A 55,653-nucleotide genomic window follows, 5' to 3' on the forward strand; every position below is an offset into this window, starting at 1 on the left:
CCAAAGGCTTGATCCGTGCCGATTTCGACCCGCCCGCACTGGCGCAGGCCTATGAGAAAGGCGGTGCCGCCTGTCTTTCGGTGCTGACCGATGCGCCATCCTTCCAGGGCGCGCCGGAATTTCTCACCAATGCACGGAAGGCAGTGTCCCTGCCCGCGCTGCGCAAGGATTTCCTGTTCGACCCTTACCAGGTCTACGAGGCTCGCGCATGGGGCGCCGATGCCATCCTGATCATCATGGCCAGCGTCGATGATGCCTTGGCGAGCGAATTGGAAGCGACCGCGTTCGAACTCGGCATGGACGCGCTGATCGAGGTGCATGACGAGGCCGAGACGCAGCGCGCGGTAAAACTCTCGTCGCAGCTGATCGGCATCAACAACCGCAATCTCAGAACATTCGAGACCAGCCTCGAGACCTCGGAACGGCTGGCATCGATGGTGCCGGGCGGCCGATTGCTGGTCAGCGAGAGCGGAATTTTCACCCACGACGATTGCTTCAGGATGCAAAAGACCGGCATCAGCACCTTCCTCGTCGGCGAGAGCCTGATGCGGCAAGAGGATGTCGCTGCGGCAACGCGGCTGCTTTTGACAGGCAAGGCGAAAGCAGAGGCCATCTGAGGATGGCAGCCGCCCTCACCCATCTCGGCGCCAAGGGCGAGGCCAACATGGTCGATGTCGGCGAGAAGGCGGAGACGACGCGCACGGCGGTCGCCGAGGGCTTTGTCTCGATGCGGGCCGAAACCCTGAAGATGATCCTCGACGGCGACGCCAAGAAGGGCGATGTGCTGGGTACCGCGCGCATTGCCGGCATCATGGCGGCCAAGAAGACGCATGAGCTGATTCCGCTCTGCCATCCGCTGCTTTTGACCAAGGTGTCGGTCGACATCGAACCGGACACCACGCTGCCCGGCCTTAGGGTCACCGCGCTCGCCCGCGTCACCGGCAAGACCGGGGTCGAGATGGAGGCGCTGACCGCGGCATCTGTCGCGTGCCTGACCATTTACGACATGGCCAAGGCGGTCGACCGCGCCATGGTGATTTCCGGTATACAGCTGGTGGAAAAGACCGGCGGCAAGTCCGGCGACTACAAGGCGGGTTCGTAAATGGCGCTGGTTCCGGTCGCCGAGGCGCTTCAACGCCTACTCGACGGCGCTGTGGCGTTGCCCGGTGAAAGGGTCGCGCTGGCGGATGCGGCCGGCCGGGTGCTGGCGGAGCCGGTCGTGGCGCTGCGTACCCAGCCGCCTTTCAATGCATCTGCCATGGACGGCTATGCCGCACGGGCGCAGGATGTGGCGTCGGCCCCGGCGCGGCTTTCGGTGATCGGAATGGCGCCCGCAGGGCGAGGCTTTGACGGCACAGTGGGTAAATCCGAGGCCGTGCGCGTCTTCACCGGCGCGCCGCTGCCTGAAGGCGCAGACACGATCGTCATCCAGGAAAATGTTCGCGATCTCGGCGGTGGCCGGATCGAGGTCACCGAACCGACGGCGAAGAACCGCAACATCCGCCGCCTTGGACTGGATTTTGCCCAAGGCGACGTGCTGCTGGAGAAAGGCCGCGTGCTCGATCCGGCTGCATTGTCGCTGGCGGCGTCGGCCAATCATCCCCGGTTGAACGTGGTGCAACGGCCGCTGGTCGCCATCATCGCCACCGGCGACGAATTGCTGCCACCGGGCAGCGAACCTGGCCCCGCCCAGATCATCTCGTCCAACGCCTATGGCGTCGCTGCTGTGGCGCAGTCGGTCGGCGCTCGCGCGCTCGATCTCGGTATAGCGGCCGATCGCAAGGAAGCGATCGCGGCGCTGGTGAAAAAGGCGGTCGATGCGAAAGCCGACGTCATCGTCACGCTCGGCGGCGCCTCGGTCGGCGACCATGATCTCGTTCATGACGTGCTGACCGGCGAAGGCATGAACCTCGACTTCTGGAAGCTCGCCATGCGCCCGGGCAAGCCGCTGATGTTCGGGCGGCTGGGCGATATCAGGTGCATCGGCCTGCCCGGCAATCCGGTGGCGAGCCTGGTCTGCTCGCAATTGTTCCTGAAGCCGCTATTGGCGCAGCTCGGCGGCCGTCCCCACCGGCAGGACATCCGCCAGGCTCAGCTTGGCGCCGCGATGCCGGCCAATGATCTAAGGCAAGACTATGTGCGCGCCGTGGTCCGGGAAGAAGCCGGCGCATTGGTGGCGACACCATTCGGCATCCAGGATTCCTCGATGCTGAGAATGCTGGCCGACGCCAACGGCCTGATCGTGCGCGAGCCCTTCGCTCCGGCGGCAGAAGCAGGCGCTGCTTGCAGCGTTCTGATGTTGCGCTGAAGGTCGCGGATCCAAGCCGTTAATTCCAAGAGATAAGACTGGTTGTTACTCCGCCAGCAATGTCCGCGTCAGCGGATGTGTCGGATCGGCAAGCCCGTCGACGATGCTGAAATGATGCCGGTCCGGCTCGACCACTGTGCTGGTCGTGGCGCCGAGGCCGATCCAGATGTTGGCAAGCAGCGCATTCTGGCGCAGGAACTCCGCCCGCTCGCCGCCGCCGGCCCAGCAGGTGATGCGCGCGCCCTGCATGGGGCGCAGCAGAACCGGGCTTTCGGCCAGTGCTTCCGCTTCATCGATGGCCAGTGTCGCGTTCATCCCCGTCCGCATGATTGGCCGCAGGTCATGGACGCCGGAGATCGAGACGACATTGCGCACGCGGCCCGCCACATCGGCGGCCAGGGGTGTCGTTGTCGTCACCATCCTGGAGGCGAGATGGCCGCCGGCGGAATGCCCGGTCAGGATCACCGGCCCGCCGACCATCGTCGCCGCCTTGCCGATCGCCGCCGCGATTTCCCTAACGATGCCGGAAATGCGTATGTCGGGACAAAGCGTGTAAGTCGGCATTGCCACGGCAAAGCCATTGGCAACCGCGCCGTTGGCCAGATGCGACCATGGCTTGTTGTCGAACGCCTTCCAGTAACCGCCATGGATGAAGACGACGAGCCCTTTGGGCATGACATCGGGAAGGAACAGATCGAGCCTGTTGCGCGGGCTGTCGCCATAGGCGATGTCGAGCTTGGCCCGACCGGACGCCGACATTGTGTCGCGAAAAGCCTGTGCCGGTGTGTCCCACGCGGCCGGCCAGCGATTGCTGCCGGCAATGTTGTCGCCGTTGGCGTAGGCATTGTCCCAATCGGCAACACGATGTTGGAGCATCTGCATCCCTCCCGGATGGCTTCAGTTCAGTCGACAGGAATGGCCGCCGAACAGGGCGGCGTCAATGCTGCGACCTAAAAACATTTTAGGCTTGAAACAAATTTCGACTGGTGCGATCCGGCGCCTTGTTCAGCCATGGGCGCGAGGCAGACAGGGGCAGCCGAAAATGCTTGGGCCATCAGCGCATATCGACACATTCACGCGCGACAACCTGCCGCCGCCGGAGCAATGGCCGGAGTTTTTGCTCGACGGCTTCGACTATCCCGACCACATAAATGCCGGCGTCGAATTGACCGACAGGCTGGTCGAAAAAGGGTTCGGCGACCACACCGCGCTGATCGGCAATGGCCGCCGCCGCACCTACAAGGAACTGTCCGACTGGACCAACAGGCTCGCCCATGCCCTGGTCGAGAATTATGGCGTCAAGCCGGGCAACCGGGTGCTGATCCGCTCGGCCAACAACCCGGCCATGGTCGCCTGTTGGCTGGCCGCCACCAAGGTTGGCGCGGTGGTCGTCAACACCATGCCGATGCTGCGCGCCGGCGAACTCGCCAAGATCGTCGACAAGGCGGAAATCACGGTTGCGCTTTGCGATACAAGGCTGATGGACGAGATGACCGCCTGCGCCAAGGGCAGTGCGTATCTCAAGCAGGTCATTGGCTTCGACGGCACGGCCAACCATGACGCGGAACTCGACCGCGCCGCCCTCGACAAGCCGGTCACCTTCACTGCCGTCAACACCGGCCGCGACGATGTCGCCCTGCTCGGCTTCACCTCCGGCACCACCGGCGTGCCGAAGGCGACGATGCATTTCCACCGCGACCTGCTGATCGTCGCCGACGCCTATGCCCGCGAAATCCTGGAGGTGACGCCCGACGACATCTTCGTCGGCTCCCCGCCCCTTGCCTTTACCTTCGGTCTTGGCGGGCTCGCCATCTTCCCGCTGCGTTTCGGCGCCGCGGCGACGTTGCTGGAACAGGCGACGCCACCCAACATGATCCACATCATCGAGACCTACAAAGCGACCATTTCCTTCACCGCTCCAACCGCCTATCGGGCCATGCTCAAGGCCATGGATCAAGGCGCTGACCTGTCCTCGCTGCGCGTCGCGGTTTCGGCGGGCGAGACGCTGCCGGCGCCTGTCTTCGAGGAATGGACTGAGAAGACCGGCAAGCCGATCCTCGATGGGATCGGCGCCACCGAGATGCTGCATATCTTCATCTCCAACCGCTTCGACGACATGAAGCCGGCCTCCACAGGCAAACCCGTCGGCGGCTATCAGGCACGCATCGTCGATGACGAGATGCGGGAGTTGCCGCGCGGCTCTACTGGCCGGCTGGCGGTGCGCGGCCCGACCGGCTGCCGCTACATGGCCGATGCCAGGCAAAAGGACTATGTCCGCGACGGCTGGAATCTCACCGGCGATACGTTCACGCAGGACGAGGATGGCTTCTTCCACTTCGCCGCGCGTTCCGACGACATGATCGTCAGCGCCGGCTACAACATCGCCGGCCCCGAGGTCGAAGCGGCGCTGCTCTCGCATCCCGACGTCGCCGAATGCGCGGTGACCGGCGCCGAGGACGGTGAACGCGGCCAGATCGTCGAGGCGCATATCGTGCTTGTGCAAGGTGTTTCGCCGGACGCATTGACCGTCAAACGCCTGCAGGACCACGTCAAGGCAACGATCGCGCCCTACAAATATCCGCGTTCGGTGAAGTTCATCGACGCCTTGCCCAAAACCCAGACCGGCAAGATCCAGCGCTTCCGGTTGCGCGCGGAGAAGAGCAATTGATTAAGCCGCACGATCCGGCGTCCGATGGCGCGCAGATGTCGTTCAAGGAGCGGATGTCCTACAGCGACTATCTGCAGCTGGACAAGGTGCTCGATGCGCAGGCGCCGCTGTCTTCGGCCCATGACGAGATGCTGTTCATCATCCAGCATCAGACATCGGAATTGTGGATGAAGCTCGCTTTACACGAGATCGGCGCCGCGATCCGCTCTATCCGCGCCGACCGCCTCGAACCGAGCTTCAAGATGCTGTCTCGCGTCGCGCGCATCTTCGAGCAGCTCAACAATGCCTGGGACGTGCTGCGCACGATGACGCCAAGCGAATACACCGAGTTTCGCGACGCGCTCGGCCAATCCTCGGGCTTCCAGTCGTGGCAGTACCGCGCTATCGAGTTCATGGCCGGCAACCGCAACCTTGCCATGCTCGGGCCGCACAAGCACCGGCCCGACCTTACGGACAGGCTGGAAGCCATCCTGGCCACGCCGTCGCTCTATGATGAGGCGCTTCTGCTTTTGGCGCGCAATGGCTTCGACATCGGCGCCGACGCCAGTCGCACGGACTGGCGCGAGACGCGCGTCGAGAACGAAGAAGTGCTGGCTGCCTGGCAAACCGTCTACCGCGACCCGCAGCGCTACTGGATGCTCTACGAACTGGCCGAGAAGCTGGTCGACTTCGAGGATTATTTCCGCCGCTGGCGCTTCAACCACGTCACCACGGTCGAGCGCATCATCGGCTTGAAGCGCGGCACGGGCGGCACCTCAGGCGCCTCCTATCTGAAGAAGATGCTGGAGGTCGTGCTGTTTCCGGAGCTCTGGACGGTCCGCACCCGGCTCTAGAGCATTTCACCGTTTAACGGAAACGGCGAAATGCTCTAGCTCTTTGATTGACGCAATTTCGGACGGAAAACCGCTTCACACTTTTCCTGAAATTGCTCTAGTTTCTCACGTAACCGCGGTCTTCACCGCGAAGCGGGCGTCCTGCCAGGCGCCGGTGCGCAAAATATCCTCCAGCGCTTCGACCGCCTGCCAGACATCGCCATAACCGACATAGAGCGGCGTGAAGCCGAAACGGATGGTCGACGGCGCCCGAAAATCGCCGATCACGCCGCGCTCGATCAGCGCCCGCATCACCTGGTAGCCATGCGGGTGGAGGAACGACACCTGGCTGCCGCGCTGGCTGCCGTCGCGCGGGCTTTCGAGTTCAAGGCCGTAGGCGCCGCATCTGGCTTCGACGAGCTGGATAAACAGGTCGGTCAGTGCGATGCTTTTTCTGCGCACCGCCGCCATGTCGACGTCGTTCCAGATATCGAGCGCGCCCTTGAGCGCCCGCATCGACAGCACCGGCTGCGTTCCGCACAGGAAGCGGCGGATGCCGCTGCCGACGGCAAAGCCCTGCTCGAAGGCAAAGGGCCGCGCATGGCCCCACCAGCCGCTGAGCGGCTGCCTGATATCACCATGGTGGCGCTCGGCCGCGTAGATGAAGGCCGGCGAGCCCGGGCCGCCATTGAGGTATTTGTAGGTGCAGCCGACAGCGAAATCGGCATTGGCACGGTCGAGTTCGACCGGCAAGGCGCCGGCGGTGTGGCAGAGATCCCAGATGATCAGCGCGCCGGCGTCATGTGCCTTGCGCGTCAGCGCCGGCATGTCGCGCAACTGGCCGGATTTGTAGTTGACGTGGTTGACCAGGATGACGGCAACGCTGTCGTCGATCAGCTCCTCGATTGCGGCCGCGTCGACGCCCTCCAGCCGCAGCCGCGTTCTCGGCCGGGTGGAGGCGACGCCTTCGGCCATGTAGAGGTCGGTCGGGAAACTGTCGCCCTCGGCAACGATGACCGACCGATCCGGCCGCATGCCGAGCGCTGCGTGCAGCAGCTTGTAGATGTTGATCGAGGTTGTGTCGCAGACCACCGTCTGCCCGTCAGCCGCGCCGATCAGTCGTCCGAGCTGATCTCCCAGTTCCACTGGCATGTTGAACCAGCCAGCCGTGTTCCAGGCGCGAATGAGGTCGTGCGCCCATTCCTGCGTGGCGGCCTGCTGCAATTCGCTGAAGACGGCTGGTGACGCGGCACCCAGGGAATTGCCGTCGAGATAAATCACGCCTTGCGGCAAGACAAAGCGTTCGCGCATGGAGCGCAGCGGATCGGCGGCATCCATTGCTTCGATTGCAGCGAGATCGGGTGTCATCATGATTCGGCGCCCCTCCATGGACAAACGCGCGCGGCGGAGCCTGCCCGCCCAAACATGCCGGCGATCTTGAGGGGTCGCCCTTGAACTGTCAAACATTATATATAATTCACCCATTGAAAGGCTTTGATATATAATGCTCAGCCGAGCGTTTATGTCTGATGGATCACGATGCTGGATGACGAGCAGACCTCGAAGACGGAAGTGGCCTATCGCCTGCTCAGGCGCGATATTCTTGCGACCCGGCTGGCGCCTGCCGCGCCGTTGAAGCTGAGCACGCTGCGCAACACCTACGGCATCGGCTGGACGCCGTTGCGCGAGGCGCTGTCGCGGCTGGAGGCGGAACGGCTTGTGACCGCCATCAGCAACCGCGGGTTTGCGGTCGCTCCCGCCTCTCGGGCGGAGCTCGAGGATTTGGCGCGTGCGCGGCTGGTGGTCGAACTGCCCCTGCTGGTGGAATCGATCGAGAAGGGCGACCGTGAGTGGGAAGACGCGGTCGTTGCCGCCCACTATCGTCTCTCACGGTGCGGGTCTGTTCTCGACGATCCATCGGATGATGCGGTCGACGCGTGGTACGAAAAACACGATGCCTTCCATGCGGCGCTGCTCAGTGCCGCGACATCCAGCTGGCTGCTGCGCTTCAATGCGACGATTTCCGACCAATTGCATCGCCATCACCGCTTTCTGGGTCTGGTCCCGACGCTGCGCGCCGCCGCCGGCCGCACGGATGGACACCGGAAGGCCGTGGCGGCCCTGCGCGACGCCGTGGCGATCGAACACCATACCGCCCTGATGGAAGCGGCCCTCGATCGCGACGTCGAACGTGCGAAAACTCTGATGACCGCTCACATCGGCTACACGCTGCAGGTCTATGCCCAGAGCGAACCCGGCGCGGATGCTGCGCAGCCCCGTCCGAAAAGGAAGCGGCGGTCGTAGCCGACGCGCAGGGCACTTTGGCTTCGTTTCACCCGTTGCCGGCAAATGGGCGCAGGCGGCGCCCGCAGCGCCGAACGTTACGCTGAACAAAACGTCAACACATTCATTAAACTTTAAAAGGTTGCGGAACACAACTGGAACAGATAGTGTTTGTTCTGGGTTTGTTTTTTCTGATTCTGATTTCAGAACCCTTGGGGGCCGCGATGCTGACGCGCAAACAACATGAGCTTCTGATGTTCATCCATGAACGCCTGAAGGAGAGCGGAATCCCGCCGTCCTTCGACGAGATGAAGGAAGCGCTCGACCTCGCCTCCAAGTCCGGCATCCACCGCCTGATCACGGCGCTTGAGGAGCGCGGTTTCATTCGCCGGCTGCCGAACCGGGCGCGCGCGCTGGAAGTGCTGCGGCTGCCCGACTCGATCGCACCAGGCCTCAATGCGGCGAGGAAGTTTTCGCCGAGCGTGATTCAGGGCAGTCTTGGTCAAACCGGCCAAGGGCAAGGCGGCCAAGGACAAGGCGCGATGGGCCAAGGCGGTCTCGGCCGCCAGATCAAGCCGGGCTCGCCGTCGCGTTCGATGTCGGCCGGCAATGACGATGCCGTTTCCGCGATTTCAATCCCGGTTATGGGACGCATCGCCGCCGGCGTGCCGATCGACGCCATCCAGCATCAGACCCATTCGATCTCGGTGCCGCCCGATATGATCATGGGCGGCGAACACTACGCGCTCGAGGTCAAGGGCGATTCGATGATCGAGGCCGGCATTTTCGATGGCGACACGGTCATCATCCGCAATGCCGACACAGCCAGCCCCGGCGAGATCGTGGTGGCGTTGGTCGACGATGAGGAAGCGACCCTGAAACGCTTCCGCCGCAAGGGCGCCTCGATCGCCCTGGAAGCCGCCAACCCGGCCTACGAGACCCGCATTTTTGGACCGGACAGGGTGAAGGTGCAGGGCAAGCTTGTCGGATTGATCCGGCGCTACTGAGCCGGCTTGGGTTTGTACTTTTCACGCTGGTTGTAAGGCGGCAGGCCGCGCGCTTCGCGGGAGAAGCGGCGTTGCTCGTGCCAGGGGCGATACGGCTTGTCGACGGCGAAGCGGATGGTTGGCGCTGCAGCTGCCGATTGCGGATCGAAGAAGACGGCGGCGCTGCCGTCGCGGGCCAGCTGTTTCTTCGTCACGACCAGCACCAGCGGGTCGCGGCACGGATTGTAGGCGGTGGCGTCATCGATGACGATCAGGCTCGCGAAGGCACAGGCCGGCCGCGCCGTCTTGCGGTCTTTCGCAAGCGCCACAATGGCTCCGGAAGGGTGCCGGGCGATACAGAGATCGCCGGTGCAATAGAAGGGCGAGCCGGGCGGCAGATCGAGCGGATCGAGATCGAACCGCGTATCTGTTGCCTCGAAAATCTCAGGTGGGATAATGGTTTCGGCCCGCAGCGCCCGTTTCCAATTGTCCGTGGTGAATTCGTTGGAGCGTTCGCGGTTGAGGGCGAGTTCGCCGCCACCGATCGGCATGGCCACCAGATGCGCATCCTCGGATATGAGCACGTCGGGCGTAAGCACCTGCGGCACCGTCAACAGGCCGGCCAGCGCGAAAGGCACGGCCGCCAACCTGAGCCAGGTGGTGGCCATGGTGGCGATGACGAGGGCGACCGCCACCAACAGCACCGAGCGGATGGAGATCAGCCCGACGGCGTCGACCGGCGAGCGCTCGGAAATCCAGGCCGATATAGCGATCATCGCCATCAGACCCTTGCCCATCACATAGAGGAACGGCCCGTCGGCGCCGAACGGCATCGCCAGTGCGCTGAGCACGGCAAAAGGCATGACGATCAACGAAACAATCGGCATCACGGCCAGATTGGCGATCAGGCTGAGCGGCGACACACGCTGAAAATGCCAGATGGCGAACAGCAAGGTTGCACTGCCGGCGATGATCGAGGTCATGGCGAGGCTGCCCATGGCCAGCGCGAATTTTCGCGACAGGAAGCCGACGAAGGAGCGCTTTGCCGGCGGCGTTCTCACCTTGTCGGCGCGGTAATCGGCCCAGCCGGCATAGGCGCCGACAAGGGCGGCGGTGGCAGCAAACGACATCTGGAAGCTGGGACCGACCACCTCGTGCGGCGACACCAGGATGACGGCAATGGCGGAGATCGCCAGATTGCGCATGGTGAGTGCGGCGCGATCAAACAGCACGGCGACAAGCATGACCGCCAGCATGATGAAGCTGCGCTCGGCGGCAACCACGACGCCTGAAATGACGAGATAGGCGGCGATGGAGACGAGTGCTGCCACTGCTGCATATTTCTTGACTGGGCGGCGCGAAGAGAAATCGGGAAACAGCGCAAAGGCGCCACGCAGCAACACCATGATGGTGCCGGCAACCAGCGCCATGTGCAGGCCGGAGATGGAGATGATGTGGTAGATGCCGGTGCGCCGCATCGCTTCGTTGACCTCGTCCGGGATGCCGGCGCGCACCCCGACAATCAACGCCGCGGCAATCTCGCCTTCGGCGCCGCCGATTTTGCCCCTGATATGGTCGGCAATGTTTTCGCGCGCGTTCTCGATTGCCGAGGAGAGCCGCGCGGTCAGCGGCGGCGGTCCCTGCGTAGCAATGGTTTTCGGATTGCCGAGAAAGAAGCCGCTGCCGCCGATACCGGTGAAATAGCTGTCGAAGGAGAAATCGTAGCTCTCCGGCCGCACCGGACCGGTCGGCGGCAACAGCCTGGCATAGCCGGTGATCAGGGAGCCGGCGGTCATATCGGCGGGAACGGTCCGCGCCGAGAGCCTGACCCGCTCCGGGGCGTAGCGCAGCTCGGGGTAAGCGGTCGAAACCACATCGAGCGTCAGCCTGATGCGGCCGCTTTCCATCTGTTCGAGACTGACGACGCGGCCGGTCAGCCGTGTCTGAATCTCGGAGCCGAGCATCTGCGTTCCGGCGCGCCAAGTCTCGACTTTGGCGGCGACGACGCCGAGCGCGCACAGCATCGCGGCCATGCAGAACAGATGCGTCCTCGGCCGCGATCGCGTGGCGAGGGCGCAACATGTCGCCAGCACCACAATGGCGATTGGCTGCGCAAAGCCGGGCTCGCCGGCCAGCGAGAAATAAATGATGACGCCGGCCGCCAGGAAAACCGGCACCAGCAGGAAGGCGACGCCCCGGTCGAGCTCCGTGTTGGCGGCCACGGCAAGGCTGCGGCGGAGCGCGGGCCATGACGGACGGCGAAGCCGTCTGCGCAGACGGGCGATAGATCCGGGCGCTGTGACTTGCGCCGGCAACGCGTGACCGGGCAGCGCAGGCGCGACGCCGGGATGCGGCTCAGGCAGCGCGAGGGGCAGCGGCTCGGCATAGGGACTATCGGCAAACAGCGAGCGTTCGCTGACGCTTGCCTCGGCGCCTTCGCCTTCCTTCGTGCCCCGGCCACGTCCAGCCATCGGGTCTGCCCCTTGCGCCCCAGACCCCTATGCTACATGAACGCGCAAAGCGCGAAAGTCCGCGTGATCACGTCCACCGCGCCGGAATCGACCATCACCTGGCAAGGACGCTCAATCCTCAATCATATCCTGGCCCTCCGCTCTCACGCGAGCAAGCCCATCGTGCATTGCCTTCAATTGTTCCGGTGTATGACCCTGCCATTCACCGAGTTCACCCTGGATGAGCAACGGATCACGGGAGCGGTAGGATTTCGTCGGATTACCGGGAAATTTTTTGTCGGTCAGGTTAGGGTCATCCATAAAAAACCCCGTCGGCTTTACGATGTAAATCCTTTGACGACCGTCACCCGTTGCAAGCTCTGCTCCCCAGATGGCGGCTTCCAGTGTCTGGGTGAAATAGATCCATGACAGTGGTTTACCTCTGAAATTGGAAGGGTGGCCGACGCTCAGCAGATCCCCGGGTTTCAAATCCGCCCGGGTACCATGGTAGAACGGATCACCCTCCGTATGGTCGGCGTTTTCGGTCATCGGTAGTCCTTCTTTCAATCATGCCTCCTTCGTGGCGAGACCGGCCTGCACACAGTTGCGGTGTTCACGATAATGATTGCAGAAAGGTCAATATGCGTGACCAAGCCAACGCTGTCACGGCGGCGTTGTAGTCGGGCAGTGCCGCATCCGTGAAGAAATGTCCGCTCGTCAGAGGGGGCTACCACCGTCGCAGCGATGTTCCAGGCACTGTGACGGACGCTGCAGCCGAATGAAACCCAGACATTGACGCTGCTGCCAAACGAGGTTGCGCGGAGGGTGCGAACAGATTTTGTGCTACAAGGCTCCAGCGCCAGTTGACGCAACCGATAATTGCCGACGTGCCCCGGCCACGTCCAGCCATCGGGTCTGCCCCTTGCGCCCCAGACCCCCTATGCTACATGAACGCGCAAAGCGCGAAAGTCCGCGCGATCACGCTCGCTTTCCAAGGTTCCGAGAGTTCCATGTCCGACACGGTCGTCACCCGTTTTGCCCCCTCGCCCACCGGCTATCTGCATATCGGCGGCGCGCGCACGGCGCTGTTCAACTGGCTGTACGCCAAGCACACCGGCGGCACGATGGTGCTGCGCATCGAGGACACCGACCGCGAACGCTTCAACGAGGCGGCGACACAGGCCATTCTGGATGGGCTGACCTGGCTCGGCCTTTCCTGGGACGGTGAGGCCATATCGCAGTTCGAGCGCGCGCCGCGCCACCGTGAGGTGGCCGAGGAGCTGGTGCGCCTGGGCAAGGCCTATTACAGCTACGAGACGCCTGCCGAGCTCGAGGCGATGCGCGAGGCCGCACGCGCCAAGGATCTGCCGCCGCGCTACAACGGCCAGTGGCGCGATCGTGCCCCCTCGGAGGCGCCTCCCGGCGTCAAGGGCGCCATCCGCATCAAGGCGCCGACCGAGGGCGAAACCGTGGTGCACGACCGTGTGCAGGGCGAGGTGCGCTTCCCCAACAAGGACCTCGACGATTTCATCATTCTGCGCTCGGACGGCAATCCGACCTACATGCATGCCGTCGTCGTCGACGACCATGACATGGGCGTCACCCACATCATCCGTGGCGACGACCATCTGACCAACGCCGCGCGCCAGACGGTGATCTACAACGCCATGGGCTGGGACGTCCCGTCGATGTCGCATATCCCGCTGATCCACGGCGCCGACGGCGCCAAGCTGTCGAAGCGGCACGGCGCACTGGGTGTCGAGGCTTATCGCGCCATGGGCTATCTGCCCGAGGCACTGCTCAACTATCTGGCAAGGCTCGGCTGGAGCCATGGCGACGACGAGATCATGTCGATCAAGGACATGATTTCGTGGTTCGACATCGGCGATGTCAACAAGGGTGCGGCGCGCTTCGACTTCGCCAAGCTCGAGTCGATCAACGGCGCGCATATGCGCAAGATGGCCGATGCCGAGCTGTTCGACATTTTCGTCGCCACTCTGCCATACCTCGAAGGCGGATCTGCTATCGCCGCCCGTCTCGACGACACCAGGAAGGCGCAGTTGCTGGCCGCCTTGCCGGGCCTGAAAGAGCGCGCCAAGACGCTGGTGGAACTGGCCAATGGCGCGGCCTTCCTGTTCGTCGAGCGGCCGCTGCCGATCGACGAGAAGGCGGCAGCACTGCTCAGTGCCGACGCGCGCGCGATCCTGCGCGGCGCACATGCCGCTTTGCAGACTGTTTCGGGCGATTGGTCGGCTGCCGCGGCTGAAGCCGCGGTGCGCGAGTTCGCAGCGGCCGGCGGCCACAAGCTCGGCGCCGTGGCCCAACCGCTCCGGGCGGCCCTTACCGGCCGTAGCACCTCGCCCGGCGTGTTCGACGTGCTTGCCGTGCTTGGCCGCGAGGAAAGCCTGGCGCGGATTGCGGATCAAATCGATTAGGAGCGAGCTGGCCCAAAAAGATTGGCATTGAAAGGCGGGTTTCGCAGTGCAACATTAGGCCTTGGCCCAATCTGGCACGCACCTCCTAAAATGCGGTGGCGAGTTCGCGCATTCCGGTGATTTCGACGTGTCGTTTGCAGGAATTGCCTTGCCGGCATGAGGAACATGAAGGAGTTTGAGAATGAGCGAAGCTGCGACAAGACTGGAAACCGGCAGCAAGACGACGCACCCGTCGACTGCCACGCTCGAACTGGCCGGCAAGACGCATGAATTCAAGGTGCGAAGCGGCTCGGTCGGGCCCGACGTCATCGACATCGGTGCGCTCTACAACACCACCGGCGCCTTCACCTACGATCCCGGCTTCACCTCGACGGCGAGCTGCGAGTCGGCGATAACCTTCATCGACGGCGATGCCGGCATCCTGCTTCACCGCGGCTACCCCATCGACCAGCTGGCCGAGCATGGCGACTTCCTCGAAGTCTGCTACCTCCTGCTCTACGGCGAACTGCCGACCAAGGCGCAGAAGGACGATTTCGACTACCGGGTAACGCGCCACACCATGGTGCACGAGCAGATGTCGCGCTTCTTCACCGGCTTTCGCCGCGACGCGCATCCGATGGCTGTGATGTGCGGCGTGGTCGGCGCGCTGTCGGCCTTCTATCACGACTCCACCGACATTTCGGACCCGTATCAGCGCATGGTCGCCTCGATGCGGCTGATTGCCAAGATGCCGACGATTGCGGCCATGGCCTACAAATACCATATCGGCCAGCCCTTCATTTACCCGAAGAACGAGCTGAACTTCGCCGCCAACTTCCTGCATATGTGCTTTGCGGTGCCGTGCGAGGAATACAAGATCAATCCGGTGCTGGCGCGCGCCATGGAGCGCATCTTCATCCTGCATGCCGACCACGAGCAGAACGCCTCGACCTCGACCGTGCGGCTTGCAGGCTCGTCGGGCGCCAATCCGTTCGCCTGCATCGCCGCCGGCATCGCTTGCCTGTGGGGCCCGGCGCATGGCGGCGCCAACGAGGCCGCGCTCAACATGCTGGGAGAAATCGGCCATGTCGACCACATCCCGGAATTCATCGCCCGCGCCAAGGACAAGAACGATCCGTTCCGGCTGATGGGCTTCGGCCATCGCGTCTACAAGAACTACGATCCTCGTGCGAAAATCATGCAGAAGACGGCGCATGAGGTGCTCGGCGAACTCGGCATCAAGGACGATCCGCTGCTCGACATCGCCATGGAGCTGGAAAAGATCGCGCTGACCGATTCCTACTTCATCGAAAAGAAGCTCTATCCGAACGTCGATTTCTATTCCGGCATCACGCTGAAGGCGCTGGGCTTCCCCACCACCATGTTCACCGTGCTGTTCGCGGTCGCGCGCACCGTCGGCTGGATCGCGCAGTGGAAGGAAATGATCGAGGACCCGCACCAGAAGATCGGCCGCCCGCGCCAGCTCTATACCGGCGCCCCGGAACGCGACTACGTGCCGATTGCGAAAAGGTGAAAGAGAGTGAATGGTGAATGGTAAGTAGTGAATAGCAAGTAGTAAGTAGCAGGTAGTAAGTAGCAGGTAGTAAGTAGCAGCTTGATTATAGTCGAGAGTGCGTTAATCCTATTCACTATTCACTATTCACTCGCTAAGCCCTATTCGCTCTCCCGATGTGGCGAAGAACGACATCGGCGGCGATGTCGCCGGAGGGCCTGTCGGTGGCCATGCGTCTGGCAACCTCGCCAAAGCCGTCCTTTTGCCAGGCGCGGTAGGCGGTGTCTGAGAACAGTGCCTCGAGCTGCCGCGCCAGATAGTGCGGCCGCACATACTGGTTGTAGCTTTCCGGCACGACCGGCCGGTCGGCAATAAGGTTGGGCAAGGCAGCGCTCCACACCGTGATCAGGCTCTGCGCCATCAGCATGATCGGATCGAACTTGTAGCAAGAGATCATCGGGACACCCGACATCGCCAGTTCCAGTGACACCGTTCCAGACGCGATCAGCGCCGCATCGGCCTTGCCGAAGGCCTGCCACTTGCGCTCGGGATCGAGGATGACTTCCGGCTCCTGATCCCAGCGCGCCACCGATGTTTTGACCAGTTCGGCGACATGCGGCACCGTCGGCAGCAACAGCCGCAGCCGGTGGCCACGCGCGCGCAGCGCCGACACCGTCTCGCCGAACGGACCGATAAGCCGGCTCACCTCGCCGCGCCGCGACCCTGGCAGGACGAGCAGCGTCTTGATGTGATCGGCAGAGAGATCGCGCGGCTGGGCTTGCGCCCTGGCCGCGCCCAGCACGCCTGGATCATGCGTGAGGCGATGTCCGACGTAAGTGCCGGGCGGGCCGCCGAGACGGCTGAGCTCCTTTACCTCGAAAGGCAGGATGCACAGTATGTGGTCGACATAGGGCTTCATCGCGGCCGCCCTACCCGGCCGCCACGCCCAGACGCTCGGGCAGACATAATGGACGGTCGGGATTGACGGATCGGCGGCGCGGACCTTTTTGGCGACGCGCAGCGAGAAATCAGGGCTGTCGATGGTGATCAGACAGTCGGGTTTTTCGGCGGCGACAGCACTTGCCGTCTGGCTGATCCGCCGCATCAGGCGCGGCAAGTCACGCAGGATGGCGCTGAGCCCCATCAGCGCGATCTCGGCGCCATCGAACAGCGGCGCCAGTCCGAGCGCCTGCAGATGCCGCCCGCCAATGCCGACGAGTTGCACCTCGCGCCCGGTCATGCGCTTCAGCGCCTGCACGATGTCGGCGCCCAGCAGGTCGCCGGATTCTTCGCCGGCGACGATGGCAATCTTCAGCGGCTTCTCAGCTGCCATGGACAGCCCCCGCAGCCGGCAGGCCGAACACGAACAGGCCGAGCGCATTGGCGTGCGCGACAACGGCGGGGCCTTCGAGGATGAGCGAACGGCCGGCTTCGACGGCAATGCCGGCGAGCCCCGCGGCATGCGCCGCCTCGACGGTCTGGGGGCCAATAGATGGCAGATCGGCACGCAATTCCTGGCCAGGCTTGGCGCATTTGACCAGGACACCGCGCGTCTTGCCGGCCAGCCTGCCATGGCCGCGCAACTGCTGCGTCCGCTCGAGCAGTCCGTGGGTGCCCTCGACGCCTTCCAGGGCAACAGTGCGGCCACCGATGGCAATTGCCGCCTGGCCAATGTCGAGCGCGCCGATGGCCTTTGCCGCCGCGTGTGCCGCCTCGATATCGCGCCAGTCGGACTTTCGCGGCACTGCTTTGGTCAGCGGCCCTTCGGCCGCGACGAGCCGGGGCACGACTTCATGCGCACCGACGACCTTGACGCCCCGTGCCTCCAGGCCGCGGGTCAATATCTTCAACAGCCCGTCATCGCCGCGGGCAAGCGCCATGGCGAGCGAGGGTATAAGTGCCAGTAGCCCAAGGTTCGGACGCATGTCGACCAACCGCGGCCTGCGCCTGATCTCGCCGGCAAGCACAAGATGGGTGATCCGCCGGCGCCTCAGCAACGCAACCAGCGAGCCGATGTCTTCCAGCGCAAGGCTTTCACGCTCATAGATTGTGAGGTCGGACTGACGGTCGGCCTGACCTTCGACCAGGATGATGACAGGCCGATGTCCGGCCTCCGCCAGGCCGGCGGCAACTTCGACCGGCAAGCTACCGCCGCCGGCAATGATGCCGACCCTGGCGTCCGGCGCAAGTTCGAGGCCCGCTGAAGTGGCCTCAGCCTTCGTCATCGGCATCGTCGCCGTCGCCACCCTTAAGCGACGGGACGGCAAAATGCCGCTTGCCGCGACTGGTGATGAAATCGATGATTTTCATGGCCGTCGGCGACGACGCAAACTCGGCCTTGGCGAATTCGATGTTCTCGCCGACAGTGCGGGAGCGGTCGAAGATGGTCTTGTAAGCCTTGCGCAGCAGGTAGATTTCTGCGCGCGGCAACCCGGCGCGCTTCAGGCCAATGATGTTGAGTCCACGCAGGCTGGCGCGATTGCCCACCGCAATGGCGTAGGGAATGACATCGCCGACAAAAGCCGAGCAGCCGCCGAGAAAGGCGTTGTCACCAACACGCACGAACTGATGAACGGCGCTGAGGCCGCCGATATAAACGCTGTCACCGACCTCGCAATGGCCGCCCAGGGTCGCGCCATTGGCGAAGGTGGCGTTTTTACCGACGACGCAATCATGGGCAATGTGGGCATAGGCAAGGAAATTGCCGTTGTCGCCGACGGTCGTCTCGCCGCGGCTGGAATCGGTGCCGAGATGCATGGTCACGCCTTCGCGGATCGTGCAGTTCTGGCCGATGACCAAAGTGGTGCGGCCGCCCTTGTGCTTGGTGTTCTGCGGCGGTCCGCCCAGTGTCGCCATTGGATAGACCTTGGTCGCGGCGCCAATGGTTGTCGCGCCCAGCACCGAGACATGGCTGACCAGTTCGACGCGGTCACCGATCACGGCGTCAGCGCCGACATAGCAGAAAGGTCCTATTGCGGCGCCTTCGCCGATCTGCGCGCCGGCCTCGATGACGGCCGAGGGGTGGATTGAAGTCTGTATTTTCATGAGCATTTCGAACCGTCAGCCGGTAACCATCGTTGCCGAGATCTCGGCTTCGGCGGCCTTTGTGCCCTCCACCATGGCCTCGCAGGCGAATTTGAGCAGGTTGCCGCGCATCTTGATTTTCTTGACGTGGATTTTCAACTGGTCGCCCGGGACGACCGGTTTGCGGAATTTCGCATTATCGATGGTCAGGAAATAGACCAGCGACGGCTTTTCCGTGTTGAGGTTACGGATGCAGATCGCGCCGGCGGTCTGCGCCATGGCCTCGACGATGAGCACGCCCGGCATCACCGGCTGATCCGGGAAATGGCCCTGGAAATGCGGCTCATTGATGGTCACGTTCTTGATGCCGATGGCAGAATCATTGCCGTCGATTTCGATGATGCGATCGATCATCAGGAAGGGATAGCGATGCGGTAAAAGCTTCATCAACCCCAATATATCGACCGCTTCGAGCGTCGCCGGCACCATCTCAGCTACTTCCCCCTTCGCCCTGCTTGCGCGTCCTGGCGAGCTTCCTCAGCATGGCGATCTCGCGCATGGCTTCCGCCATCGGCTGCGCCGGATAGCCTCCCCAGATCTCGCCCGCCGGCACGTTGCTCATGAACCCGCTTCTTGCAGCAAGCTTGGCCCCTGATCCGATGGTCAAATGATCGGCAAGGCCAACGCCGCCGCCCATGGTGACACCATCACCGACGGTGACGGAGCCGGAAATACCAGAGAGCCCGGCAATAATGCAATTGCGGCCGATGCGAACGTTATGGGCGATCTGCACCAGATTGTCGATCTTGGTGCCCTGACCGATGACCGTATCCGACATGGCGCCGCGATCGACGGTCGTGTTCGAGCCGATTTCGACATCGTCCTGGATGATGACGCGGCCGACCTGCGGCACACGCTCAGGGCCTTTGGCGCCGCCGACAAAGCCGAAGCCGTCCTGGCCTATCCTGGCGCCGCCATGAATGATGACGCGGTTGCCGATCAGCGCATACTGAACACTGACACCCGGCCCAATGTAGCCGTCACGGCCGATCTGGCAGGAGGGACCGATTACGGCGTGGGGGGCAATGACTGTTCCGCTGCCTATGGAAGCACGGGGGCCGATGACCGCTCCGGCTTCGATGATCGCGCCTGCCTCGATACGCGCCGTGGCATCGACATGAGCTTGCGGCGAGACCCCGGTTTCGCTGGTCATCGGCCCCGGCGTAGCCGCTGTCGGGAACAGCAGCCGGCCGATCATGGCGAAGGCCTGCTGCGGGCGCGGATGCACCAGAACCGCGATGCCGGCCGGCGCCTTGCCCGCGAACTCGGCGGGACAAAACACGGCCGCCGCCTTCAGCGACTGCATCAGCGCGAAATTGCGCTTGCCGTCGACGAAGACGAGCGCACCCTCGCCGCCTTCGTTGGCTGGCGCCAACGCATCGATCGATATGTGGGCAAGATCGGAATCGACAAGCGATGCGCCGGTCAGATTCGCGACTTCGCCGGCCGTATACCGGCGTGATGGCGCGAAGAACACCGGATCGGTCATTCCAGAAGCAATATCCAGCTAGGTCGGATCAATTCTCTTCCGGACCCCAACGGCCCGGAAGCATCGTTACCGCAAGATCAGAAGCGGCTCGACATGCCGAAGTTGAATTCCTGCACGTCGTCGGTCTTTTCCTTCTTGACGGGCATCGCGTAGTCAATGCGGATCGGGCCGAAAGGCGATGACCACAACAAGCCGACACCAACCGAGGCGCGCAGTTCCAAGTCGACTGACCCCTGATTGACCAAAGGAGTGTTAATCTTGCTGCCATACAGCGTTGCGGCATCGGCAAACACGGCGCCGCGCACACCAAAGCTTTCCGGAATGACCGGTATCGGGAACTGAGCTTCCGCCGACGCATTGAAATAGGTGGTTCCGCCGAGGTGGTCACCTGTGTTGAGGTCCACAGGGCCAATGCCACCATACTCGAAGCCGCGGATCATGCGGTCGCTGCTCTGGAACTGATCGAAGATTCGCAAGCCGTCATTGCCGTAGCTCGCAATATGACCAGCACCGCCCGAAATCAGGCCGACCAGATCCAGCTGTTCTGACAGCGTCTGGTAGACAGTGCCACGACCGGTAACCTTGACGAACTTGGCATCGCCACCAAGGCCCGCCACTTCCACAGTCGTGGTGGCGTAGATGCCTTCATGCGGGCTCTTCATATCGTCGATGGTGTTGTAGACCAGTCCCAAGCTGACCGAAGACTTGATCCACGGGCTATCCTCAATCCCCTCCAGGATCGCATTGGAGACGTCACATTTTGCCGGGTCATAAACGCCGGCAGTCAAGCAACCGTCGTCGAGCTTGTACTTCTCCTGGGCGATATTGTACGCCAACTGCGTCGAGATGTTGTCGGTGATCGGCAGGCCGAAGCGCACCGTCGCACCCAGCGTCTCGCTGTCATAGTGGTCGTAGTTGCGGGTCTGCTGGAAGATATCGAAGCCGGCGGCGATACGGCGCCCCAGGAAATAGGGTTCGGTGAAGGACAGGCTGTAGTCCCGCGAATTCTTGCCGCCACCCGCCGAAACCTTGATGTACTGGCCGCGACCGAGGAAGTTGCGCTCCGCGACCGAACCTTCGACAGACGGACCGGCAGTGTCGCCACCTGTCGAATAACCTGCGCCAACCGAGAACTCGCCGGTCGATTTCTCGACCACGTCGACCACGAGCACGACCTGGTCTGGCTCAGAACCCGGGACAGTCGAAACGTCGACTTTCTCAAAGTAATCTAGCTTTTCCAGCCGCTTCTTCGCGCGCTGGATGAGTACCTGGTTGAAGGCGTCGCCTTCGCTGACATCGAACTCACGACGAATGACATAGTCGCGTGTGCGGTCGTTGCCGCGGATTTCGATGCGCTCGATATACGCCTTGGTGCCCTGGTCGATCGTATACACGACCGAAATGGTGTGGTTCTCGAAGTTGCGATCGCCGCGCGGCGTCACCTGGGCGAAGGCATAGCCCGAACCCGCGACCTTTTCGGTCAGCGCGATGATGGTGTCCTCGACATTCTTGGCGTTGTAGACGTCGCCCTTGTGGGTCTGAACCACCGATTCCAGCGCCTTCGAGTCGACTTCGGGAATGGTGCTCTCGACGCTGACGTCGCCGAACGTATAGCGGTCGCCTTCCTGGACGGTGATGGTAACGGTGTACTGGTTGGTCGTGTCGTCGAGCTCGCCGACGGCTGAGACCACCTGGAAGTCGGCATAGCCGTGATTGTAATAGAAGCGGCGCAGCGATTCCTGGTCGGCGCGGAGCTTGTCCTCGTCATAGACGTCGTCACGCAGCACGAAGGACAAGAAGCTCGAGCGCTTGGTTGCGATGACGTCGGACAGGCGGCGGCTCGAATAGGCGCTGTTGCCGACGAAATTGACAGCGGCGATCTTGGTGCGGCCGCCTTCGTTGATGTTGAAGACCACGTTCACGCGGTTGTCGCCGAGATCCATGATCTGCGTCGTGACAGCGGCGTCATCCCGGCCAATTCGCCTGTAGGCAGCCTTTACCGCCTCGACATCGGAGTCCAGCGTTGCCTGCGAGAACGTCCCGCGCGGCTTCAACTGCACGGCGACTGCCAGCGCGTTGTCCTTGAGCTTCTTGTTGCCCTGGAACAGAACCTGGTTGACGACCTGGTATTCGGCAACCTTGACTACCAGCGTCGAACCGACCTGATTGATCTGCACGTCCGAGAACAGCCCGGTGCCGAACAGCGCCTTGACCGCATCGTCGATATCGGCGCTGGAAAACGCCTTGCCCGGCTTGATCGTGATGTAGTTGCGGATGGTGTCGGCGTCGACACGCTGGTTGCCGCTGACCTCGACTCTCGAGACAACGGCTGCCTGCGCCGCAGATGTGGCAACGAACTGCACGGCGAGCGCACCTGGTACAACCAGAGCGGCGGACATAGCCACCGCGGACGCGGCGCTCAAAAATTTGGATGCTGCCTTCATCGGGCTTTTGTACCTTTTCTCGAAGTCCCCACGGCGAGAAAACCGGACGTGCGGTAATTTCTCCTACCGTATTAACCGGATTTTCCCTACACGCAAGGCTTCTGGTTAATTTGTAATTACTTAACCCTGATGCGTGGCTTTCGCGTCACGCATACCCCCGTGCATGGTAAACGGCGTCTCAACATTGCCGGTGCTGAAGCCAAATTTCTTCATGATTTCAGCACCCAAACAGATCGTTCCAGAAGACGAAGCCCATAAATCCCAGCACCAGAAAGAGGCCGGCCCGGTATCCCATTTCCATCATCCGCTCCGATACCGGACGCCGGAAAACGGCTTCGAGTGCGTAGAACAGGAGATGGCCGCCGTCGAGGGGGGGAATCGGCAAAAGGTTCAGAATTCCGATCCCGACCGACAGGCCGGCGACGAGTTGCACCAGCCATAGGAAGCCCAGCTTTGCCGCCTGCCCCGACATCTTGGCGATCTTGATCGGGCCGCCCAGCTGGCATTTGTCTTCGCGGCCGACAACGAATCGCTGCAGGAACTGGCCGGTGCGCTGAATGACGTGCCCCGTCTCCTCGACCGCGGCGCCGACTGCTCCGACAGGGCTGTAGGTGATCAGCCTGGGCTGGCCGACATCCTTGTTGTTGACGACGCCGATGACGGCCACCTTGACCTTGTTGCCCAGTGCGTCCAGCTGCTCCATTGGCTCCGGCGTCGCGACGACCGTGACCTCCTTGCCGTCGCGCAACATGGTGAAGGTGATGGCGTCGCCGCCGCGGCCCGAAACTAGGCGCTGGACGTCGGCGAAGGTCTCAACCTTGCTGCCGTCGACGGCGACGAATCGGTCGCCTGGCAAAATGCCGGCCCTTGCGGCTGGACTGCCGGCGGTGACCGCCGCCACCATCGGCTCAAACACAGGGCGGCCATAGAGGGAAAACAGCACGGCAAAGACGGCAATGGTCAAAAGGAAGTTGAACAGCGGTCCGGCCACCACCGTGGCGGCGCGTTTCCAGATGGGTTGCGTGTGGAAGGCGACCTTGCGTTCAGCGTCAGTCAGCGTTTCCAGATCTTCCGAACTCGGCTGGCTCGACGTGGCGCTCATGTCGCCGACGAATTTGACATAACCGCCGAGCGGTATGGCGCAGAGCTTCCAGCGCGTGCCGTGGCTGTCGTTGAAGCCGAGAAGTTCGGGGCCGAAGCCGATCGAAAAGGCCTTCACGCCAATGCCGCACCAGCGGCCGACCAGGTAATGGCCCATTTCGTGAATGAAGACGACCACGGTCAGCACGAACAGAAACGGCACCAGCGTGCCGAGGACAAAGCCTTCCGTGCTGAAAAACGCGTGAAGAATTTCGTTCAAGTCATGCCCTCAAATTCACCCGCGGCGAAAGGTGTCGCCGCGACTGTGACATCAATCCAGGCGAATCCGTGGCGTGCGCCATTTCTTCGCCGTGAAATATCACTCAAGCCGGAAACAGCCCCTGCGCCGGATGATCGGCGCCCGCCGAAATCCAGCCGATCACGTATAGGGCAAAAGCCGCCGCGACAAGCCCGTCCACCCTGTCCATGACACCGCCATGCCCGGGTATCAACGCGCTTGAATCCTTGCGGCCGTGGCGGCGCTTGACCCAGGATTCGAAGAGATCGCCAGCCTGGGCAACAATCGACAGCACCAGCGCAACCAAGGCGAGGACGCCAAGATTGCCGGCCCCGGCGGCGGCAGCCAGAAGCACGCCGGCGGCCACGCCGCCGACAGCGCCGCCAAGCGCGCCGCTCTGCGTCTTGCCGGGGGATATAGATGGCGCGAGCTTGGGCCCACCGACGGAGCGGCCGACGAAATAGGCGAAGATGTCGGTCGCCCAGACCACGGCGAACAGAAACAGGATTGCGACCAGGCCGGGATGGTCGCCGCCGCGCAGCAGCGCCAGCGATAAGCCGGACAAAGCCGCGTAGGCAAGACCGGCTGCATCCCATTGCGCCGCTCCACGCATACGGGCGCCGACAGCAGCGACCACAACCATGGCCAGGACAAGAGACAGAAGCCACGATGCCGGCACGCCTGCAACCAGGGCGACGACGAAAACCAGAAGCAGTGCTTCGGGAATGAAGCCGAGGGTCGCACCGGCCAAGGGGCGCGACATGCGCGCCCATTCATAGAAGATGACCGCCGATATCCCGGCGCAAAGCAGGCGGAACCACAGCCCTCCCAACCAGGTCAGGCCAAGCGCTATTGCGGCCAGCACCAGCGCCGAGACGATGCGAAGCTGAAGATTGTTCATCCCGCCGCCGATCACGAGGCAGCGACATCTTGAGCGGCAAGCCCGCCAAAACGGCGCTCGCGGCCAGCAAAATCGCGCAATGCGTCGGCCAGGTGTTCGCGGCTGAAGTCAGGCCAGTAGCAAGGCAGAAAAACCAGTTCGCTGTAGGCTGCCTGCCACAGAAGGAAGTTCGACAGCCGAAGCTCGCCACTGGTGCGGATGACCAGCTCCGGATCGGGAATGCCTGCGGTGTCGAGGGCGCCGGCAAAAGTGTCTGCCGTGATCGCCTCTGCGTCGATCTCGCCGCGCGCCACTGCGGCTGCGAGCTTGCGTGCCGTGCGCACGATCTCGTCGCGCCCGCCATAGTTGAAGGCGATGACCAAGGTCAGCGATTCATTGCGCGCAGTCAGCGATTCGGCCTCTTCGAGCAGGCCCCTGATGTCCGGCTGCAGCCCCGCCCTGTCACCGATGATCCTGACGCGCACGCCGTTCTGGTGCAGTTCGGCCAGATCGCGGCGGATGAACAGCTTCAAAAGCCCCATCAGGTCGCTGACTTCGGCCTTGGGCCGCGACCAGTTTTCCGACGAAAAGGCGTAGACGGTCAGGAAGGAAATGCCGAGACCGGGCGCGGCGCGCACCGTCTTGCGCAGCGCTTCGACGCCGGCGCGATGGCCGGCAAGCCGCGGCATGCCGCGCGCCTTGGCCCAGCGTCCGTTTCCATCCATGATGATCGCGACATGCGCGGGCGTTGCCATTGTCTCGCTTTCGGGCCGGTGTGGGCCGACCCTAGACCTGCATGATTTCAGCTTCCTTATCGGAAAGCAGGTGATCGATGGTGCTGATCGTTTCGTCGGTCAGCTTCTGGACCTGATCGGAGCGCTTGCGCTGATCGTCCTCGCTGATGTCGCCGTCCTTTTCCGCCTTCTTCAAGAAGTCCATGCCGTCGCGACGGACATGGCGCACCGCAACGCGGGCGTTCTCGGCGTAGCCATGCGAAATCTTGACCAGTTCCTTGCGGCGCTGCTCGTTGAGTTCGGGCAGCGGAATTCTGAGATTGGTGCCGTCGACGATCGGATTGAAGCCGAGATTGGATTCTCTGATGGCACGGTCGACCGCGCCGACCATCGACTTGTCCCATACCGAAACCGAGATCATGCGCGGCTCCGGCACCGACACGTTCGCCACCTGGTTGATGGGCATGGTGGTGCCGTAGGCCTGGACCTGGATGGCGTCGAGCAGATTGCTGGAGGCACGGCCGGTGCGCAGCGAAGCCAGATCGTGCTTGAAGGCGGCGATCGCGCCATCCATGCGCCGCTTGAGGTCGTCGAACTCACCACTCATCTTAGTCTCCTCGACCCGTTTGATCCGGGTTCACTGCTTAGGGCCTATATTCGGACCCGCTTTCGAAAACTGATCCCCTTTTTAGGAGAGTATACTCCGGGTCACTCGTCGGCGACGATCGTGCAACGGCCGCCGCCCCGCAGAATATCGCCGAAACCACCTTTTTCGTGGATCGAATAGACGATTATCGGGATGTTGTTTTCGCGCGCAAGTGCAATTGCGGCGGTATCCATGATCGAAAGGCCCTTGTTGATGACTTCGGCATGGCTGATGCGCTCGAAGCGGGTCGCATTCGGATCCTTCTTGGGATCGGCCGAATAGACGCCGTCGACCTGGGTGCCCTTGAACAACGCGTCGGCGCCGATCTCGGCGGCGCGCAAGGCCGCGGCCGAATCGGTGGTGAAGAACGGATTGCCGGTGCCGCCGGCGAAAATGACGACCTTGCCCTGGTTCATATAGGCGGTGGCCTGGCGCTGGGAAAAACTCTCGCAAAGTTCGGGCATGGCGATGGCCGACAGCACGACGGCATCGACGCCGATTTTGTTCAGCGAGGTGCGCAGCGCCAGCGAGTTGATGACGGTGGCCAGCATGCCCATGTGGTCGCCGGTGACGCGGTCGCCGCCCTTGGATGCCACCGCCACGCCGCGAAAGATATTGCCGCCGCCAATGACGACGCCGACCTCGATGCCAAGTGCGCGGGCTTCGGCGATGTCGGCGGCGATTCGGTCGACCACCGAGACATCGATGCCGAAATGCTGCTCGCCCATCAACGCTTCGCCCGACGCTTTCAGCAGGACACGTCGATAGAGGGGCTTTGCCGTCATCTGGACCTCGTCATTGTTGCGTGTGGCAGCCTGGGCAGGCCGCCCTCGCGCGGGCGCCGCCGCTGGCGCGATGCCGAGTTCCGATACACGAAGGGCGCCGCGATGTCACGCGGCGCCCCTCGCCCAATTCCGCCTTCCGTCGCGGCCCGTCAGTTGCTGGTGATGCTGACGGCGTCGCCCTCGACCAGCAGCGGCGGCGCATAACCCAACGGCTTGTCGCCGGTCACGGCGCCGCCGGTAACCCGGGCTTGTATGTCGGAACCGAAATAGGCGTACGGGAATGGCGGCGGTGTCTTGCTGACCGTATCCAGCCGCGCGCGAAGCTCGGCGGGTAAAGTGAAATCCAACGCCGCCAGATTGTCCTGCAACTGCGCCAGCTTGGTGGCGCCAAGAATCACGGTGGCGATGCCCGGTTGCGTTGCCACCCAGTTGAGCGCGACCTGCGCCATGCTGCGTCCGAGTTCGGCGGCAACTTTTTCGAGCTCCGCCACGATCGCCCAGTTGCGCTCGGTGAACTTCTGGAACCCCGGATGAGTGGTGTTGCGAAAGCCGTCGAGCCGGCCGGCATGGCCTTCCTGCGTCGGCCGGTACTTGCCGCTGAGCAGCCCGCTGGCCAGCGGGCTCCACACCATGATTCCTGCGCCATGGCGGGTGCCGAAGGGCACGAACTCATTTTCGATCGAACGCTCCGCCAGCGAATATTCAAGCTGCAGGGCCGACACCGGCTCGTAGCCGCGCCACTCGGCGATCGTCTGCGCGCGGGCAGCATACCAGGCCGGCACATCGGACAGGCCGACATGGCGAATTTTGCCCGCACGCACGAGATCATCCATCGTGCGCATGACCTCCTCGGCCGGCGTCAGCCCGTCCCAGACATGGAGGAGGTAGAGGTCGATATAGTCAGTGCCCAACCGCTTCAGCGAGGCATCCACGGCGCGCAAGATGTTCTTGCGGCCATTGCCACCGGCGTTCGGATTGCCGGGCTCCGCGTTGAAGGTGAATTTCGTGGCGATCACCGCTCTGTCGCGCAAGCCTCGCTCGGCGATGAATTCGCCGAGCCAGGTTTCGGCTGTGCCGCCGGTGTAGAGGTCGGCGGTGTCGAAGAAATTGCCGCCGGCCTCGACATAGGCGTCGGCCATGGCGCGCGCGGTTTCCCTGTCCGCGCCCCAGCCCCATTCGGTGCCAAAGGTCATGGTGCCCAGTGCCAGCCGGCTGACGCGCAGGCCGCTGTTGCCCAGTGTGTAATAGCTCATGGTCATGGTGTTTTTCCTATCCTGATTTCTTGACGCCGGCTCACTGGCCAGGCGTCATCTTGACCCAGGGATTGCCGCGCTCATGCGTGGCGCGGAAAACGAAGCCGTCGACTTTCCAGCCGGTCCCGGAGCGAACCAGATGGTGCTCGTAGGTGCCCCAGACTTCCCACAGCGGGTCGCCATTGCCTTCCATCCGGTTCCAGGCATAGCCGTTCGAAGAGACGGTCGCCGCGTCCGCCTCAAAGATCACCTGGTGATTGGTGCGCAGATGCAGGCTGGTCTTGCTGCCCCTGAGGTTGCCGGCCCAGGTACCGATCAGATTGTCGGAGGGGATGGTGGCGGCAGGCTGTACTGACAGGCTGCTGAAGTCGACGGTGACACGGTCGGCGAAATAGGAGCGGGCAAGCTTCCAGTCCTGCGCATCGACGGCACGGTCGATGGCATCGGCGATGCGGATGACGGCGCGTTCGTCGGCGAGCGCGCGCCAACCGGACGGCTCGGCGCCGCCGGCATCGACCGGCGCTAGGGCAAGGCCTGCGGCGAAGGTAGCGTGTTTCAAGGCATCCATCTCTCTTCTCCTTTGTGCATCGGTGATGGCAATATGGGTCAGCCTGTCGGCATCGAGAAGATTGAAGTGTTCGCAAGGACTATGCGATATCATGCATGAATGGATCGGGATCTGCTCAGTCATTTGCCTGTCATCGTCGCCGTTGCCCGACGCGGCGGCTTTGCGCTAGCTGCGGCAGAACTGGGCATGTCCCCATCCGCCGTCAGCCATGCGGTGCGCCTCGTGGAGGAGCGGATCGGCCAGCCGCTGTTTGCGCGCACCACGCGCAGCGTCTCGCTGACGGAAGCCGGCAAGGCGCTGGTGGACACGGCAGCCCCTGCCCTCCAGGATATCGCCGACCGGATGGACCGCATCCGAGCCATCAAGGGCCGGCCCTCCGGCTTGCTCAGGTTGAACGTTCCCAACATCGCCGTTCCACTTGCCGTCACTCCCGTGGCCGCCGCGATGGCTGAACGCTATCCTGATGTGACCATCGAATTGCTCACCGACCAGGGGCTGGTGGACATTGTCGGCGAGGGTTTTGATGCCGGCATCCGGCTGGGCGAGATGATCGCACAGGACATGGTCACGGTCCGGCTGACGCCGCCATTCAACGCCGTGATCGTCGCCTCCCCCGCCTATGTCGGCCGGCATGGCCGTCCGCGCGGTGTGGCGGATCTTTCGGACCACAATTGCATCGGCTACCGGCTTGTGCGCTCCGGCGCACTCTATCGCTGGGACCTGACTGAGGACGGCAAGGATGTCGTGGCCGAGACGAAGGGTACGGTCATCGTCACCGATTCGCTGGCCGCGATCGACCTTGCGCTTGCCGGCGTCGGGCTGACCTATGTGTTCGAGCCGCTGGTGCGCGCGGAATTGGCCGCCGGCCGCCTCGTTCAGATCCTGCCGCAAACGGCGATCGAGGAGCCCGGCCTCTTCCTCTACTTCCCGCGCAGGGCGTCGATGGCGCCAAAGCTCAGGGCCTTCATCGACACCGCACAAGAAATTGGCCGAGCATCCTTGCGGACACCCGGCCGAGTTGCCTGAGCTGAGAAGCCCTTTTCGGGGCTATTTTTAAAACTACTTCTTCACCGCCGCCGCGACTTCCGCCGCGAAATCGGTCTCTTCCTTTTCGATGCCTTCGCCCAGCGCAAAGCGCAGATAGGCGGAGATCTTGGCCGGAGCGCCGATGTCCTTCTCGGCATCCTTCAGCGCCTGCTCGACAGTGATGTCGGGATTGAGCACGAAGGCCTGCTTGAGGAGCACGACTTCCTCGTAGAACTTGCGCAGGCGGCCTTCGACCATCTTTTCGATGATCGCTTCCGGCTTGCCGGACTGGCGCGCCTGGTCGGCGAAGATCGCCTTCTCGCGCTCGACCGCTGCCGGATCGATCTGCTCGGCGGTCAACGCCAGCGGGTTGGTGGCGGCGACATGCATGGCGACCTGGCGGCCAAAGGCGTTGGCGGCATGCTCATTGCCCGTGGTCTCGATCGCGACCAGAACGCCGAGCTTGCCAAGACCATCGGCAACCGCATTGTGGACGTAGGTTGCGACAGCACCGTGCGGGACGGTGAGCTTGGCCGAACGGCGGAAGCTCATGTTCTCGCCAATGGTGCCAACGGCGTCCTTGATGGTGTCAGTGACCGACTTGTCCGAACCCGGATACTTTGCGGCAGAGACAGCCTCCGTCGTGCCATAAGCAAGCGCGACCTTGGCGACATTGCGAACGATCTCCTGGAACTGCTCGTTGCGGGCCACGAAATCGGTCTCGGAGTTAACCTCGACGATGGCGGCCTCGCGGACGCCGGAGTCGACGCCGATCAGGCCTTCGGCGGCAGTACGGCCAGCCTTCTTGTCGGCCTTGGAAATGCCCTTCTTGCGCAGCCAGTCGACGGCCTCTTCGATGTTGCCGTTGGTCTCCGTCAACGCCGCCTTGCAGTCCATCATGCCCGCGCCGGTCAAGTCGCGGAGTTCTTTGACCTGTGCAGCCGAAATGCTCATTGTCGCCTCTTTGTTTTAAATGCACCGACGCACCACCGGTACTCGATGATGCGTCCGTCTAGCGTGCCAAATATGAGAATGATGAAGGCCGCAACCGGCCTTCGATTGTCAAGCTTCCGGAGCGTCCGCAGCCGGGGCCGGAGCCGGATCAAGCGCCGGTTCGACCGGAGCTTCGACCGAGGCGCCGATGTCGACGCCGAGCGCGCCCTGCTGGCGGGCGATGCCGTCGATGGCAGCCTTGGCGATCAGGTCGCAATAGAGCTGGATGGCGCGCGCCGCGTCGTCATTACCGGGGATCGGGAAGTCGATCTTGTCCGGATCGCAGTTCGAATCGATGATGGCAACGACCGGAATGCCGAGGCGCTTGGCCTCGAGAATGGCGATCGCTTCCTTGTTGGTGTCGATGACGAACATCAGGTCGGGGGTCGAGCCCATGTCCTTGATACCGCCGAGCGCCTTGTCGAGCTTCTCGCGCTCGCGGTCGAGGTTCAGGCGTTCCTTCTTGGTCAGGCCCTGGGCCTCACCGGCCAGCATCTCGTCGAGCTTGCGCAGGCGCTGGATCGAATTCGAGATCGTCTTCCAGTTGGTCAGCATGCCGCCGAGCCAACGCGAGTTGACATAGTATTGGGCCGAACGCTGTGCGGCGTCGGCGACGATGTCGGACGCCTGGCGCTTGGTGCCGACGAACAGCACGCGGCCGCCCTTGGCAACGGTGTCGGAAACCTGCTTCAGAGCCTGGTGCAGCAAAGGCACCGTCTGCGACAGGTCGATGATGTGGATGTTGTTGCGGGCGCCGTAGATGTAAGGCGCCATCTTCGGGTTCCAGCGGTGGGTCTGGTGGCCGAAGTGAATGCCAGCTTCCAAAAGCTGGCGCATGCTGAAATCAGGCAGTGCCATTCTTAGTTCCTTTTCCGGTTAGCCTCCACGGACACAGGCATTTTTGGACTTTGTCCTCGAACGCCACCGGAGGTTTCAGCCGGATTTCTCCCGGGCAGACACCAAAGTCCGTGTGTGGAATGAGCGCGCATATAGAGGGGAAGCGCTGCAAACGCAAGCGGTGAGGTGCTTCATCGCTCAGCGTGCGGCAATCAGCGCTCCGGTGCCGATCATGGCGCTGCCGGCGAACCGGTTAATCAGCCGCATGCGTTCGGGCGTCCTGAACCAGCCGGATGCCCTGCCCGCCAGCGCGGCGTAGATGCCCATGGTGAGAATATTGGCGCCGACGACGACTGCCACCACCAGCAGGCCGTCGGCAAACGTCATGGTGTCGAGGTTGAGGATCAGCGGCATGATCGAGGCGTGGAACAGGATCGCCTTCGGGTTGCCGAGCGCCACGGAGGCGCCAAGCAGGAACGAACGCGACAATCCGGTTTGGGGGATTCCTTGCGCGGCCGATTGCGCGGCCGCGGCCCGCCACATCTTGATGCCGAGGAAAATCAGGTAGGCCGCACCGGCGTATTTCAACAGGAGAAACACCCATTCGAAGGTCTGGGCCAGCGCCACCAGCCCGAGCAGTGCCAGGGTGACCAGCACGGCATCGCCGGCGGCAATGCCCATTCCGGCGACGAACGCACGCAGGAAGCCGCGTGCCACGCCGTTGGTGATCACCGTGAACATCGCCGGTCCCGGCGTGGCGGCGGCAAGTGTGATGGCAAGGCAATAAGCCAGGAATGCCGTTAGCGTCACGATCGGCCCTTTCCGTTGGGTACCCGTACGCGCCTGAAGATCGCAACGATCTCCTCGCGGCTGCATTCGATGGCGCCGAGCCGCACCGCCCGGTCGCGCTCGAAGCCGGTTATGTCATAGTGCGGCGCCGATGTCCTGGGCGGCCCCTGGTAGGACGAACGCTTGACGCCAAGCTCGGCGGCGAAACGATGCAGTTCGTCCGTATCGTCGGCCATCAGGTGGCACCAGCGATGGCCGGCCCATTTCCAGATCGCCGCATCGACATAGACCGCCATCGGGAACTGCCATCAAGCCTGCCGTGGCCAGCGCCGCATTGTTGCTATCTCGAGACCGGGCAAGGCTTGGTCTGATCGAACAGCGACAGGTTGACCAGCTTTCCGGTCATCGAGAACTCGCCATAGTCCATTGTGAGGTCGCGGGTGATGCCGTTCTCGTGCAGCTTGAAGCTGATGCGGTATTCCGGCACCTCTTCGCCCGATTTGTCGGTCTCGTCGAAATAGGCGATGTCGACCGGCCAGTATTTGTCGCCGGCAAGTCTGGCCAGCGCCGGCGCTTCGGGGTCGGCCTTGTCGCCCTCGGCCTTCTTGCCGACGATGACGGTGGTGGTCATCACCTTGTTGGCATCCTCCGAACCGTCGAACAGGCTGGTTTCGTAGAAATTCTCGCCCTTCTCGGCCTTGCCGATCAGTTCGACCAGATGCTGGGTCGGGAACTGGGTGGCGGCGAGTTCGAGGCTGTTCTTCTCGGGCTTGTCGATATCGACCTTGAGGCCCTTGGTCTCTTTTGTGGCGGTGCCTTTGACCTCCTTGTCTAGGTTCTGGTCGACGAAGGATTTGGTCACGAACGAGAAGGTCTTGCCTTCGGCGTCCTCGAACGTGGTCGTCTGCTGGTCGGTCAGCCTGGTGTTGTCGCCGGTGGCGATCTGGGTGACGAAACGGAATTTTACCGTATAGCCCTCGCAGGGCGAGCCGTTGAACTCATAGACCATGCGGCCGGAAATCCCGGTGATGCCCGAGCGGTCCGACGCCTTGTCGAGGGTAAGATCGTAGACGGCGCGATGCGCCTGCAGCGCCGGCACGGCAAAGGCTGGAGCCATCGAGAACAGCACCGGAAAGAGAACGGCGTGGAAGGCAAGGCGCGTTGCGCGCATAAGGGGCTCCGATCGTCGCAGCTGATGGCAGGCAGCAGGTAAAGATGGTCCAGCTTAAAAAAAGTCGTGGCGGAAGCGAGGCAAAAATAGCAATTTCGGCCCGGCCAGCGCGGCGTCTCCAAGCAATAGGGAAATACGATGAGTGAAACAATCGAAAAGCGGCTAAGCGATCTCGGCGTGACGATACCTGCCGCCGCAGCGCCCGCCGCGAACTATGTGCCCTATTGCAGGTCCGGCAATCTTTTGTTCACCGCCGGGCAGTTGCCGCTCAAGGACGGCAAGCTGCAGGCAAGCGGCCTGCTCGGCCGCGACGTCGACACGGCAACCGGCAAGGAAGGCGCAAAGTACTGTGCAATCAACATCTTGGCCCAGGCAAAAGCAGCACTTGGCGATCTCGAAAAAATCCAGCGTTTGGTCAAGATTACCGTGTTTGTTGCATCAGTGCCGGATTTCGTCGAGCAGCATCTGGTCGCCAATGGCGCCTCCGATTTCCTGGTCGCGGCCCTTGGCGAGCGCGGCAAGCATGCCCGCTCCGCCGTCGGCACCGCCTGTCTGCCGCTTAATGCCGCAGTGGAAATCGAAGCCGTCTTCGAGGTCGCATGAGCAGGACCAAGACAATGACCGACCTTTCCTGGCTGACCGCCCGCCCGGTGGCGCATCGCGGCTTTCACGACATGAACAAGACGCGCTGGGAAAACACGCTGTCGGCCTTCGCTGCTGCCGCCGAGCGCGGCTATGCGATCGAATGCGACGTGCATTTGTCGTCCGACCGCGTCCCCGTCATCATTCATGACGGCGATCTCAGGCGGTTGACCGGCCAGGACGGCTTCGTCTGGCAGCGCACGGCAGCGGAACTGGCGGCGCTCAGCATCGGCGGCACCAAGGACCATGTGCCGACACTTCAGGAGGTGCTCGACCTGGTCGACGGCCGCGTGCCTCTGGTGGTCGAATTGAAGGGCGTGCCCGGCTACGACGAGGGCCTGGTGGCGAGCGTCGGCAAGATGCTGGAGCGCTACAAGGGCAAGGCGGCGATCATGTCGTTCGACCACTGGCTGGTCCGCGATTTCCCCAGGGATGCGCCAGGAATTCCGGGCGGGCTCACGGCCTATGGCAAGGACAACCAGTTGATCGAGGCGCATTTCGCCATGCTGGCGCATGACCTCGCCTTCACCTCCTATGCCGCGGGCGATCTGCCGAACCCGTTCGTCAGCTTCGTGCGCGAAAGGCTTAAAATGCCTGTCATCACCTGGACGGTGCATGACCAGCCGGCGGTGGATCTCACCTTCAAATACGCCGACCAGATGACGTTCGAAGGGTTCGAACCCGATCTGGTCAAAGTCGCCTGATGGGAGTGCCTGAAACGTGACTTGTAGCGGCCCCGACAGAGCTTAAATAAGCCTCATGGATCAGGGTGACGAAGGCGATGGGCAAACGGCGAATGCGGAGTTCTCCATCCGCGTCGCCGCCGGCATCAATGCCTTCACATGCGACGAGTGGAACGGCTTTACCGGCACAACCCGCAGCGACACAGAAAACGGCTATAACCCTCTCGTTTCATATGCTTTTCTGAGCGCGCTTGAAGATTCCGGCTGCGCCGTGCGGCGCACCGGCTGGCAAGGTCATCATCTCAGACTGGAAAATGCCCAAGGCAGATTGCTGGGCGCCGTGCCCTGCTATCTCAAATCGCACAGCCAGGGCGAATATGTCTTCGACCACGGCTGGTCCGATGCGTTCGAACGCGCCGGCGGCAACTACTATCCGAAACTGCAATGCGCCGTGCCGTTCTCTCCGGTCACCGGCCCTCGCCTGCTGGTCAGCAAGGGCGAGGACAGCGCCATTGTGAAGGCCGGTCTCGCAGCGGGCCTGAAGGCGGTGACGGAAAAGCTCGGCGTGTCCTCCGCGCATGTCACCTTCGCCAATGAAAGCGACGTTGCAACGCTGGAAGCAGCCGGCTTCCTGCACCGCACCGACCAGCAGTTCCATTTCTTCAACGAAGGCTTTTCGACCTATGACGACTTTCTCGCCACGCTGGCATCGCGCAAGCGCAAGGCGATGAAGAAGGAGCGCCGCGAGGCGCTCGCCAACGGTATCTCGATCGACCGGCTGACCGGCAAGGACCTGACCGAAAAGGCGTGGGACGATTTCTTCGCCTTCTATATGGATACCGGCAGCCGCAAATGGGGCCGGCCCTATCTCAACCGCAAGTTCTTCTCGCTGATCGGCGAGCGCATGTCCCAGGACATCCTGTTGATCATGGCCAAGCGCAATGGCCGCTATGTCGCCGGCGCCATCAACTTCATCGGCTCCGATGCGCTCTACGGCCGCAATTGGGGCTGCATCGAGGACCACCCGTTCCTGCATTTCGAAGTCTGCTACCATCAGGCCATCGACTTCGCCATCGAGCGCAAGCTGAAGGTGATCGAGGCCGGCGCGCAGGGTGAGCACAAACTGGCGCGCGGCTATCGTCCCGTGACCATGCATTCGGCGCACTACATCGCACATCCCGGCCTGCGCAATGCTGTGGCCGATTATCTCCGGCGTGAGCGGCGCGAGGTCGAGCGGATGGGCGAAATTCTGGAAGAGCATACGCCGTTCCGCAAGGATCTTGAGGAATAGCGATCCGCGCCTGCCCTCGCCTGACCATCTTACCTGACCATCTTGCCGGTCCGGGACAGCTTCGCTACACCGGGAGCATACTCCCGGAGCGCCGCCATGACCGAGGCCTACGACCCCAGCAATATCTTCGCAAAGATCCTGCGCGGCGAAATCCCCTCGCACCGCATCTACGAGGATGATGCCGTGGTCGCCTTCATGGATGTGATGCCGCAAGGCCCCGGTCACACGCTGGTGGTGCCCAAAGCACCGTCGCGCAATCTGCTCGATGCCGATCCCGCGACGCTCGGCCGGCTGTTCACCACGGTCCAAACGGTCGCGCTGGCGGTCAAAAAGGCTTTCGGCGCTGACGGGGTCACCATCCTGCAGTTCAACGAACCGGCGTCCGGCCAGACCGTCTACCACCTACATGTCCATGTCATCCCGCGGTTCGAAGGCATCGCGCTCAAGCCGCATACGGGGCAGATGGAGAAGCCCGAAGTGCTGACGGAGAACGCGGCCAGGATCCGAGCAGCGCTGAACGGTTGAGGTGGCGCGCGCCTCAGGGAGATGCGCTCAGCCACAATCCACCACGTCGGTTAGGAAAATATCAAACCACGCCGTGATAACGTGCTCCGTACCGGGATGCGTTTGGGTTTTCAAAATCGTGGAACATTCGGTTGCGACATCAGAGCCGTTGGTAAAAGCAGCTGCCGGGCGGGCCTTTCTGCGCACCTTGGCGGACGCGTACCGGCGACACCGCCTGCTGCACGCGATGGCCATCGCTGCCCTGCTTTTGGCAGCCGCGGTCGGCCTGCGCACCGGAAACATGCCGGATTTCGGCGTGCTGGAAGACTATTCCCAATACCTTCTTTTCGCTTTCTGGATCGGTGGCTGCGCCTTCGCACTCGGCAGCTTTTTTCACCTTGCACTCATCAAGCGGGATCCTGAGCCGCTCGGCACTTTTCTGCGATCGATCGGCGGCGTCTTCGGCGACGCCGAGCGCAACGCCAACAGCCTGAATGGTCTGGCCGCGTGCATTGCGCTCATATCCGCTTTCGGTGTGTTGAAAGGCGCGGTCGCGATCCTTTCGCCATTCGCATGGGATCACGCATTGGCTCAGGCCGACCGGGTGCTGCATTTCGGCCGAGCGCCCCATGAATGGCTATGGTTTATCGTCCAGTCGCCGCTCGCCGTAAGATCGTTCAACCTGGCTTACAATTCCTGGTTCGTCGTCCTTATCGCCTCGGTCTTCATCGCTTGCATCACGCGCAGGGACACGAAGCTGCGTCACCAGTTCCTGATGAGCTTCATGCTCGTGTGGATACTGGCGGGTTTTTTCCTGGCGATGGGCCTGTCTTCGGCAGGGCCGTGCTTTTACGAGCGACTGGGGCTGGGCAGCGACTATCATTCCCTGATGCAAGCACTCGCCGCCGCCGATCGCATCTATCCGATCTGGGCGCTCAGCACGCAGGACATTGTGTGGAGCGGCTATATCGGGGCGACGCCAGGCAGTCTCGGCATATCCGCCTTCCCGTCCATGCATGTAGCGATGGCGGTGCTTTTCGCGCTTTATGCAACACGCCGCTCACGGTTGGCCGGCCTTTTGATGTGGGCATTCGCCGCAATCATCATGGTCGGCTCGGTCGTCCTTGGCTGGCATTATGCCGTGGATGGCTATGCGAGCGTTCTGATTTCGATCGCCATCTGGAAGGCGTGCGGGTTCTTCCTGGGCAAGTTTGCACCCGAGGGCGTCGCCGCCTGACCTAACAACATCTGACCTGAAAAGCAGGGGCGCTGTGTCGGCAAACCGGCCAGCCAATGAAAAAAGGGCCCGTCACCGGGGCCTTTTTCATTGGCGAACTTTTTAGCTCTTGCGCGGCAGTTGCGGCACCAGGCTGCGCTTGCCGCCATCCTTGCCCTTCGGCTCGGGCTCGTCCTTGCCCTTGGGCTGAGGCTTCTGCGCCACCGCCTTCTTGGCGACGGGCTTCTTGGCCACCGCCTTGCGGGCTTTCGGCGCCTCTTCCGGCTCCTGCTTCGGCTGCACCGGGGCTTCGTCGGCCAGTGATTCGAGCTTCAGGCCGGTTTCGCCGGTTTCCTTCTTCTCGACTGTGACGCGCACCGTGCCGCCCTTCTTGAGCTTGCCGAACAGCACCTCGTCGGCCAACGGCTTCTTGATGTGCTCCTGGATGACCCGGCCGAGCGGCCGCGCACCCATGCGCTCATCATAGCCCTTGTCGGCCAGCCAGGCGATCGCGTCGGACGACAGGTCGAAGGTGACGCCCCGCTCGGAGAGCTGGGCCTCGAGTTGCATGACGAACTTCTGCACCACCTGATGGATGACCGGCACCGGCAGCGAGCCGAACGGGATGATCGCATCGAGACGGTTGCGGAACTCCGGCGTGAACAACCGGTTGATGGCCTCGACATCGTCGCCTTCGCGCTTGGTCGATCCGAAACCGATCGCCGCGCGCTGCGCATCGGATGCGCCCGCATTGGTGGTCATGATAAGGATGACATTGCGGAAGTCGATCTGCTTGCCGTTGTGGTCGGTCAGCTTGCCGTGGTCCATGACCTGCAACAGGATGTTGAACAGGTCTGGATGCGCCTTCTCGACTTCATCCAGCAAGAGCACGCAGTGCGGATGCTGGTCGACCCCGTCGGTAAGCAGACCGCCCTGGTCGAAGCCGACATAGCCGGGAGGCGCGCCGATCAACCGCGAGACGGTGTGGCGTTCCATATATTCCGACATGTCGAAGCGGATCAGCTCGACGCCGAGCGAGGCAGCCAACTGCTTGGCGACTTCGGTCTTGCCGACGCCGGTCGGGCCTGAGAACAGGTAGGAGCCGATCGGCTTTTCCGGTTCGCGCAGGCCGGCACGCGCCAGCTTGATCGCCGAGGTCAGCGCGGTGATGGCGGTGTCCTGGCCATAGACGACGCGCTTCAGCTCGATGTCGAGGCCTTGCAGCACCTTCTCGTCGTCTGCCGAAACCGTCTTCGGCGGGATGCGGGCCATCGTGGCGATCGTGGCTTCGATCTCCTTGATGCCGATCGTCTTCTTGCGCTTGGCTTCCGGCACCAGCATCTGCGAGGCGCCGGTCTCGTCGATCACGTCGATCGCCTTGTCCGGCAGCTTGCGGTCGTTGATGTAGCGGGCCGACAGTTCCACCGAAGCCTTGATCGCCTCGTTGGTGAACTTCACCTTGTGGAATTCCTCATAATAGGGCTTGAGGCCCTTCATGATCTCGATGGCGTCCTCGATGGTCGGCTCGTTGACGTCGATCTTCTGGAAGCGCCGCACCAGAGCGCGGTCCTTCTCGAAGAACTGGCGGAACTCCTTGTAAGTGGTCGAGCCGATGCAGCGGATGGCTCCCGAAGACAGCGCCGGCTTCAACAGGTTCGACGCATCCATCGCGCCGCCTGACGTGGCGCCGGCCCCGATCACGGTGTGGATCTCGTCGATGAACAGCACGGCGCCCGGATAATCCTCGAGCTCCTTGACGACCTGCTTCAGCCGCTCTTCGAAATCGCCGCGATAGCGCGTGCCGGCCAACAGCGTGCCCATGTCGAGCGCGAAGATGGTGGCGTCCTGCAGCACTTCGGGCACATCGCCCTCGACGATGCGCTTGGCCAGGCCTTCGGCAATCGCCGTCTTGCCGACGCCGGGATCGCCGACATAGAGCGGGTTGTTCTTGGAGCGGCGGCACAGCACCTGGATGGTGCGGTTGATTTCGCTCTCGCGGCCGATCAGCGGATCGATCTTGCCGGCCTTGGCCTTGTTGTTGAGGTTGACGCAATAAGCCGTCAGCGCATCCTGCTGCTGCTTCTTCTTGCCGCCTTCCTCCTGCGGCTCGGCGCCGTTCTGGCCGCCCTGCTCGTCATCGGCGCCGCGCGGCGAGCGCGTCTCCGATGCGCCGGGGCGCTTGGCGATGCCGTGCGAGATGTAGTTGACCGCGTCGTAGCGGGTCATCTGCTGTTCCTGCAGGAAATAAGCGGCATGGCTCTCGCGCTCGGCAAAGATGGCGACGAGCACGTTGGCGCCGGACACTTCCTCGCGGCCGGATGACTGTACATGGATCACGGCGCGCTGGATGACGCGCTGGAAGCCGGCGGTCGGCTTGGAATCCTCATCGTAACCGGTGACCAGATTGTCGAGTTCGGTGTCGATATAGGTCAGAACGGTGTGCTTCAGCTCGTCCAGATCGACGTTGCAGGCGCGCATAACGGCGGCCGCCTCGGTGTCGTCGATGAGGGCGAGCAGCAGATGTTCTAGGGTTGCATATTCATGGTGCCGCTCATTGGCGAGCGTCAGCGCCTGGTGAAGCGCCTTTTCCAGGCCTTGGGAGAAAGCCGGCATGTTACCTCACTTCTTCTCCATCACGCATTGCAGCGGATGCTGATTCTGTCGGGCGAAATCCATGACCTGAGACACTTTGGTCTCGGCCACCTCGAATGTATAGACCCCGCACTCGCCCACCCCATGATTGTGAACATGAAGCATGATGCGTGTGGCGGCTTCGCGGTCCTTTTGAAAAAAACGCTCCAGGACGTGAACCACGAACTCCATGGGCGTATAGTCGTCGTTGAGGATGAGGACCCTGTAAAGGCTGGGCTTCTTGGTCTTGGTCTTCGTGCGCGTAATGACGGCTGTGCCGCGACCAGCCTCATTGCCGTCGCCGTCACTTTGCATCCGCACCACGCTTGTCGTGGCAGTCAAACCTGAAGTCACGTAATCCTGCCTCTTTCGAATCCCCATGGCGAGTTCGATATGTAGGTGTTCGATGGACGATTTTAAGCCCTTCTTGTTAGCTGACAATATGGCTAGGTGGGCAAACCGAGGCGATTTTCAAAATCGTGAACCGCCAAAGCCCCGGAATTGAAACCGGCATGAAAAAACCCGGCCGCGCATCCGCGACCGGGTCTGTTTTGCAAGCCCGAAAGGCCGTGCCTGGTATTCTCGAGCGAAATTACTTCGCCTTGGCGACAATCGATTCGAAGGGCTTGTAAGCCTCCTTGGCGAGATCGGCATAGAGATCGCCGAACTTGGTCGCCTCGGCAACGAAGCTCTCATAGCTCTGCTTGGCGAAGTCGGACTGGATCTCGACCGCCTTTTCCAGCGACTTGGCGGAGAACAGCTTTTCGACCGCGGCGCTGCCGGCTTCGAAGCTCTTCTTGGTGTATTCGCCAGCTTCAGTGGCGATCGCCTGCGCGCCCTTGGAGAGCGAGGTGAAGCTCTTCAATCCGGTATCGGCAAACTCCTTGCCGTATTTCGAGAAGTCCTCGTAGGTCTGGGTCATTTGACGTTTCCCTTGGCGTTTTGAAGCGCCCTTGCCTGAGCGCGGTTGTGCAATGCACGAGAACATATTGTGCGCTGCACAAAAGTCAAGATTTCAGCGGCATCAGGCCGCGCTGCGCCGGCATCAGCTAAAATTCGAATAAAGAAAGGCTCAAGCCCGAGGAAAATGGTGAACGCGCCGGTTACCATAAACGGATTGGTAACGCTGGCTGCGATAGTTTGACAACAAGTGAGGTCGGATCCCTTTGCCGCCTCCAGGGCAATGAGTTTCAAAGGAACTATCAGTGCGTCAGGCGTTGTCGGTCTTCGGTTCAAAATCCGCATCTTCCCTCAAAACGATCATGATCCTCGCTTTGGCGATGTCATTTGTCGTTGCGGATGCCGCGTCCTCGATGGCCGCCAGGTCTTCGGCGATCGTCGTCGACGCCAAGACCGGCAAGGTGCTTTATTCGTCCGATGCCAACGGCCGGCGCTACCCGGCGTCGCTGACCAAGATGATGACGCTCTATCTGACCTTCGAGGCCATGGCGAAGGGCCGGATCAGCAGGAACACGCCCGTGCCGTTCTCGGCCAAAGCGGCGGCCGAACCGCCGACCAAGCTCGGCGTCAAGGCGGGCGGAGCGGTTTCGGTCGAGACCGCCATCCTGTCGATGGTGACCAAGTCGGCCAATGATTCGGCGACCGCGCTCGGCGAACTGCTCGGCGGCAGCGAAAGCAATTTCGCCCGCATGATGACCGCTAAGGCGCGCGCGCTCGGCATGGACGGCACCGTGTTTCGCAATGCCAACGGCCTGCCCGATCCCGGCCAGTTCACAACCGCCCACGACATGGCGATGCTTGGCATAGCGCTCAGGGAACATTATCCGCAGTATTACGGCTATTTCTCGCAGCGCTCCTTCCTTTACGGCCGCCAGCGCATCAATGGCCACAACCGTCTGCTCGGCCGCATCAAGGGCGTCGACGGCATCAAGACCGGCTATACCCGCGCCTCCGGCTTCAACCTCGTCTCGTCGGTTTCGGATGGCAACCGCCGCCTCGTCGCCGTCGTCATGGGCGGCACTTCGGGGCGCAGCCGCGACAACCAGATGGCCGGCCTGATCAACGCCTACATGCCGCGCGCATCGACCCGCGGCGGCGGCGCCCTGGTCGCCAACGCCGGCGGCGACAATCCGGTCAAGGCGCTGGCCAAGGTCTTCCTGCCCAAGCATGACGCGCCGACGCCGGATGGCAAGCCGATCGTTGAAGACGATGCCGTGGCGTCCAATGACGATCCGACATCCGCTGACGAGCAGTCTGCTGAAGGCCAGTCTGCCGACGAACAGACGGTGGCCGCGGTCGAAGAGCCCGCCCCCGTCGTCAAGACCAGGAAGGTCAAGACCGTCATCGTGACGGCGCCGAAGGTCGAAACTGCGCAGATTGTGGCTGCCTATGCCGAACCCACGCCTGTATCCCCACAGGCGGTCGACCCGGTCAACACGGCCTCGGTGCCGGCTGGTTGGGCGGTGCAGGTGGCGTCGTCGCCCAAGCAGTCCGAAGCCCAGGCTTTCCTCGACAAGACCGCCAAGCTGGCGCCCAAAGTTCTTGGGGCTGCTTCCGGTTTCACCGTCGCCTTCGAAAAGGATGGCGAGACCTATTACCGTGCCCGGTTCGGCGGCTTCCGCTCGAAGGATGCGGCCTGGAATGCCTGCAATGCCCTGAAGAAAAAGAAAATCGCCTGCTACGCCGTCCAACAGTAGGGCGGCGTCGGAACCATCTCCCGGAAATTTACTGCGTCGAAGGAGACTAGTTGTGATTGGAGAGCAAGACGTCCTTGGCTTCGTTGATCCGCGCCGCCAGGAAAGACGTGCCGCCGATGTCGGGGTGCAGGCGCTGCATCAGGCGGCGGTGCGCCTTGCGGACATCCGCCGCGGCGGCCCCCGCTTCAAGACCAAGGATCTTGTAGGCCTCCTCCTTAGTCATGGCGCCCGCACCTGGCGCAACACCCAGCCCTTCGCCACCGTTCGCCTCAGCGTCTTTGCGCCAAACGGGAAAACGGCCGTCAAGATACGTCTCTAGGAGCTGGCGGCTCTCCGGGTCGCCAGGGAGTTCGCGGTAAAGCTGCTGCAGCTCGGCCAGGCCCATCGCGCCCAGCATCTTGCCTTCATGGCGGCCGGCCAGAACCAGGCCTTCAAGCCCGCCCGTATCGTGATCAAGCTCCATTTCCAGTGCGGCGGTCCGCACCGTCGAGCGCTTGCCGGGCGCCGGCCCGACCGACGGCCGCTTCATCCGCATCGAACCGTACCAGGCAAGGGCCGCGGCCAGAATGAGGCCGGCAATGCCTTCGCGCCCGACCACCAGCACGGCAAGGCCAACCAGCGCCAGAAGCACCGGCCCGAGCGTGCGCATGCCGCTTGCCAGTTTTTGCGCATCGGCACGGACAAAGATCGTCGCCGCGCCGAGCAGCACCAGAAACAGTGCAACAAGTGCAATGATAGCGCCCATCAATTCCTGCCGCCCCTGAGATGCTCGATCAGCAGCCGATCTCCCGGCCTGTCCCTTGCCTCGAGCGCCTTCAATCCACCCGTCGCATAGACGGCAACCGCCGAAAGCAGCCCGGCCAAGGTCGCGGCAGCCCGCCGATCAAATCGGAACCAAGCCCCTTTGGACAGCCGCGCAATCTCCTGGAACGCCTTTTCTGCGCCGGGATCATGGCCTTCCTGGAAGACGAAGACGGGAACGCCGTGCAGACCGAGGCTGCCGGCCTTCTGCGCCAGGTCGTCGATATCCTCTTCCATGGCGTCGCCGATATAGACCAGAGCATTGACCTTGGCCGCCGCCGTTTCCTTCAGCGCATGCGCCAGCACCTTGCCGATCTGGGTGTGGCCGGCACGGCAGTCGATCCGCGTCATCAGCTGCTTCAGGGCATTGGTGTCGGCGACAAAAGCCGACGAGCGGCACTCGCCCAACCCGCGAAAATAGGCCAATTGGACACTGAGGGTGCCGGCCTTGCCAACGGCGTCGAACATTTCGCCCTGCAGCTTGATGGCGAGATCCCAGGTCGGCTGGCGGCTCATCGTTGCGTCGAGGGCAAGGATCAGCCGGCCCGTGCCGGTCGCGACAAGCGTCCGGGCCTGACGGATAAAGGCGTCGATCTCGCCGGCATTGGATTGAGGCTTGACCGGCGCAGGATCGGCCCTTGCGGGCACACGCTGCTTCTTGTCGCTCATAAGAAGCAAGATGTGGCGTTGTCGAGCCCCTTGCAAGTCCAGCCTTGGACAAGATGAAGGGCCAGCGCTCGACGCTCTGGGAGAAGCGGCCGCGCCCTTGGCTCTACAGCAAGCCCAGATCGGCGAGCTCGCGCTTCAGTTTCGGCGGCATCTCGACCATTCCGGCCTTGCCCTTGCCGAAATCTGCGGGCGCATCCGACGGTTTGAGATAACGCCAGCCCTGGAAGGCGCGGCGCGGCTGCCAGTCGGTGCGCACGACGTCGAGGTCGAGCATCAGGCGGCAACGGCCGATGCCTTCGTCGTCGGTGAAGGGCCTGATATCAGTGATCAGCTGGCGGCATTGCACGCTGCCCTTGATCACCCAATAAAGCGAACCGCCATCGGTGACCTCGGCGCCGCGCGCCGGCACCATGCGGGTGGTGTGCCAGTGCTCGGCGGGTTCGCCGGCGCGGCGGCGCTCATCGACGCGAAAGGCGATCCATTCTTCGAGGTCCTCGACGCTGTCGCAACCGACGCACAGTTTTAGGAGATTGAGTGCCATCGCTTAAGGTTTAGTCCGGCGCGCGATTGCGTCAACGGCCCTGCCCGACTTCTCCACAGTGCCAGTGGCGTTGCGCGGTCAGCATTCCACGACATTGACGGCGAGCCCACCAAGGCTGGTTTCCTTGTACTTCTCGTTCATGTCGAGGCCCGTCTGGCGCATTGTTTCGATCGCGGCGTCGAGCGGCACGAAATGGACGCCGTCGCCTTTGATCGCCAGAGAGGCGGCGGTGACCGCCTTGACGGCGCCGAGCGCATTGCGCTCGATGCAAGGCACCTGGACCAGACCGCCGACCGGATCGCAAGTCATGCCGAGATGATGTTCGAGCGCGATTTCGGCGGCGTTCTCGACCTGCTCGGGCGTGCCGCCCATGACGGCGCAGAGACCCGCGGCAGCCATCGCCGAGGCCGAGCCGACCTCGCCCTGGCAGCCGACCTCGGCGCCGGAGATCGAGGCATTGGTCTTGATGATGCCGCCGACGGCGGCCGCCGTGAGCAGGAAGTCGCGGATGCTCGGCTGGTCGGCCTCGGGGTGGAAATGCAGCCAGTAACGCAGCACCGCCGGCAATGTGCCGGCCGCGCCATTGGTCGGCGCGGTGACGACGCGTCCACCGGCGGCGTTCTCTTCGTTCACCGCCATGGCGTAGATCGACAGCCAGTCATTGGCCAGCAAAGGGTTGGGCTTGTTCTGCTGCCATTGCTCCTGCAGCTTGTCGTGCAGCATGCGGGCACGACGGCGCACTTTCAGCCCGCCCGGCATGATGCCGTCCTGCGACAGGCCGCGGTCGATGCAGCCCTTCATGGCGCCCCAGATCGCATCAAGGCCGTTGTCGAGCTCCTCGCGCGACATATGTGTCTCTTCATTGACGCGCTTCATGTCGGCGATAGACAGGCCGCTTTTGCCTGCCATCTTCAGCATCTCGACGGCATTCTTGAAGGGATAGGGCACCTTCTTGCCTTCTGTGGTCACCGAGCCCTTCACCTTCATCCGCTGCAGCTCTTCCTCGGACACCACGAAGCCGCCGCCGATGGAATAGTAGATGCGCTTGAGCAGCAGCCGGTCGCCGGCATCGTAAGCGTAGAAGGCCATGCCGTTGGCGTGGCCGGTGAGCGGCGTCTTGCGGTCGAGCACCAGATCCGTCGCCGGATCGAAGCGATAGGAGGGATGGCCGCGTGGCGATATCCGCTTCTCGGCGGCGATGCGCGTGGCGATTCCCTCGGCCTGATCGGGATCGACCGTCTGCGGTGTCAGGCCAGCAAGTCCGAGGACAACGGCGCGATCCGAGCCATGGCCGATACCGGTATAGGCGAGCGAGCCGTGCAGGCTGGCGCCAATGCGATCGACCTTGACGCCGGCCGGGCGCGGCCAGTCATCGCCGGCGATCTCGTCGAGAAACCGCCGCGCCGCTGTCATCGGTCCCATCGTGTGCGAACTCGACGGTCCGATGCCGATCTTGAACAGGTCGAAAACCGAAAGAAACACGCTGCGCCGTCTCCGGGAATGGGATCAAGACCTACATATAGGACTTTCCATGATGTTTGTGCTGTTTTGCGGATTGCGGCGCTGCACCTGCCGACCTTGTTTGCTCCGGCAGCGACATCACCGGCTGAAAGCGCGTCGCGCTGAAACGGATTCATGCGACGCGCTTTAAGTTCTTGTTTCAATGCATGTCGTTGTCCCAGAACCGCAGCTCACCTCTGGGCGGCATGCATTGGAGCATCGAACTGACCGCTTTGCCTGTGGTAAAAGGGGGCATGGGCGATTCCTTCCATCTGTCGACGGCTGATCTGGCGGCGCTGGCTTTCTTCCTGCTCGCATGGTTGCTGCATACGCTGGCGTCCGACGGCAGACTGGTCAGCCGGGTGTCGTTGACGATGGCCATGAACGTGCAGCGCGAGGCCTGGATGCGCACCATGGCCGAGCGCGAAATCCGCATCGTCGACACCGCCATCATGAGCGGCCTGCAGCAAGGCACCGCCTTTTTCGCCTCCAGTTCGCTGATTGCGCTCGGTGGCTGTTTCGCGCTGCTTGGCGCCTCGGATCAGGTCCTTGCCGTGCTGAACGACCTGCCGTTGAACGCGACCTCATCGCGCTCCGCCTTTCAGATCAAGGTCTTTGGCCTGGTGCTGATCCTGGCCTTCGCCTTCTTCAAGTTCGGCTGGGCCTACCGTCTCTTCAACTACTGCACGATCCTGATCGGCGCGGTGCCGATCCCCTATGGCGAGGCGTCACGCAACCCGGTCAGCGAAACGGCGGTGTGGCGCGCGGCGCGCATGAACATGCTGGCCGGCAAGCATTTCAATTCAGGCCTGCGCGCGGTGTTCTTCTCGATCGGCTATCTCGGCTGGTTCGTCGACCCGATCGTGTTCGTGCTGTCGACGCTGCTGCTTCTGGCGGTGCTGGTGCGGCGCCAGTTCTTTTCAGCGGCGCGACAAGCGGTGATCGGTCAGCCGCCCGGGCCGGGGAAAAGCTGGTCGATCCGGCCCGATAGCCAATAGGCGGCGAGGCCGATCCATTCGCGGATCGCAATGGTGGTGGTCTGCAGCGAATCGGGTGCGTTGTCGCGAAACAGGCCAAAGCCTTCCTTGCCCGAGGTGCGATAGTCGACCGGCCACGGGACCGTCTGAAAGCCGGCCTTGTCGAACAGCGCCTTGGCGCGCGGCATGTGGAAGGCGGAGGTGACAAGCAGCCAGGTCTCGCCCGGTTTCGGTGTTACCAGTTCCTTGGTGAAGACCGCATTCTCATAGGTGTTGCGGGATTTGCTCTCGAGCATCAGGCGATCGGCGTCGACGCCAAGCGCACCGAGCAGCCGCGGCGCGGTGGCCGCATCCCCCTCGCCATCGATGAACAGTTCACCGGTGCCGCCCGAGATAACCACTTTCGCCTCGGGAAAGCGCCGGGCAAGGATCGCCGCCTCCACCATGCGGTCGCCGCCGGAATTCAGCTCATAGCCGCCGCGCGCCAAGTTGATGGCGCCCTCGAAGCCGCCGCCGAGCACGACAATGCCGTCGACCTTCCGCGGCAGCGGCGGCTTTGGGAAGCGCTCTTCGAGCGGATTGAGCATCATGGCGCCAAGCGACGTCCAGGCCGACAGCGCCAGAATCAGGAAGGCGAACACACTGCCCGTCGCCGCCAATCGCCGGCGGCCGATCAGCGCCGCGAGCAAGCCGGCAAGCAGCAGGAAGATCGCCAGGTTGAGTGGTTGGACGAAGAACCAGAATACCTTGGAGAGATAGAAGAACATTGCCTGCCTATCTCCAGCTCAAATTGTGACGGCCGGTGAAGTGCTCGACCGCACTCGCTACCGCTTCCGCTTCGAGGCGGCTTAACTCCCTGCCGAATACAAGGACGCCGTTCGCGTTGGTTAAGCTGATGACTTCCGACAGTCCCACTTCGTCCGTGGGATAGGTATGGTCGAGGATTTCGACCCTAAGATGCCCTTTCAAAGGCAGTGACCACCGATTTCGCAAAGAACCCCTCACCGAGCGCACGGCTGCGGTGTCGGTCAGCCGCAGGGTTTCCCTGCCGAACACCCGCCAGATGAAATCCTTGCCCAGAAAATAGGTGAAGAGGGCAATGACCGCCACGAAGGACAGCAGGCCGAGCGTGCCGCTGGTGAGCGTTGCGGACGACATATCTGTCAATCCCATGTAGCCGGTGTAGGCGACGATCGCGGCCCCGATCAGGACAAAGACTGTCCTGAAATCCGAGGTGCGTGGCGGGTTCGTGATCAGCAGTTCGTTTCCCGTCTCGACGATGGAAATGCGAGACGGAGGCGGCATGCTACCACCACTTCTCCGGCTGGAAGGTTCCCGCCGCCTGCTCGATGACGGCGGCTGTCTGGAACAGGGTTTCCTCGTCGAAGGGACGGCCAATCAGCTGCAGGCCGAGCGGCAGGCCCTTGGCATCGAGGCCGGCAGGCACGGCAATGCCCGGCAGTCCGGCCATGTTCACGGTCACCGTGAAAATGTCGTTGAGGTACATTTTGACCGGATCGGCGGCCATGTCCTCGTCAGCGATGCCGAAGGCGGCCGACGGCGTCGCCGGCGTCAGGATGACGTCGACGCCGTCGGCAAAAACCGTCTCGAAGTCGCGCTTGATCAAATTGCGCACCTTCTGCGCCTGCAGATAGTAGGCATCGTAATAGCCTGCCGACAGCACATAGGTGCCGATCATGATGCGACGCTTGACCTCCCGACCGAACCCGGCGGCTCGGGTCTTTTCGTACATGTCGACAATGTCCTGGCCCGGCACGCGCAGGCCGTAGCGGACGCCGTCATAGCGCGCCAGATTGGATGACGCTTCGGCGGGCGCAACGATATAATAAGCCGGCAAAGCGTATTTGGTGTGCGGCAGCGAGATGTCGACGATCTCGGCGCCGGCATCCCTGAGCCAGGCAATGCCCTTCTGCCACAGCGCCTCGATCTCTTCCGGCATGCCGTCGACGCGGTATTCCCGGGGAATGCCGACCTTCATGCCCCTGATCGGTTTGCCGATCGCCGCCTCGTAATCCGGCACCGGCCGGTCGACGGAAGTGGTGTCCTTGGCGTCGACCGAGGCCATGGACTTCAGCATGATCGCGGCATCGCGCACGTCCCGGGCGATCGGGCCGGCCTGATCGAGCGACGAAGCGAAGGCGACGATGCCCCAGCGCGAGCAGCGGCCATAGGTCGGCTTGATGCCGACGGTGCCGGTGAAGGCGGCTGGCTGGCGGATCGAGCCGCCGGTGTCGGTGGCGGTGGCGCCGGCGCACAGGAAAGCCGAGACGGCGGAAGCCGAGCCCCCCGACGAGCCCCCCGGCACCAGTTGGGCATTGTCCAGCGTGCGCGCGGTCTTGGTGCCGCCGGCCGAAACGAAACCGCCATCGCCCTGATGCGTGGTCGGCATCACCACCGTGTCGAGGCGCGAACGCCGCCACGGATTGACGACAGGGCCGTAATAGGAGGTCTCGTTGGACGAGCCCATGGCGAACTCGTCCATGTTAAGCTTGCCCAGCATGACGGCGCCGTCTGCCCACAGATTGGCGGTGACGGTCGATTCGTAGCGCGGCTTGAAGCCGTCCAGCACATGGCTGCAGGCCTGGGTGTGGATACCTTCGGTGCCGAACAGGTCCTTGATGCCGAGCGGGATGCCTTCCAGCGCACCGCCCTGGCCCTTGGCGAGCCTGGCGTCGGAAGCTTTGGCCATATCGCGCGCCTTGTCGCCGGTGACGACGATGTAGGCATTGAGCACCGGATTGGCGCGCTCGATGGCACCGAGATAGGCCTCGGTGATTTCGACGGCCGAAATCTCCTTGGCGCGCAGCTTGGCGCGCGCCTGCGAAATTGTCAGATGGGTCAGTTCGCTCATCAAAGGCTCTTTTCGTAAAACACCGACCACTCGGAATCGGGATAATCCAGCACCGGCCCGCAGCGCGAGAAGCCGGCGCGTTCGTAGACGGTCCAGGCGGCGGGATGGCGGTCGCCGGTTTCAAGCACCAGGCGCTTCAGCCCTTCGCTGCGCGCCAGCGTTTCGACATGTTCGACGATCTTGGCGCCGATCTTCCTGCCCCGATGCGAAGGCCGCGTGTACATACGCTTGACCTCACCGACGCGGGCATCATGGCGCTTCAGCGCGCCGCAGCCGATGGCTTGCCCGTCGTCGCGGGCGATAAAGACGGTGGTGTCGTCGCCAGCCATCTGCTCGACCGTCAGATGGTAGCAATGCTCCGGCGGCGTCAGTTCGAGCAGAGCCGCGTTGAGCTCCTCGACCAAAGCGCGGACATCGTCCTGCAGCGGCGTTTCGATCGCGATCTCGATTGCCATCGGCCGCCTACTCCACGACCTTCGGCACGAGGAAGAAATTCTCGTCAGTGGCCGGCGCATTGGCGACGATATCGGCGGCCTTGTTGCCGTCCGTGACGATGTCTTGGCGCTTCTTCATCTCCATCGGCGTCACCGATGTCATCGGTTCGACGCCGGAGACATCGACCTCGTTCAGCTGCTCGACAAAGCCCAGAATGGCGTTCAGCTCGCCGGTCATGCGCTCGGCATCCTCCTCGCTCACCGCAATGCGGGCGAGACGCGCGACGCGCTTCACAGTTTGCAGATCAACGGACATGTCTTTAGCCTTTGGGAAAACCAGATGGCGCTATAGCGGCGTGGCGCGTGCCGCGCAACATCGATCGTGCTTGGGGATAGAGCCCGTTCATGCCAGGGCGGCATTTCAGCCTAGGGCAGCGATACACCCTCGCACAGATAATAGCTGCCGCCATTGCCGGCCTGCTCGCCTTCGTCGGCGGTCGGGCGCACCGAGACGATGTCGATTTGGGTCGCGTTCATCTGCGTGATCGACAGTATATCGGGAAAGAGAAAGCCCGGCTCCTGGCAGATGGCAGTGACCGCCCAACTCGGCGAGCGCGTCGCCTTGGTGACCTGGACGAACTCGCAATTATACTCGACGCTTTGCAGGCCGTCCGCCGACAAGATGACATTGCCGGTGTCGATCAGCGTCTGCAGCGTGTCCTTTTTGGCTTGCGCGCAAAGCTCCTGGGTCTGGAGGTAAACGCCCTTGATGAAGTCCTCGGCGGCGGATGCGGGCGACGCAGCGACCAGCATCGAAACGCAAAGAGTCTCTCTCAAACCCATGGTTTAATTCCCCTTTGCGACAAGGGATCGTTTCAACGATCGCTCTATAGTGTGATCGTTTGGCCGATGGCTGGCAAGGCTACGTCGACACCTGATCCTTCGAGGCCGGCCACGAACTTCTCCGCCGTCGCGTCGATGATCGGGAAGGTGCCGAAGTGGCATGGCACGACGGTGTCGAAGTGGAAGAAGCGCCGGCAGGCCAGGGCCGCCACCGCGCCGCCCATGGTGAAGCGGTCGCCGACCGGCACGAGGCCGATCTTCGGCTCATGCAATTCCTCGATCAGCGCCATATCGGAGAAGATGTCGGTGTCGCCCATATGGTAGAGCGTCTTGTCCTCCGGGAAATGCAGGACCAGCCCGTTGGGATTGCCGAGGTAGACGTTCTGGCCGCCATCGAGCCCAAACGACGAGGAATGCAGTGCCTGCACGAATGTGGTGGTGAAGGCACCGCAATCGACGGTGCCGCCATGATTGCCGGGATTGATCTTCTTGCCGTCGACGCCCTTGCCGACCAGGTACATGCAGATCTCGTAATTGGCGACCAGCTGGGCGCCGCTCTTCTTCAGCACCTCCACCGCGCCGCTGACATGATCACTGTGGCCGTGGGTCAGAAGCACATGGGTGACGCCTTCCGCCGGCCCCTCCCAGCCGCTCGTCCATGATGGGTTGCCGACGAGATAGGGGTCGATCAGGATGTTCGCGCCTGATGTCTCGACGCGGAAGGCGGAATGTCCGTACCAGGTCAATTTCATCGATCGTGTTCCTCGATTTTGGTTGCGCCGGAAGATAGAACGCCGGCAGCAAAATTAAAGTGACATAGTGTGCTCGCGGTTCAAAAGAACGTGTCGCGCTCTTTGTGACGGCAAGTCTGGGTCACGGTAAGTCTGGGTCACGGTTAAGACTGGGTCACGGTAAAACTGGTTGGGGAAAGCCGTTGGGCATCATAGCAATCGAGGATCTGCCGGCACGGCTGGAGGGCGGCAGGACGCTGGCCGGGCTCGACCTCGGCGACAAGACGATCGGTGTCGCCGTTTCCGACCGCGGCCTGTCCTTCGCCCATCCGCGCGCGGTCATCCTGCGCAAAAAGTTTTCGCTGGATGCGGCAGCGCTGCTCGCCCAGCTGCAGAAGGACAATGTCGGCGCGTTTGTACTCGGTCTCCCCATCAACATGGACGGTTCGGAAGGTCCCCGCGCCCAGAAGTCGCGCGCCTTCGTGCGCAACATGGCAGGTATAACCGACCTGCCCTTCGTGCTGTGGGACGAGCGGCTGTCGACGGTGGCGGCGGAGCGGACGCTGATCGAGATGGATTTCTCGCGCCGAAAGCGCGCCGGCAAGATCGATTCGGCGGCTGCGGCCTTTATTCTGCAGGGAGTTCTGGACCGGCTCCAGTCGCTTGACCCACGCGATCGGACGGAACCGGATTCCCCGCCTGCCGCCTGACCCAGGCCATGATGTTGCGGCGGCGGCGAAACGCCCACAATGCCATCAGCAGGAAGCCGTCGAAGATGCAGGCCCTTGCCACCATGCCCGGAATGATCGCCGGATCGATGCCCAGCATCTGCCCGTAGAGCTGAAACACGAAATCATGCAGCTGCCGGCTGAGCATGACGTAGCCGAAATTGATGTCGTTGAGCGACAGGAAGAACCAGCCCCAGAACAGAGCGAGTGGCGCGGCCCACAATGCGAACAGCGTGCGCATCAGTGACCGTCCCTGCGGCTGGAGCCGCCTCTGCGACCGCTGGGACCAATGTCCGGACGGCCGGAAATGCGCGACAGCAAGGAGCCGTGCGCGGCACCCTTGGCCATGGCATGGGCGGTGGCGCGGCTCTCTGCCTCCCGCGAAACCATGACGGCGAAGACCGACCTCCGCTCGGCCAGCATGGCGACATAGGAGGCCAGAAGTGCCGCCAATTGCACGGCGACAACCAAAAACAGGCCGTTGATGCCTCGCGCCGCGCCGCCGACCAGGATGAGCGACAACACCGCGGATGCCGAAATGAAGGCGGTCCGCGCCACACTGTCGGCTCCGTCCGGGCTCGCTGCGGCGTTAACCAGGCTCTCGACGAAGACCCAGCAAAACAGCACCGCCACGACCAGCAAGGCGATGGCCAGCGGCGCCACGACGGCAGCATTGTCGAGATCGGCCAGACGAGTGTTTTCCACGACGACGCCGAGCACGCCCAGAGCGCCCGCAACGCCGCGGTTTCCATCGACACAGATGAACGCCAGCAGGGCGAAAACCAGCGCCCAGTGCAAGGCCAGAAAGGACGTCAAAATGTGCCGCATGGCATTCCTGCTTTGGTGACAAAGACAGTGGGGTCTGCGGCCTGCGGCTGCAACGGAAACCATTCGTTAAGGTTAACGGCTGTCCACAGGCAGGCAAATTCGTTCACGGACTGGCGGAAGGCCCTCAATTCACCGGCGGATAGAGCGTGTCGACGATCATGCGCGCATCGTGGCGCGAATCGAGCATGCCATAGGTGTTGCGCCACTGGCCGGCGAGCCGCGTCTCGACGAAGGCGTCCGCAATCCGCCCTGCCCCCAGCCGGCGCAATTCCGCAGCTGCCGCCGACAGCGCCAGCTGTTCGGTCAGCAGGCGGGCCGACCCCTCATCGGTGCCGGCGACCTGCATGGCCGCCTTGAGCACGCCAATGGTTCCGCGTCCGCCGGCGCCGAGATCGCGGTCGATGCCGGCCAGCACCTCCTCGAACAGGCCGGGCGCGCGGCCGAGCACGCGCAGCACGTCGAGCGCCATGACATTGCCTGAGCCCTCCCAGATCGCATTGACCGGGGCTTCGCGGTAGTAGCGGGCGAGCGGCGCTTCCTCGACATAGCCATTGCCGCCGAGGCACTCCATCGCCTCATAGAGCAGTGGCGGCGCGATCTTGCAGACCCAGTATTTGACCACCGGGGTCATGGCGCGGGCAAAAGCAGCCTCGCCGCGGTCGCCGGCAGCCTCGTCGAAGGAGCGCGCCAGTCGGAACGAGAGTGCCGTGGCGGCGGCGACATCGAGCGCCATGTCCGCCAGCACGCGCTGCATCAGCGGCTGTTCGATCAGCGTCGAGCCGGCCACCTGGCGGTGACGGGCGTGATGCACGGCCTCAGCCAGCCCCGCTCGCATGATTGCCGACGAGGCGACGGCGCAGTCGAGCCGGGTCAGCGTGACCATGTCCATGATCGTCTTTATGCCGGCGCCGGGCTCGCCGACCATCTCGCCGATGGCGTTGACGAACTCTACCTCCGATGAGGCGTTGGAGCGGTTGCCGAGCTTGTCCTTCAGCCGCTGAAAGCGGAAGCCGTTGCCGGAACCGTCGCCGAGGATGCGCGGGACGAGAAAGCAGGAAAGCCCTTCAGGCGCCTGTCCAAGCACGAGAAAAGCGTCCGACATCGGCGCCGACATGAACCATTTGTGGCCGGTGAGGCGATAAAAGCCGCTGCCGGCGCGTTCGGCCCGTGTGGTGTTGACGCGCACGTCGGTGCCGCCCTGCTTTTCGGTCATGCCCATGCCGAGCGTCAGCCCGGTCTTGTCGACCGGCGGCTTCTGACTCTGGTCGTATTTGCGCGTCGTCACGCGCGGCGCCCATTCGCGAAACAGCTTTGGGCTGGCCATCAGGGCGGCCAGCGAAGCGCTGGTCATGGTGATGGGGCAGAGATGCCCGGTCTCGAGTTCGGCGGTCAGGTAGAAACGCGCGGCGCGCACCTGATGGCGACGGCCGATCTCGCTATCGCCGTTTTCCCAGATCGAGGAATGCAGGCCGCCGGCAACCGAGCGGCGCATCAGCGCATGATAGGCCGGATGGAATTCGACGAGGTCGATGCGCCGGCCCTGACGGTCATGCGTGCGGAGCTTCGGCGTCTCGACATTAGCGAGGCGCGCCAG

Annotated in this window: 58 protein-coding genes (2 of these 58 only partly in view); 18 read left to right on the forward strand and 40 right to left on the reverse strand. The window is 62.9% G+C overall.

Features of this window, described 5'->3' with window-relative positions; genetic code table 11:
• The 3 genes in view from trpC to NKJ75_RS17665 are tightly spaced (at most 2 nt apart) and all read left to right on the forward strand, a layout consistent with a single transcriptional unit that may run on beyond the window.
• Positions 1–617, forward strand: partial view of an indole-3-glycerol phosphate synthase TrpC gene (gene trpC, locus NKJ75_RS17655; protein ID WP_023684711.1) — the 3' portion only. The gene continues 196 nt to the left of window position 1, outside the view; the window shows 617 of its 813 coding nt (coding positions 197–813); the start codon falls outside the window, past its left edge; its stop codon occupies positions 615–617.
• A 2-nt stretch (positions 618–619) separates the two neighbouring features.
• The gene (moaC, locus tag NKJ75_RS17660) at positions 620–1,102 is read left to right on the forward strand and encodes a cyclic pyranopterin monophosphate synthase MoaC (RefSeq protein ID WP_023671048.1); all 483 of its coding nucleotides are present in this window, start codon (positions 620–622) and stop codon (positions 1,100–1,102) included.
• Positions 1,103–2,308: a molybdopterin molybdotransferase MoeA gene (locus tag NKJ75_RS17665; protein WP_023671047.1), complete on the forward strand. Its 1,206-nt coding sequence runs from the start codon at positions 1,103–1,105 to the stop codon at positions 2,306–2,308. It begins immediately after the preceding gene.
• Positions 2,309–2,353: 45 nt separating this feature from the next.
• Here NKJ75_RS17665 and NKJ75_RS17670 read toward each other — a convergent pair whose 3' ends face one another.
• Complete coding sequence (locus NKJ75_RS17670) at positions 2,354–3,190, reverse strand: hormone-sensitive lipase (RefSeq protein ID WP_502882147.1); 837 nt, start codon at positions 3,188–3,190, stop codon at positions 2,354–2,356.
• A 160-nt stretch (positions 3,191–3,350) separates the two neighbouring features.
• Between NKJ75_RS17670 and NKJ75_RS17675 the strand changes: the two genes are divergently transcribed.
• Entirely contained in the window at positions 3,351–4,976 is a 1,626-nt protein-coding gene (locus NKJ75_RS17675) for an AMP-binding protein (protein ID WP_023671045.1), read from the forward strand.
• On the forward strand, positions 4,973–5,809 hold the full coding sequence (gene kynA / locus NKJ75_RS17680) for a tryptophan 2,3-dioxygenase (RefSeq protein WP_027049448.1): 837 nt from the start codon (positions 4,973–4,975) through the stop codon (positions 5,807–5,809). The genes NKJ75_RS17675 and kynA overlap by 4 nt, the downstream gene beginning before the upstream one ends.
• Before the next feature lie 105 nt (positions 5,810–5,914).
• Here kynA and kynU read toward each other — a convergent pair whose 3' ends face one another.
• The gene (gene kynU / locus NKJ75_RS17685) at positions 5,915–7,159 is read right to left on the reverse strand and encodes a kynureninase (RefSeq protein WP_502903881.1); all 1,245 of its coding nucleotides are present in this window, start codon (positions 7,157–7,159) and stop codon (positions 5,915–5,917) included.
• Between the two features lie 168 nt (positions 7,160–7,327).
• On the opposite strand from kynU, the gene NKJ75_RS17690 reads away from it, so the two are divergent.
• Together NKJ75_RS17690 and lexA are read left to right on the forward strand one after the other, a co-directional pair.
• Positions 7,328–8,092 (forward strand): GntR family transcriptional regulator, encoded by a 765-nt coding sequence (locus NKJ75_RS17690; RefSeq protein WP_023671042.1) that lies wholly within the window; start codon positions 7,328–7,330, stop codon positions 8,090–8,092.
• A gap of 203 nt (positions 8,093–8,295) precedes the next feature.
• The gene (lexA, locus tag NKJ75_RS17695) at positions 8,296–9,078 is read left to right on the forward strand and encodes a transcriptional repressor LexA (protein ID WP_023724387.1); all 783 of its coding nucleotides are present in this window, start codon (positions 8,296–8,298) and stop codon (positions 9,076–9,078) included.
• Here the strand turns inward: lexA and NKJ75_RS17700 are convergent.
• A complete protein-coding gene (locus NKJ75_RS17700; RefSeq protein WP_352499996.1) occupies positions 9,072–11,528 on the reverse strand; it encodes a ComEC/Rec2 family competence protein in 2,457 nt (818 codons plus the stop codon). The two genes, lexA and NKJ75_RS17700, sit on opposite strands and share 7 nt — an antisense overlap.
• Positions 11,529–11,639: 111 nt before the next feature.
• A complete protein-coding gene (gene arr / locus NKJ75_RS17705) occupies positions 11,640–12,056 on the reverse strand; it encodes an NAD(+)--rifampin ADP-ribosyltransferase (protein WP_023745107.1) in 417 nt (138 codons plus the stop codon).
• 461 nt (positions 12,057–12,517) lie between these two features.
• Here arr and gltX point away from each other — a divergent pair, with 461 nt between their 5' ends.
• Together gltX and gltA are read left to right on the forward strand one after the other, a co-directional pair.
• Positions 12,518–13,942, forward strand: a complete 1,425-nt coding sequence (gltX, locus tag NKJ75_RS17710; RefSeq protein ID WP_023745108.1) for a glutamate--tRNA ligase — start codon at positions 12,518–12,520, stop codon at positions 13,940–13,942.
• A gap of 181 nt (positions 13,943–14,123) precedes the next feature.
• A complete protein-coding gene (gene gltA, locus NKJ75_RS17715) occupies positions 14,124–15,455 on the forward strand; it encodes a citrate synthase (RefSeq protein ID WP_023671037.1) in 1,332 nt (443 codons plus the stop codon).
• Positions 15,456–15,588: 133 nt separating this feature from the next.
• Here the strand turns inward: gltA and lpxB are convergent, their stop codons facing one another.
• From lpxB to NKJ75_RS17780, 13 genes are all read right to left on the reverse strand, one after another.
• Positions 15,589–16,767: a lipid-A-disaccharide synthase gene (lpxB, locus tag NKJ75_RS17720; protein WP_352499997.1), complete on the reverse strand. Its 1,179-nt coding sequence runs from the start codon at positions 16,765–16,767 to the stop codon at positions 15,589–15,591.
• On the reverse strand, positions 16,757–17,659 hold the full coding sequence (locus tag NKJ75_RS17725; RefSeq protein WP_352499998.1) for an LpxI family protein: 903 nt from the start codon (positions 17,657–17,659) through the stop codon (positions 16,757–16,759). Before NKJ75_RS17725 ends, lpxB begins: the two co-directional genes overlap by 11 nt.
• The gene (lpxA, locus tag NKJ75_RS17730; RefSeq protein WP_023706235.1) at positions 17,646–18,479 is read right to left on the reverse strand and encodes an acyl-ACP--UDP-N-acetylglucosamine O-acyltransferase; all 834 of its coding nucleotides are present in this window, start codon (positions 18,477–18,479) and stop codon (positions 17,646–17,648) included. The genes NKJ75_RS17725 and lpxA overlap by 14 nt, the downstream gene beginning before the upstream one ends.
• Before the next feature lie 15 nt (positions 18,480–18,494).
• Positions 18,495–18,947: a 3-hydroxyacyl-ACP dehydratase FabZ gene (gene fabZ / locus NKJ75_RS17735; RefSeq protein ID WP_352499999.1), complete on the reverse strand. Its 453-nt coding sequence runs from the start codon at positions 18,945–18,947 to the stop codon at positions 18,495–18,497.
• A gap of 1 nt (position 18,948) precedes the next feature.
• On the reverse strand, positions 18,949–20,007 hold the full coding sequence (gene lpxD, locus NKJ75_RS17740; RefSeq protein ID WP_023745111.1) for a UDP-3-O-(3-hydroxymyristoyl)glucosamine N-acyltransferase: 1,059 nt from the start codon (positions 20,005–20,007) through the stop codon (positions 18,949–18,951).
• 77 nt (positions 20,008–20,084) lie between these two features.
• A complete protein-coding gene (gene bamA / locus NKJ75_RS17745; protein ID WP_023745112.1) occupies positions 20,085–22,451 on the reverse strand; it encodes an outer membrane protein assembly factor BamA in 2,367 nt (788 codons plus the stop codon).
• 217 nt (positions 22,452–22,668) lie between these two features.
• A complete protein-coding gene (gene rseP / locus NKJ75_RS17750) occupies positions 22,669–23,811 on the reverse strand; it encodes an RIP metalloprotease RseP (RefSeq protein ID WP_023693444.1) in 1,143 nt (380 codons plus the stop codon).
• Positions 23,812–23,914: 103 nt separating this feature from the next.
• Complete coding sequence (locus NKJ75_RS17755; RefSeq protein WP_023696555.1) at positions 23,915–24,730, reverse strand: phosphatidate cytidylyltransferase; 816 nt, start codon at positions 24,728–24,730, stop codon at positions 23,915–23,917.
• An 11-nt stretch (positions 24,731–24,741) separates the two neighbouring features.
• Positions 24,742–25,464 (reverse strand): isoprenyl transferase, encoded by a 723-nt coding sequence (locus NKJ75_RS17760; protein ID WP_023748403.1) that lies wholly within the window; start codon positions 25,462–25,464, stop codon positions 24,742–24,744.
• A gap of 31 nt (positions 25,465–25,495) precedes the next feature.
• Entirely contained in the window at positions 25,496–26,050 is a 555-nt protein-coding gene (frr, locus tag NKJ75_RS17765; protein WP_023671027.1) for a ribosome recycling factor, read from the reverse strand.
• Between the two features lie 101 nt (positions 26,051–26,151).
• Positions 26,152–26,874 (reverse strand): UMP kinase, encoded by a 723-nt coding sequence (gene pyrH, locus NKJ75_RS17770; RefSeq protein WP_023671026.1) that lies wholly within the window; start codon positions 26,872–26,874, stop codon positions 26,152–26,154.
• A gap of 149 nt (positions 26,875–27,023) precedes the next feature.
• On the reverse strand, positions 27,024–28,133 hold the full coding sequence (locus tag NKJ75_RS17775) for an aldo/keto reductase (RefSeq protein ID WP_023745113.1): 1,110 nt from the start codon (positions 28,131–28,133) through the stop codon (positions 27,024–27,026).
• Positions 28,134–28,167: 34 nt separating this feature from the next.
• Complete coding sequence (locus NKJ75_RS17780) at positions 28,168–28,695, reverse strand: nuclear transport factor 2 family protein (RefSeq protein ID WP_023745114.1); 528 nt, start codon at positions 28,693–28,695, stop codon at positions 28,168–28,170.
• A gap of 99 nt (positions 28,696–28,794) precedes the next feature.
• Between NKJ75_RS17780 and NKJ75_RS17785 the strand changes: the two genes are divergently transcribed.
• The gene (locus NKJ75_RS17785; RefSeq protein ID WP_023671024.1) at positions 28,795–29,721 is read left to right on the forward strand and encodes a LysR family transcriptional regulator; all 927 of its coding nucleotides are present in this window, start codon (positions 28,795–28,797) and stop codon (positions 29,719–29,721) included.
• A 33-nt stretch (positions 29,722–29,754) separates the two neighbouring features.
• Here NKJ75_RS17785 and tsf read toward each other — a convergent pair whose 3' ends face one another.
• From tsf to NKJ75_RS17810, 5 genes are all read right to left on the reverse strand, one after another.
• Positions 29,755–30,675, reverse strand: a complete 921-nt coding sequence (gene tsf / locus NKJ75_RS17790) for a translation elongation factor Ts (RefSeq protein WP_023684688.1) — start codon at positions 30,673–30,675, stop codon at positions 29,755–29,757.
• Between the two features lie 108 nt (positions 30,676–30,783).
• A complete protein-coding gene (rpsB, locus tag NKJ75_RS17795; protein ID WP_023671022.1) occupies positions 30,784–31,572 on the reverse strand; it encodes a 30S ribosomal protein S2 in 789 nt (262 codons plus the stop codon).
• Between the two features lie 177 nt (positions 31,573–31,749).
• Positions 31,750–32,361: a LysE family translocator gene (locus tag NKJ75_RS17800; RefSeq protein WP_023688582.1), complete on the reverse strand. Its 612-nt coding sequence runs from the start codon at positions 32,359–32,361 to the stop codon at positions 31,750–31,752.
• Complete coding sequence (locus NKJ75_RS17805) at positions 32,358–32,636, reverse strand: DUF4031 domain-containing protein (protein ID WP_023671020.1); 279 nt, start codon at positions 32,634–32,636, stop codon at positions 32,358–32,360. The genes NKJ75_RS17800 and NKJ75_RS17805 overlap by 4 nt, the downstream gene beginning before the upstream one ends.
• A gap of 44 nt (positions 32,637–32,680) precedes the next feature.
• Positions 32,681–33,511, reverse strand: a complete 831-nt coding sequence (locus NKJ75_RS17810) for a cell envelope integrity EipB family protein (protein WP_023745115.1) — start codon at positions 33,509–33,511, stop codon at positions 32,681–32,683.
• Positions 33,512–33,649: 138 nt separating this feature from the next.
• Between NKJ75_RS17810 and NKJ75_RS17815 the strand changes: the two genes are divergently transcribed.
• From NKJ75_RS17815 to NKJ75_RS17835, 5 genes are all read left to right on the forward strand, one after another.
• Positions 33,650–34,114, forward strand: coding sequence for a RidA family protein (locus tag NKJ75_RS17815; RefSeq protein WP_023693441.1), 465 nt, complete (start codon positions 33,650–33,652; stop codon positions 34,112–34,114).
• A gap of 14 nt (positions 34,115–34,128) precedes the next feature.
• Positions 34,129–34,857: a glycerophosphodiester phosphodiesterase gene (locus tag NKJ75_RS17820; protein ID WP_023745116.1), complete on the forward strand. Its 729-nt coding sequence runs from the start codon at positions 34,129–34,131 to the stop codon at positions 34,855–34,857.
• Between the two features lie 55 nt (positions 34,858–34,912).
• Positions 34,913–36,127: a GNAT family N-acetyltransferase gene (locus NKJ75_RS17825; protein WP_023745117.1), complete on the forward strand. Its 1,215-nt coding sequence runs from the start codon at positions 34,913–34,915 to the stop codon at positions 36,125–36,127.
• 96 nt (positions 36,128–36,223) lie between these two features.
• On the forward strand, positions 36,224–36,652 hold the full coding sequence (locus tag NKJ75_RS17830) for an HIT family protein (protein ID WP_023745118.1): 429 nt from the start codon (positions 36,224–36,226) through the stop codon (positions 36,650–36,652).
• A gap of 1 nt (position 36,653) precedes the next feature.
• Positions 36,654–37,868 (forward strand): phosphatase PAP2 family protein, encoded by a 1,215-nt coding sequence (locus NKJ75_RS17835; protein ID WP_245274155.1) that lies wholly within the window; start codon positions 36,654–36,656, stop codon positions 37,866–37,868.
• A gap of 102 nt (positions 37,869–37,970) precedes the next feature.
• Here NKJ75_RS17835 and clpA read toward each other — a convergent pair whose 3' ends face one another.
• From clpA to NKJ75_RS17855, 4 genes are all read right to left on the reverse strand, one after another.
• On the reverse strand, positions 37,971–40,460 hold the full coding sequence (gene clpA, locus NKJ75_RS17840; protein WP_023671013.1) for an ATP-dependent Clp protease ATP-binding subunit ClpA: 2,490 nt from the start codon (positions 40,458–40,460) through the stop codon (positions 37,971–37,973).
• Between the two features lie 6 nt (positions 40,461–40,466).
• Entirely contained in the window at positions 40,467–40,793 is a 327-nt protein-coding gene (gene clpS, locus NKJ75_RS17845) for an ATP-dependent Clp protease adapter ClpS (protein WP_023671012.1), read from the reverse strand.
• A 277-nt stretch (positions 40,794–41,070) separates the two neighbouring features.
• A complete protein-coding gene (locus tag NKJ75_RS17850; RefSeq protein WP_023671011.1) occupies positions 41,071–41,400 on the reverse strand; it encodes a phasin family protein in 330 nt (109 codons plus the stop codon).
• Entirely contained in the window at positions 41,397–41,672 is a 276-nt protein-coding gene (locus tag NKJ75_RS17855; protein ID WP_155923559.1) for a hypothetical protein, read from the reverse strand. The genes NKJ75_RS17850 and NKJ75_RS17855 overlap by 4 nt, the downstream gene beginning before the upstream one ends.
• A gap of 68 nt (positions 41,673–41,740) precedes the next feature.
• On the opposite strand from NKJ75_RS17855, the gene NKJ75_RS17860 reads away from it, so the two are divergent.
• Positions 41,741–43,135, forward strand: coding sequence for an SPOR domain-containing protein (locus tag NKJ75_RS17860; RefSeq protein WP_502896558.1), 1,395 nt, complete (start codon positions 41,741–41,743; stop codon positions 43,133–43,135).
• 46 nt (positions 43,136–43,181) lie between these two features.
• On the opposite strand, the gene NKJ75_RS17865 is transcribed toward NKJ75_RS17860, so the two are convergent.
• From NKJ75_RS17865 to NKJ75_RS17880, 4 genes are all read right to left on the reverse strand, one after another.
• The gene (locus NKJ75_RS17865; protein ID WP_023700739.1) at positions 43,182–43,880 is read right to left on the reverse strand and encodes a DnaJ domain-containing protein; all 699 of its coding nucleotides are present in this window, start codon (positions 43,878–43,880) and stop codon (positions 43,182–43,184) included.
• Positions 43,880–44,605 carry a hypothetical protein gene (locus tag NKJ75_RS17870; protein WP_023834117.1) on the reverse strand — a complete coding sequence of 242 codons (726 nt, stop codon included), beginning with the start codon at positions 44,603–44,605 and terminating at the stop codon, positions 43,880–43,882. Before NKJ75_RS17870 ends, NKJ75_RS17865 begins: the two co-directional genes overlap by 1 nt.
• Before the next feature lie 103 nt (positions 44,606–44,708).
• Positions 44,709–45,146: a DUF1489 family protein gene (locus tag NKJ75_RS17875; RefSeq protein ID WP_023688589.1), complete on the reverse strand. Its 438-nt coding sequence runs from the start codon at positions 45,144–45,146 to the stop codon at positions 44,709–44,711.
• Between the two features lie 78 nt (positions 45,147–45,224).
• On the reverse strand, positions 45,225–46,628 hold the full coding sequence (locus NKJ75_RS17880) for an L-serine ammonia-lyase (protein WP_023726659.1): 1,404 nt from the start codon (positions 46,626–46,628) through the stop codon (positions 45,225–45,227).
• A 272-nt stretch (positions 46,629–46,900) separates the two neighbouring features.
• Between NKJ75_RS17880 and NKJ75_RS17885 the strand changes: the two genes are divergently transcribed.
• The gene (locus NKJ75_RS17885) at positions 46,901–47,644 is read left to right on the forward strand and encodes a DUF599 domain-containing protein (protein ID WP_023671004.1); all 744 of its coding nucleotides are present in this window, start codon (positions 46,901–46,903) and stop codon (positions 47,642–47,644) included.
• Here the strand turns inward: NKJ75_RS17885 and NKJ75_RS17890 are convergent.
• The 7 genes from NKJ75_RS17890 to NKJ75_RS17920 form a co-directional block, all read right to left on the reverse strand.
• Positions 47,593–48,390, reverse strand: coding sequence for a YdcF family protein (locus NKJ75_RS17890; protein ID WP_023688591.1), 798 nt, complete (start codon positions 48,388–48,390; stop codon positions 47,593–47,595). The two genes, NKJ75_RS17885 and NKJ75_RS17890, sit on opposite strands and share 52 nt — an antisense overlap.
• A 7-nt stretch (positions 48,391–48,397) precedes the next feature.
• Complete coding sequence (locus tag NKJ75_RS17895; RefSeq protein WP_023671002.1) at positions 48,398–48,928, reverse strand: hypothetical protein; 531 nt, start codon at positions 48,926–48,928, stop codon at positions 48,398–48,400.
• Position 48,929: 1 nt separating this feature from the next.
• On the reverse strand, positions 48,930–50,495 hold the full coding sequence (locus NKJ75_RS17900) for an amidase (protein ID WP_023688592.1): 1,566 nt from the start codon (positions 50,493–50,495) through the stop codon (positions 48,930–48,932).
• Positions 50,495–50,950, reverse strand: a complete 456-nt coding sequence (locus NKJ75_RS17905; RefSeq protein ID WP_023671000.1) for a GNAT family N-acetyltransferase — start codon at positions 50,948–50,950, stop codon at positions 50,495–50,497. Before NKJ75_RS17905 ends, NKJ75_RS17900 begins: the two co-directional genes overlap by 1 nt.
• A 7-nt stretch (positions 50,951–50,957) precedes the next feature.
• The gene (gene gatC, locus NKJ75_RS17910) at positions 50,958–51,245 is read right to left on the reverse strand and encodes an Asp-tRNA(Asn)/Glu-tRNA(Gln) amidotransferase subunit GatC (RefSeq protein WP_023670999.1); all 288 of its coding nucleotides are present in this window, start codon (positions 51,243–51,245) and stop codon (positions 50,958–50,960) included.
• Between the two features lie 110 nt (positions 51,246–51,355).
• A complete protein-coding gene (locus tag NKJ75_RS17915; RefSeq protein WP_023670998.1) occupies positions 51,356–51,772 on the reverse strand; it encodes a hypothetical protein in 417 nt (138 codons plus the stop codon).
• Between the two features lie 44 nt (positions 51,773–51,816).
• On the reverse strand, positions 51,817–52,524 hold the full coding sequence (locus NKJ75_RS17920; protein ID WP_023670997.1) for a metal-dependent hydrolase: 708 nt from the start codon (positions 52,522–52,524) through the stop codon (positions 51,817–51,819).
• 182 nt (positions 52,525–52,706) lie between these two features.
• Between NKJ75_RS17920 and ruvX the strand changes: the two genes are divergently transcribed.
• On the forward strand, positions 52,707–53,213 hold the full coding sequence (gene ruvX, locus NKJ75_RS17925) for a Holliday junction resolvase RuvX (RefSeq protein ID WP_023688595.1): 507 nt from the start codon (positions 52,707–52,709) through the stop codon (positions 53,211–53,213).
• On the opposite strand, the gene NKJ75_RS17930 is transcribed toward ruvX, so the two are convergent.
• The 3 genes from NKJ75_RS17930 to NKJ75_RS17940 form a co-directional block, all read right to left on the reverse strand.
• Positions 53,131–53,472, reverse strand: a complete 342-nt coding sequence (locus NKJ75_RS17930) for a DUF6105 family protein (protein WP_023670995.1) — start codon at positions 53,470–53,472, stop codon at positions 53,131–53,133. The two genes, ruvX and NKJ75_RS17930, sit on opposite strands and share 83 nt — an antisense overlap.
• A complete protein-coding gene (locus tag NKJ75_RS17935) occupies positions 53,472–54,059 on the reverse strand; it encodes a hypothetical protein (RefSeq protein WP_023706215.1) in 588 nt (195 codons plus the stop codon). The genes NKJ75_RS17930 and NKJ75_RS17935 overlap by 1 nt, the downstream gene beginning before the upstream one ends.
• 124 nt (positions 54,060–54,183) lie before the next feature.
• Positions 54,184–55,653, reverse strand: partial view of a DNA alkylation response protein gene (locus NKJ75_RS17940; protein ID WP_352500000.1) — the 3' portion only. 159 nt of this gene lie beyond the right edge of the window; 1,470 of the gene's 1,629 nt are visible here — the last part of the coding sequence; its start codon lies off the right edge, out of view; it ends in the stop codon at positions 54,184–54,186.

Origin of the sequence: Mesorhizobium sp. M0058 (assembly GCF_040323095.1) — a bacterium.
In the GTDB taxonomy this organism is placed as follows: Bacteria; Pseudomonadota; Alphaproteobacteria; order Rhizobiales; family Rhizobiaceae; genus Mesorhizobium.

Excerpts from the sequence above, each read along its gene's own strand:
- moaC (WP_023671048.1), top strand. The coding sequence starts at position 620 with ATGGCAGCCGCCCTCACCCATCTCGGCGCCAAGGGCGAGGCCAACATG.
- NKJ75_RS17665 (WP_023671047.1), top strand. The coding sequence starts at position 1,103 with ATGGCGCTGGTTCCGGTCGCCGAGGCGCTTCAACGCCTACTCGACGGC.
- NKJ75_RS17670 (WP_502882147.1), bottom strand. The coding sequence starts at position 3,190 with ATGCAGATGCTCCAACATCGTGTTGCCGATTGGGACAATGCCTACGCC.
- NKJ75_RS17675 (WP_023671045.1), top strand. The coding sequence starts at position 3,351 with ATGCTTGGGCCATCAGCGCATATCGACACATTCACGCGCGACAACCTG.
- kynU (WP_502903881.1), bottom strand. The coding sequence starts at position 7,159 with ATGATGACACCCGATCTCGCTGCAATCGAAGCAATGGATGCCGCCGAT.
- NKJ75_RS17690 (WP_023671042.1), top strand. The coding sequence starts at position 7,328 with ATGCTGGATGACGAGCAGACCTCGAAGACGGAAGTGGCCTATCGCCTG.
- lexA (WP_023724387.1), top strand. The coding sequence starts at position 8,296 with ATGCTGACGCGCAAACAACATGAGCTTCTGATGTTCATCCATGAACGC.
- NKJ75_RS17700 (WP_352499996.1), bottom strand. The coding sequence starts at position 11,528 with ATGGCTGGACGTGGCCGGGGCACGAAGGAAGGCGAAGGCGCCGAGGCA.
- arr (WP_023745107.1), bottom strand. The coding sequence starts at position 12,056 with ATGACCGAAAACGCCGACCATACGGAGGGTGATCCGTTCTACCATGGT.
- gltX (WP_023745108.1), top strand. The coding sequence starts at position 12,518 with ATGTCCGACACGGTCGTCACCCGTTTTGCCCCCTCGCCCACCGGCTAT.
- gltA (WP_023671037.1), top strand. The coding sequence starts at position 14,124 with ATGAGCGAAGCTGCGACAAGACTGGAAACCGGCAGCAAGACGACGCAC.
- lpxB (WP_352499997.1), bottom strand. The coding sequence starts at position 16,767 with ATGGCAGCTGAGAAGCCGCTGAAGATTGCCATCGTCGCCGGCGAAGAA.
- NKJ75_RS17725 (WP_352499998.1), bottom strand. The coding sequence starts at position 17,659 with ATGACGAAGGCTGAGGCCACTTCAGCGGGCCTCGAACTTGCGCCGGAC.
- lpxA (WP_023706235.1), bottom strand. The coding sequence starts at position 18,479 with ATGAAAATACAGACTTCAATCCACCCCTCGGCCGTCATCGAGGCCGGC.
- fabZ (WP_352499999.1), bottom strand. The coding sequence starts at position 18,947 with ATGGTGCCGGCGACGCTCGAAGCGGTCGATATATTGGGGTTGATGAAG.
- lpxD (WP_023745111.1), bottom strand. The coding sequence starts at position 20,007 with ATGACCGATCCGGTGTTCTTCGCGCCATCACGCCGGTATACGGCCGGC.
- bamA (WP_023745112.1), bottom strand. The coding sequence starts at position 22,451 with ATGAAGGCAGCATCCAAATTTTTGAGCGCCGCGTCCGCGGTGGCTATG.
- NKJ75_RS17755 (WP_023696555.1), bottom strand. The coding sequence starts at position 24,730 with ATGAACAATCTTCAGCTTCGCATCGTCTCGGCGCTGGTGCTGGCCGCA.
- NKJ75_RS17760 (WP_023748403.1), bottom strand. The coding sequence starts at position 25,464 with ATGGCAACGCCCGCGCATGTCGCGATCATCATGGATGGAAACGGACGC.
- frr (WP_023671027.1), bottom strand. The coding sequence starts at position 26,050 with ATGAGTGGTGAGTTCGACGACCTCAAGCGGCGCATGGATGGCGCGATC.
- pyrH (WP_023671026.1), bottom strand. The coding sequence starts at position 26,874 with ATGACGGCAAAGCCCCTCTATCGACGTGTCCTGCTGAAAGCGTCGGGC.
- NKJ75_RS17775 (WP_023745113.1), bottom strand. The coding sequence starts at position 28,133 with ATGACCATGAGCTATTACACACTGGGCAACAGCGGCCTGCGCGTCAGC.
- NKJ75_RS17780 (WP_023745114.1), bottom strand. The coding sequence starts at position 28,695 with ATGGATGCCTTGAAACACGCTACCTTCGCCGCAGGCCTTGCCCTAGCG.
- NKJ75_RS17785 (WP_023671024.1), top strand. The coding sequence starts at position 28,795 with ATGGATCGGGATCTGCTCAGTCATTTGCCTGTCATCGTCGCCGTTGCC.
- tsf (WP_023684688.1), bottom strand. The coding sequence starts at position 30,675 with ATGAGCATTTCGGCTGCACAGGTCAAAGAACTCCGCGACTTGACCGGC.
- rpsB (WP_023671022.1), bottom strand. The coding sequence starts at position 31,572 with ATGGCACTGCCTGATTTCAGCATGCGCCAGCTTTTGGAAGCTGGCATT.
- NKJ75_RS17805 (WP_023671020.1), bottom strand. The coding sequence starts at position 32,636 with ATGGCGGTCTATGTCGATGCGGCGATCTGGAAATGGGCCGGCCATCGC.
- NKJ75_RS17810 (WP_023745115.1), bottom strand. The coding sequence starts at position 33,511 with ATGCGCGCAACGCGCCTTGCCTTCCACGCCGTTCTCTTTCCGGTGCTG.
- NKJ75_RS17815 (WP_023693441.1), top strand. The coding sequence starts at position 33,650 with ATGAGTGAAACAATCGAAAAGCGGCTAAGCGATCTCGGCGTGACGATA.
- NKJ75_RS17820 (WP_023745116.1), top strand. The coding sequence starts at position 34,129 with ATGACCGACCTTTCCTGGCTGACCGCCCGCCCGGTGGCGCATCGCGGC.
- NKJ75_RS17825 (WP_023745117.1), top strand. The coding sequence starts at position 34,913 with ATGGATCAGGGTGACGAAGGCGATGGGCAAACGGCGAATGCGGAGTTC.
- NKJ75_RS17830 (WP_023745118.1), top strand. The coding sequence starts at position 36,224 with ATGACCGAGGCCTACGACCCCAGCAATATCTTCGCAAAGATCCTGCGC.
- clpA (WP_023671013.1), bottom strand. The coding sequence starts at position 40,460 with ATGCCGGCTTTCTCCCAAGGCCTGGAAAAGGCGCTTCACCAGGCGCTG.
- clpS (WP_023671012.1), bottom strand. The coding sequence starts at position 40,793 with ATGCAAAGTGACGGCGACGGCAATGAGGCTGGTCGCGGCACAGCCGTC.
- NKJ75_RS17850 (WP_023671011.1), bottom strand. The coding sequence starts at position 41,400 with ATGACCCAGACCTACGAGGACTTCTCGAAATACGGCAAGGAGTTTGCC.
- NKJ75_RS17860 (WP_502896558.1), top strand. The coding sequence starts at position 41,741 with ATGATCCTCGCTTTGGCGATGTCATTTGTCGTTGCGGATGCCGCGTCC.
- NKJ75_RS17865 (WP_023700739.1), bottom strand. The coding sequence starts at position 43,880 with ATGGGCGCTATCATTGCACTTGTTGCACTGTTTCTGGTGCTGCTCGGC.
- NKJ75_RS17870 (WP_023834117.1), bottom strand. The coding sequence starts at position 44,605 with ATGAGCGACAAGAAGCAGCGTGTGCCCGCAAGGGCCGATCCTGCGCCG.
- NKJ75_RS17875 (WP_023688589.1), bottom strand. The coding sequence starts at position 45,146 with ATGGCACTCAATCTCCTAAAACTGTGCGTCGGTTGCGACAGCGTCGAG.
- NKJ75_RS17885 (WP_023671004.1), top strand. The coding sequence starts at position 46,901 with ATGGGCGATTCCTTCCATCTGTCGACGGCTGATCTGGCGGCGCTGGCT.
- NKJ75_RS17890 (WP_023688591.1), bottom strand. The coding sequence starts at position 48,390 with ATGTTCTTCTATCTCTCCAAGGTATTCTGGTTCTTCGTCCAACCACTC.
- NKJ75_RS17895 (WP_023671002.1), bottom strand. The coding sequence starts at position 48,928 with ATGCCGCCTCCGTCTCGCATTTCCATCGTCGAGACGGGAAACGAACTG.
- NKJ75_RS17900 (WP_023688592.1), bottom strand. The coding sequence starts at position 50,495 with ATGAGCGAACTGACCCATCTGACAATTTCGCAGGCGCGCGCCAAGCTG.
- NKJ75_RS17905 (WP_023671000.1), bottom strand. The coding sequence starts at position 50,950 with ATGGCAATCGAGATCGCGATCGAAACGCCGCTGCAGGACGATGTCCGC.
- gatC (WP_023670999.1), bottom strand. The coding sequence starts at position 51,245 with ATGTCCGTTGATCTGCAAACTGTGAAGCGCGTCGCGCGTCTCGCCCGC.
- NKJ75_RS17915 (WP_023670998.1), bottom strand. The coding sequence starts at position 51,772 with ATGGGTTTGAGAGAGACTCTTTGCGTTTCGATGCTGGTCGCTGCGTCG.
- NKJ75_RS17920 (WP_023670997.1), bottom strand. The coding sequence starts at position 52,524 with ATGAAATTGACCTGGTACGGACATTCCGCCTTCCGCGTCGAGACATCA.
- NKJ75_RS17930 (WP_023670995.1), bottom strand. The coding sequence starts at position 53,472 with ATGCGCACGCTGTTCGCATTGTGGGCCGCGCCACTCGCTCTGTTCTGG.
- NKJ75_RS17935 (WP_023706215.1), bottom strand. The coding sequence starts at position 54,059 with ATGCGGCACATTTTGACGTCCTTTCTGGCCTTGCACTGGGCGCTGGTT.